This window comes from Nitrospira sp. Vd2 (genome assembly GCF_979581665.1).
In genome coordinates, this window is record NZ_CEFZSK010000037.1 from 170,608 (window position 1) to 221,865 (window position 51,258).

The 51,258-nt window shown below is 61.3% G+C and carries 55 protein-coding genes; 27 read left to right on the forward strand and 28 right to left on the reverse strand.

The window, feature by feature from the left end; translation table 11 throughout:
- Window positions 1-26 precede the first annotated feature (26 nt).
- From AC1U7K_RS14310 to der, 6 genes are all read right to left on the reverse strand, one after another.
- Window positions 27-296: an anti-sigma factor family protein gene (locus tag AC1U7K_RS14310; protein WP_480252136.1), complete on the reverse strand. Its 270-nt coding sequence runs from the start codon at window positions 294-296 to the stop codon at window positions 27-29.
- Window positions 297-331: 35 nt separating this feature from the next.
- A complete protein-coding gene (locus AC1U7K_RS14315) occupies window positions 332-934 on the reverse strand; it encodes an RNA polymerase sigma factor (protein ID WP_480252138.1) in 603 nt (200 codons plus the stop codon).
- Between the two features lie 113 nt (window positions 935-1,047).
- Entirely contained in the window at window positions 1,048-1,593 is a 546-nt protein-coding gene (locus AC1U7K_RS14320) for a ferritin-like domain-containing protein (RefSeq protein WP_480252139.1), read from the reverse strand.
- An 80-nt stretch (window positions 1,594-1,673) separates the two neighbouring features.
- Entirely contained in the window at window positions 1,674-3,905 is a 2,232-nt protein-coding gene (locus AC1U7K_RS14325) for a response regulator (protein ID WP_480252140.1), read from the reverse strand.
- Window positions 3,906-4,258: 353 nt separating this feature from the next.
- Window positions 4,259-5,323 (reverse strand): cytochrome-c peroxidase, encoded by a 1,065-nt coding sequence (locus AC1U7K_RS14330; protein ID WP_480252141.1) that lies wholly within the window; start codon window positions 5,321-5,323, stop codon window positions 4,259-4,261.
- Between the two features lie 50 nt (window positions 5,324-5,373).
- On the reverse strand, window positions 5,374-6,714 hold the full coding sequence (gene der / locus AC1U7K_RS14335; protein ID WP_480252142.1) for a ribosome biogenesis GTPase Der: 1,341 nt from the start codon (window positions 6,712-6,714) through the stop codon (window positions 5,374-5,376).
- A gap of 406 nt (window positions 6,715-7,120) precedes the next feature.
- Here der and AC1U7K_RS14340 point away from each other — a divergent pair, with 406 nt between their 5' ends.
- From AC1U7K_RS14340 to AC1U7K_RS14355, 4 genes are all read left to right on the forward strand, one after another.
- Window positions 7,121-7,444, forward strand: coding sequence for a hypothetical protein (locus AC1U7K_RS14340; RefSeq protein ID WP_480252143.1), 324 nt, complete (start codon window positions 7,121-7,123; stop codon window positions 7,442-7,444).
- Complete coding sequence (locus AC1U7K_RS14345) at window positions 7,414-8,448, forward strand: transporter substrate-binding domain-containing protein (RefSeq protein ID WP_480252144.1); 1,035 nt, start codon at window positions 7,414-7,416, stop codon at window positions 8,446-8,448. The genes AC1U7K_RS14340 and AC1U7K_RS14345 overlap by 31 nt, the downstream gene beginning before the upstream one ends.
- A 5-nt stretch (window positions 8,449-8,453) precedes the next feature.
- A complete protein-coding gene (locus AC1U7K_RS14350) occupies window positions 8,454-9,179 on the forward strand; it encodes a Tll0287-like domain-containing protein (RefSeq protein ID WP_480252202.1) in 726 nt (241 codons plus the stop codon).
- An 84-nt stretch (window positions 9,180-9,263) separates the two neighbouring features.
- On the forward strand, window positions 9,264-9,941 hold the full coding sequence (locus AC1U7K_RS14355) for an HAD-IA family hydrolase (RefSeq protein ID WP_480252145.1): 678 nt from the start codon (window positions 9,264-9,266) through the stop codon (window positions 9,939-9,941).
- A gap of 29 nt (window positions 9,942-9,970) precedes the next feature.
- On the opposite strand, the gene AC1U7K_RS14360 is transcribed toward AC1U7K_RS14355, so the two are convergent.
- The 3 genes from AC1U7K_RS14360 to AC1U7K_RS14370 form a co-directional block, all read right to left on the reverse strand.
- Entirely contained in the window at window positions 9,971-10,993 is a 1,023-nt protein-coding gene (locus tag AC1U7K_RS14360) for a D-alanine--D-alanine ligase family protein (protein ID WP_480252146.1), read from the reverse strand.
- Window positions 10,990-12,051: a putative zinc-binding metallopeptidase gene (locus tag AC1U7K_RS14365; protein WP_480252147.1), complete on the reverse strand. Its 1,062-nt coding sequence runs from the start codon at window positions 12,049-12,051 to the stop codon at window positions 10,990-10,992. The genes AC1U7K_RS14360 and AC1U7K_RS14365 overlap by 4 nt, the downstream gene beginning before the upstream one ends.
- 68 nt (window positions 12,052-12,119) lie before the next feature.
- The gene (locus AC1U7K_RS14370) at window positions 12,120-12,743 is read right to left on the reverse strand and encodes a class I SAM-dependent methyltransferase (protein WP_480252148.1); all 624 of its coding nucleotides are present in this window, start codon (window positions 12,741-12,743) and stop codon (window positions 12,120-12,122) included.
- 180 nt (window positions 12,744-12,923) lie between these two features.
- Between AC1U7K_RS14370 and rfaE2 the strand changes: the two genes are divergently transcribed.
- The 4 genes from rfaE2 to AC1U7K_RS14390 all read left to right on the forward strand — a co-directional run bounded on the left by rfaE2 (window position 12,924) and on the right by AC1U7K_RS14390 (window position 18,941).
- A complete protein-coding gene (gene rfaE2, locus AC1U7K_RS14375; RefSeq protein WP_480252149.1) occupies window positions 12,924-13,409 on the forward strand; it encodes a D-glycero-beta-D-manno-heptose 1-phosphate adenylyltransferase in 486 nt (161 codons plus the stop codon).
- Window positions 13,410-13,519: 110 nt separating this feature from the next.
- Window positions 13,520-16,975 (forward strand): transcription-repair coupling factor, encoded by a 3,456-nt coding sequence (gene mfd, locus AC1U7K_RS14380; RefSeq protein WP_480252150.1) that lies wholly within the window; start codon window positions 13,520-13,522, stop codon window positions 16,973-16,975.
- Between the two features lie 103 nt (window positions 16,976-17,078).
- Window positions 17,079-17,915, forward strand: a complete 837-nt coding sequence (locus AC1U7K_RS14385) for a peptidylprolyl isomerase (protein ID WP_480252151.1) — start codon at window positions 17,079-17,081, stop codon at window positions 17,913-17,915.
- A 42-nt stretch (window positions 17,916-17,957) separates the two neighbouring features.
- Complete coding sequence (locus tag AC1U7K_RS14390) at window positions 17,958-18,941, forward strand: peptidylprolyl isomerase (protein ID WP_480252153.1); 984 nt, start codon at window positions 17,958-17,960, stop codon at window positions 18,939-18,941.
- A 93-nt stretch (window positions 18,942-19,034) separates the two neighbouring features.
- Here AC1U7K_RS14390 and yihA read toward each other — a convergent pair whose 3' ends face one another.
- Window positions 19,035-19,673: a ribosome biogenesis GTP-binding protein YihA/YsxC gene (gene yihA, locus AC1U7K_RS14395; RefSeq protein WP_480252154.1), complete on the reverse strand. Its 639-nt coding sequence runs from the start codon at window positions 19,671-19,673 to the stop codon at window positions 19,035-19,037.
- 40 nt (window positions 19,674-19,713) lie between these two features.
- Here yihA and mtgA point away from each other — a divergent pair, with 40 nt between their 5' ends.
- On the forward strand, window positions 19,714-20,454 hold the full coding sequence (gene mtgA / locus AC1U7K_RS14400) for a monofunctional biosynthetic peptidoglycan transglycosylase (protein WP_480252156.1): 741 nt from the start codon (window positions 19,714-19,716) through the stop codon (window positions 20,452-20,454).
- 28 nt (window positions 20,455-20,482) lie between these two features.
- On the opposite strand, the gene AC1U7K_RS14405 is transcribed toward mtgA, so the two are convergent.
- The 6 genes from AC1U7K_RS14405 to murJ form a co-directional block, all read right to left on the reverse strand.
- Entirely contained in the window at window positions 20,483-20,920 is a 438-nt protein-coding gene (locus AC1U7K_RS14405; protein ID WP_480252158.1) for a VOC family protein, read from the reverse strand.
- Window positions 20,921-21,038: 118 nt separating this feature from the next.
- On the reverse strand, window positions 21,039-21,956 hold the full coding sequence (locus tag AC1U7K_RS14410) for an isoaspartyl peptidase/L-asparaginase family protein (RefSeq protein WP_480252159.1): 918 nt from the start codon (window positions 21,954-21,956) through the stop codon (window positions 21,039-21,041).
- 7 nt (window positions 21,957-21,963) lie between these two features.
- Window positions 21,964-22,530, reverse strand: coding sequence for a hypothetical protein (locus tag AC1U7K_RS14415; RefSeq protein ID WP_480252160.1), 567 nt, complete (start codon window positions 22,528-22,530; stop codon window positions 21,964-21,966).
- Window positions 22,531-22,654: 124 nt separating this feature from the next.
- Window positions 22,655-23,098, reverse strand: coding sequence for a D-aminoacyl-tRNA deacylase (dtd, locus tag AC1U7K_RS14420; RefSeq protein ID WP_480252204.1), 444 nt, complete (start codon window positions 23,096-23,098; stop codon window positions 22,655-22,657).
- A gap of 40 nt (window positions 23,099-23,138) precedes the next feature.
- Window positions 23,139-23,687 carry a methylated-DNA--[protein]-cysteine S-methyltransferase gene (locus tag AC1U7K_RS14425; RefSeq protein WP_480252161.1) on the reverse strand — a complete coding sequence of 183 codons (549 nt, stop codon included), beginning with the start codon at window positions 23,685-23,687 and terminating at the stop codon, window positions 23,139-23,141.
- Window positions 23,684-25,303: a murein biosynthesis integral membrane protein MurJ gene (murJ, locus tag AC1U7K_RS14430; RefSeq protein WP_480252162.1), complete on the reverse strand. Its 1,620-nt coding sequence runs from the start codon at window positions 25,301-25,303 to the stop codon at window positions 23,684-23,686. The genes AC1U7K_RS14425 and murJ overlap by 4 nt, the downstream gene beginning before the upstream one ends.
- Before the next feature lie 116 nt (window positions 25,304-25,419).
- On the opposite strand from murJ, the gene AC1U7K_RS14435 reads away from it, so the two are divergent.
- The 7 genes from AC1U7K_RS14435 to AC1U7K_RS14465 all read left to right on the forward strand — a co-directional run bounded on the left by AC1U7K_RS14435 (window position 25,420) and on the right by AC1U7K_RS14465 (window position 33,078).
- The gene (locus AC1U7K_RS14435) at window positions 25,420-27,165 is read left to right on the forward strand and encodes an AAA family ATPase (protein ID WP_480252163.1); all 1,746 of its coding nucleotides are present in this window, start codon (window positions 25,420-25,422) and stop codon (window positions 27,163-27,165) included.
- A gap of 10 nt (window positions 27,166-27,175) precedes the next feature.
- On the forward strand, window positions 27,176-28,726 hold the full coding sequence (locus tag AC1U7K_RS14440; RefSeq protein ID WP_480252164.1) for a proteasome accessory factor PafA2 family protein: 1,551 nt from the start codon (window positions 27,176-27,178) through the stop codon (window positions 28,724-28,726).
- Window positions 28,701-28,886: a ubiquitin-like protein UBact gene (locus AC1U7K_RS14445; RefSeq protein ID WP_480252165.1), complete on the forward strand. Its 186-nt coding sequence runs from the start codon at window positions 28,701-28,703 to the stop codon at window positions 28,884-28,886. The genes AC1U7K_RS14440 and AC1U7K_RS14445 overlap by 26 nt, the downstream gene beginning before the upstream one ends.
- Window positions 28,887-29,047: 161 nt before the next feature.
- A complete protein-coding gene (locus AC1U7K_RS14450; protein ID WP_480252166.1) occupies window positions 29,048-29,824 on the forward strand; it encodes a proteasome subunit alpha in 777 nt (258 codons plus the stop codon).
- On the forward strand, window positions 29,817-30,626 hold the full coding sequence (locus AC1U7K_RS14455) for a hypothetical protein (RefSeq protein ID WP_480252167.1): 810 nt from the start codon (window positions 29,817-29,819) through the stop codon (window positions 30,624-30,626). Before AC1U7K_RS14450 ends, AC1U7K_RS14455 begins: the two co-directional genes overlap by 8 nt.
- A 15-nt stretch (window positions 30,627-30,641) precedes the next feature.
- On the forward strand, window positions 30,642-32,114 hold the full coding sequence (locus AC1U7K_RS14460) for a proteasome accessory factor PafA2 family protein (RefSeq protein WP_480252169.1): 1,473 nt from the start codon (window positions 30,642-30,644) through the stop codon (window positions 32,112-32,114).
- A gap of 109 nt (window positions 32,115-32,223) precedes the next feature.
- Window positions 32,224-33,078 (forward strand): hypothetical protein, encoded by an 855-nt coding sequence (locus AC1U7K_RS14465; RefSeq protein ID WP_480252170.1) that lies wholly within the window; start codon window positions 32,224-32,226, stop codon window positions 33,076-33,078.
- A 103-nt stretch (window positions 33,079-33,181) separates the two neighbouring features.
- On the opposite strand, the gene AC1U7K_RS14470 is transcribed toward AC1U7K_RS14465, so the two are convergent.
- Complete coding sequence (locus AC1U7K_RS14470; RefSeq protein WP_480252172.1) at window positions 33,182-34,012, reverse strand: mechanosensitive ion channel family protein; 831 nt, start codon at window positions 34,010-34,012, stop codon at window positions 33,182-33,184.
- 89 nt (window positions 34,013-34,101) lie between these two features.
- On the opposite strand from AC1U7K_RS14470, the gene AC1U7K_RS14475 reads away from it, so the two are divergent.
- Complete coding sequence (locus tag AC1U7K_RS14475; RefSeq protein ID WP_480252206.1) at window positions 34,102-34,398, forward strand: transcriptional regulator; 297 nt, start codon at window positions 34,102-34,104, stop codon at window positions 34,396-34,398.
- Window positions 34,399-34,424: 26 nt separating this feature from the next.
- Here AC1U7K_RS14475 and AC1U7K_RS14480 read toward each other — a convergent pair whose 3' ends face one another.
- Entirely contained in the window at window positions 34,425-34,907 is a 483-nt protein-coding gene (locus AC1U7K_RS14480; protein WP_480252173.1) for an MEKHLA domain-containing protein, read from the reverse strand.
- Window positions 34,891-36,198: a BaiN/RdsA family NAD(P)/FAD-dependent oxidoreductase gene (locus AC1U7K_RS14485; RefSeq protein WP_480252174.1), complete on the reverse strand. Its 1,308-nt coding sequence runs from the start codon at window positions 36,196-36,198 to the stop codon at window positions 34,891-34,893. The genes AC1U7K_RS14480 and AC1U7K_RS14485 overlap by 17 nt, the downstream gene beginning before the upstream one ends.
- 151 nt (window positions 36,199-36,349) lie before the next feature.
- On the opposite strand from AC1U7K_RS14485, the gene AC1U7K_RS14490 reads away from it, so the two are divergent.
- Both AC1U7K_RS14490 and AC1U7K_RS14495 read left to right on the forward strand, forming a co-directional pair.
- Window positions 36,350-36,532: a hypothetical protein gene (locus AC1U7K_RS14490; protein ID WP_480252176.1), complete on the forward strand. Its 183-nt coding sequence runs from the start codon at window positions 36,350-36,352 to the stop codon at window positions 36,530-36,532.
- 67 nt (window positions 36,533-36,599) lie between these two features.
- Window positions 36,600-38,915 carry a 6-phosphofructokinase gene (locus tag AC1U7K_RS14495; RefSeq protein WP_480252177.1) on the forward strand — a complete coding sequence of 772 codons (2,316 nt, stop codon included), beginning with the start codon at window positions 36,600-36,602 and terminating at the stop codon, window positions 38,913-38,915.
- 107 nt (window positions 38,916-39,022) lie between these two features.
- Here AC1U7K_RS14495 and AC1U7K_RS14500 read toward each other — a convergent pair whose 3' ends face one another.
- From AC1U7K_RS14500 to AC1U7K_RS14530, 7 genes are all read right to left on the reverse strand, one after another.
- Complete coding sequence (locus tag AC1U7K_RS14500; protein ID WP_480252178.1) at window positions 39,023-39,493, reverse strand: hypothetical protein; 471 nt, start codon at window positions 39,491-39,493, stop codon at window positions 39,023-39,025.
- A 115-nt stretch (window positions 39,494-39,608) separates the two neighbouring features.
- The gene (locus tag AC1U7K_RS14505; protein WP_480252179.1) at window positions 39,609-40,298 is read right to left on the reverse strand and encodes a pyridoxal phosphate-dependent aminotransferase; all 690 of its coding nucleotides are present in this window, start codon (window positions 40,296-40,298) and stop codon (window positions 39,609-39,611) included.
- On the reverse strand, window positions 40,295-40,768 hold the full coding sequence (locus AC1U7K_RS14510) for an aminotransferase class I/II-fold pyridoxal phosphate-dependent enzyme (RefSeq protein ID WP_480252181.1): 474 nt from the start codon (window positions 40,766-40,768) through the stop codon (window positions 40,295-40,297). Before AC1U7K_RS14510 ends, AC1U7K_RS14505 begins: the two co-directional genes overlap by 4 nt.
- Before the next feature lie 111 nt (window positions 40,769-40,879).
- On the reverse strand, window positions 40,880-41,527 hold the full coding sequence (locus AC1U7K_RS14515) for a lytic transglycosylase domain-containing protein (RefSeq protein ID WP_480252182.1): 648 nt from the start codon (window positions 41,525-41,527) through the stop codon (window positions 40,880-40,882).
- 241 nt (window positions 41,528-41,768) lie between these two features.
- A complete protein-coding gene (locus tag AC1U7K_RS14520) occupies window positions 41,769-42,974 on the reverse strand; it encodes a CsgG/HfaB family protein (RefSeq protein WP_480252183.1) in 1,206 nt (401 codons plus the stop codon).
- An 82-nt stretch (window positions 42,975-43,056) separates the two neighbouring features.
- Window positions 43,057-43,491, reverse strand: coding sequence for a response regulator (locus AC1U7K_RS14525; RefSeq protein WP_480252184.1), 435 nt, complete (start codon window positions 43,489-43,491; stop codon window positions 43,057-43,059).
- A 74-nt stretch (window positions 43,492-43,565) separates the two neighbouring features.
- Complete coding sequence (locus AC1U7K_RS14530) at window positions 43,566-44,474, reverse strand: hypothetical protein (protein WP_480252186.1); 909 nt, start codon at window positions 44,472-44,474, stop codon at window positions 43,566-43,568.
- Between the two features lie 146 nt (window positions 44,475-44,620).
- Between AC1U7K_RS14530 and AC1U7K_RS14535 the strand changes: the two genes are divergently transcribed.
- Window positions 44,621-44,788, forward strand: coding sequence for a hypothetical protein (locus tag AC1U7K_RS14535; RefSeq protein WP_480252187.1), 168 nt, complete (start codon window positions 44,621-44,623; stop codon window positions 44,786-44,788).
- Window positions 44,789-44,793: 5 nt separating this feature from the next.
- On the opposite strand, the gene ettA is transcribed toward AC1U7K_RS14535, so the two are convergent.
- Entirely contained in the window at window positions 44,794-46,479 is a 1,686-nt protein-coding gene (gene ettA / locus AC1U7K_RS14540; protein WP_480252188.1) for an energy-dependent translational throttle protein EttA, read from the reverse strand.
- A gap of 130 nt (window positions 46,480-46,609) precedes the next feature.
- On the opposite strand from ettA, the gene AC1U7K_RS14545 reads away from it, so the two are divergent.
- The 5 genes from AC1U7K_RS14545 (at window position 46,610) to AC1U7K_RS14565 (ending at window position 49,617) form a co-directional block, all read left to right on the forward strand.
- Entirely contained in the window at window positions 46,610-46,750 is a 141-nt protein-coding gene (locus tag AC1U7K_RS14545) for a hypothetical protein (protein WP_480252190.1), read from the forward strand.
- Window positions 46,751-46,886: 136 nt separating this feature from the next.
- Window positions 46,887-48,173 (forward strand): MFS transporter, encoded by a 1,287-nt coding sequence (locus tag AC1U7K_RS14550; protein WP_480252192.1) that lies wholly within the window; start codon window positions 46,887-46,889, stop codon window positions 48,171-48,173.
- Window positions 48,174-48,297: 124 nt separating this feature from the next.
- Entirely contained in the window at window positions 48,298-49,017 is a 720-nt protein-coding gene (locus tag AC1U7K_RS14555) for an SDR family NAD(P)-dependent oxidoreductase (RefSeq protein WP_480252194.1), read from the forward strand.
- 5 nt (window positions 49,018-49,022) lie between these two features.
- Window positions 49,023-49,247, forward strand: a complete 225-nt coding sequence (locus tag AC1U7K_RS14560) for a DUF1653 domain-containing protein (RefSeq protein WP_480252208.1) — start codon at window positions 49,023-49,025, stop codon at window positions 49,245-49,247.
- Window positions 49,237-49,617 carry a hypothetical protein gene (locus AC1U7K_RS14565; RefSeq protein WP_480252195.1) on the forward strand — a complete coding sequence of 127 codons (381 nt, stop codon included), beginning with the start codon at window positions 49,237-49,239 and terminating at the stop codon, window positions 49,615-49,617. The genes AC1U7K_RS14560 and AC1U7K_RS14565 overlap by 11 nt, the downstream gene beginning before the upstream one ends.
- Window positions 49,618-49,842: 225 nt before the next feature.
- On the opposite strand, the gene AC1U7K_RS14570 is transcribed toward AC1U7K_RS14565, so the two are convergent.
- Window positions 49,843-50,001, reverse strand: coding sequence for a hypothetical protein (locus AC1U7K_RS14570; RefSeq protein WP_480252196.1), 159 nt, complete (start codon window positions 49,999-50,001; stop codon window positions 49,843-49,845).
- Window positions 50,002-50,044: 43 nt separating this feature from the next.
- Between AC1U7K_RS14570 and AC1U7K_RS14575 the strand changes: the two genes are divergently transcribed.
- Together AC1U7K_RS14575 and AC1U7K_RS14580 are read left to right on the forward strand one after the other, a co-directional pair.
- The gene (locus tag AC1U7K_RS14575) at window positions 50,045-50,236 is read left to right on the forward strand and encodes a hypothetical protein (RefSeq protein WP_480252197.1); all 192 of its coding nucleotides are present in this window, start codon (window positions 50,045-50,047) and stop codon (window positions 50,234-50,236) included.
- On the forward strand, window positions 50,229-51,209 hold the full coding sequence (locus AC1U7K_RS14580) for a hypothetical protein (protein WP_480252199.1): 981 nt from the start codon (window positions 50,229-50,231) through the stop codon (window positions 51,207-51,209). The genes AC1U7K_RS14575 and AC1U7K_RS14580 overlap by 8 nt, the downstream gene beginning before the upstream one ends.
- Window positions 51,210-51,258: the final 49 nt, after the last annotated feature.

Consider the following 51,258-nt stretch of genomic DNA (forward strand, 5'->3'; position numbering starts at 1 on the left):
CGACCGGCGGGGGCGACGGAAGAGGATTACGCGCGTCCCAGCGTCTCGAGGATTCGTCGCCGAAGTTGGCTCTTCGTGGCCGGGGACAACCGCTTTCCTTCGGCGTGCCGGCACAAGAACACGGTCTGGCGTAGTGAGTCCAAGAAGACTTCGCACCGTGGGCACGCGCCGAGATGCCGGCGAATCTCTTTGCAGACGTCCCGGCTTAGCTCGTCGTCCAGGTACTCAGATAGATTCCGCAGGATCTTCAAGCAGCCGGCCTTCGTGTGGCGATGTGACGACTTCGGCTCAGTCATACGCTCCCCTGTCCTTGATCATACTCTCCTCCGGATCACCCGACGGGGACGGCCTTGGCGAGGCCTTTGGCGCTCAACTCCCGTCTGACAAACAACCGCGCGCGATGGAGCCGGGACTTCACTGCGCGCTCGTTCAACCCCATGATCTCACCGACCTCCTTCGCGGACAGACCTTCCATATCACGAAGGACGAGAACCACACGGTACTTCCGGGGCAACGCATGAATCGCCGCATTCAGCGCCCGCCGCAGTTGCTTGTTGGCCAATGCTTCTTCCGGCGTCAGCCCTGAGGCGGGAATTTGCAATCGTAACTCGCCGTCATCGGTGGGAATGAACTCATCGAGTGAAAGCTCGCGCTCGGGCTCACCCTTTCGGCGCCGACGCATGGCCATGCACGCGCGGATCGCAATTCGATACAACCACGTCGAGAGCTGGGCATCGCCGCGGAATTGCGCGAGTCCCCGGTAGGCATTCAGGAACGTCTCCTGGACCAGGTCGCGCGCATCCTCTTCGCCTCGGCACACCCGCTGGGCGAACCGATAGATTCGATCGGCGTGCTCGCGATAGACGTCGTCGAACACCTGATCCTTGTCCTCGAGCCGGGGTTCGACGGCGAGACGATCCTGAAGGCGCGCCATAGAAGCGAGCAGTATACGGGCGTGCGGGAAGGGGTGTCAAGGAAAGGGCGCGGTTGCTAACCGATGCTGCGCTAGGCGGGACCGGCCGAGCCCCGCCTAGCCGAACCGTTGAACTAACCTTTGGTGGGATCGAGCGTCGTCAGCAGATTCGCCAATTCGTCGGCATGCTCTTCTTCCTTGGCCAGGATACCTTCAAGCATGCGCCGGCTGGTCGGATCGTTGTCCCCGAGATAGCGAATCATGTCGGCGTAGCTGTCGATCGCGATGCGCTCGGCGATCAGATCCTCTCGAATCATGTCGACCAACGATTCGCCCTCGACGTATTCCGAATGGCTGCGCGACAGCAAGCCTTCGGGATTCAAATTGGGCGCGCCGCCGAGTTGGGTGATGCGTTCGGCAATTTCATCCGCATGGGCCTGCTCTTCCATCGCGTGCTGCTGAAATTCCGCGGCGACGGGCTCGGCATGAATCCCTCTCGCCATGTAGTGATGCCGCTTGTAGCGCAACACGCAGACCAGCTCCGTCGCCAGCGCCTCGTTGAGCAACTTCACGACCGTCTCCCGATCCGCCCGATAGCCCTCGGTCACCGCTCCCCGTTCCACGTGCTCTCGGGCTCTCCGCCGAATTTCCTGAACATCACTTACAAACGTGCCTTTCATTCTTGCCCCCTTGTTCGTTCGCCCACCTTTCAACCAATGGATTGGTATTCCTCACCGCGATTGTTCTCACCAGTCCCCTTCTATCCCTTCTTCTGCCAAGCAAAACTCGCGACGACGGCCGCGAGTTCCACTGGTTCCACGGGCTTCGGCACGTGCATTTGGAACCCTGCCGAGAGCGCACGCAGCCGATCTTCCGCCCGCGCGTACGCGGTCAACGCGACCGCGGGAATCCGCCCACCACGGTCCGGTTCCATGGCGCGGACCTTCTTGATGAGATCGTAGCCGTCTTCGCCGGGCATCCCGATGTCCGAGACCAGCACGTCGGCGTGCCACGTCTGCAACGTATCAATGGCATCTTTGGCCGACGCGGAGGCACGCACTTCCGCCCCGCACTGCGACAGGACCTCGACGAGCAGATCGCGCGTCTCCGATTCATCGTCCACGACCAAGACATTCAACCCGCGCAGCTTCGGGACCGCGCAGAGGTGTTCCCCTAATGCTCGTCCCGACTCTCCTTTTCCGTTCCCATCGGCAACCCGAATCCCCACGATCGGGAATCGCAACGTAAATGTGGCACCCTGCCCTTCGCCGGCACTCTGCGCTTCCACGGTGCCGCCGTGCATCTCGACGAGATGGCGCACGATTGCGAGACCGAGGCCGAGACCGCCATGGCTGCGCGTGATCGAGCTATCGCCCTGACGAAACAGGTCGAACATGTACGGTAGGAACTCGGGACTGATTCCCTGCCCGTTATCGGCGACCGACAGCCGCACATGTGAATCTTCGCGTTCTAGCGAGACATGGACGCGGCCGCCCCGCGGGGTAAACTTGATCGCGTTGGACAGCAAGTTCCAGACGATCTGCTGCAGGCGATCGGGATCGCCCGAAATCAAGCCGGCTTTCCAATCGAGAACCTTGTGAAGGCGGATATTTTTCGCATCGGCCGCGGGCCGGGCCGAATCCATCGCCGCCTCCACGATCGGCGCCAGTTCGACCGATCGAACATCCAGCCGGAGTTTCCCGGTGCTGATTCGGGAGATGTCGAGCAGATCTTCGATTAGATGCGCCTGAAACTTGGCGTTTCGTTCAATGCTCGCAAGCGCGCGCCGCGCCGTCGCCTCATCGAGACTGCCGCCTTGCAGCATCTGGGCCCACCCCAGGATGGCGGTCAACGGCGTGCGTAGTTCATGCGACACGGTTGCAAGGAACTCGTCTTTGAGGCGGTTGGCCTCCTGCGCGTCACTGTACAGACGGGCGTTGTCGAGCGCCAAGGCCGCGCGCCGCGCCACCTCCTCGGCAAGGTACTGGTCTTCGCGCTCGTACGGCCGTCTTGGTCCCGTCCTACCGAAGGTCAGCGTCCCAAGAGGTCGTGTGTGAGCGGCAAGCGGCACGATCATCACCGCCTCCGCGCCTAACGCTTGGTGGGCCGACAGAAAGCCGTCGTCCTCGGGAGCGACCTCTTCGATCGCCGTCACATGATTGAAGATGAGCGTTTCCTCCCGCCGATGAACCCGCATGACGGGATGTGAATCGGGAACCTTGTCGGGGACGAGGCGCTCCGCGATCGTCCCGAGGAGCCGCTCACGGTCGGGATCGCTGTGGGTCAACGCCACACGGCGAAACTGCCCGTTCCTCATCACCATGCTGACCAGACAGTAATCGGCGAGTGTCGGAACGATGAAGCGAGCCAGCCGCGTCAGCGTCTCATCAGAGTCGAGGGACGTGACCAGCACGCGCGTCGCGTCGGCCAGGAACGAGACCCGCTGCTGCGCGCGATGCGCCTCGGTCAAGGCCCGATCGCGAGCCCGCAAAAATTCATCCTTCGCCAGATTCGCTTCGGTCAGCTCTCGGGTACGCTCTTGGACGGTCCGCTCCAGTTCATTCGCATGGCGCGCCAGCGCCTCGCTTTGCTCGTCGACCTGCCGCTTGAGTTGCCGTGCCTGCACGGCGCGACGCAGCGAGGCAATAAAATGGTCCCGATCAATCGGCTTTTCAATGAAGTCATAGGCGCCGCCGCGAAGGGCCCGAATAGCCAAGTCCCGCTCACCATGGCCGGTCACGAGCAGCACGGGCACGTCAGGGCGGACGGCCCGCACCTTGCCGAGCAAGGTCAAACCGTCCATTTCAGGCATTTTGATGTCGGTCACAATTGCGTCGTAGTCGCACTGCTCGACCAGAACCAAGGCCTTTGTGCCGGAATCAGCCACATCGACCCGCGCTTCCGGCATTCGACCGCTGATCGTCTCGGGTAACGCTTCGAGGAGGGCCTGATCGTCGTCGACAATCAAGATATGCGAATCGCGAGAATGCATCCGGACGCACGACCTCCGTCGGAGAATCAAAGCAAAGAGCGGGCCGGTATGCGAGAAGCGGCCAAAACTCGACCAAGCCGCGTGCTATGGGTCGGCGCCTTTGCTAATCGGTTGCCGGTGAGCCTTTTTCTGGAGGCGCGGCAAGCAATAGCGGTGTCGGGACGCGTCCGGGGGAAGACCATGGATGGGCCGAGTCGAACATCTTGTCCTGATGGCGGAACAATCGTCCCTGAGTCGGCGAGCAGTCGTAGGAGTGGCGGTAAGTCGGCGTCGGTTGCTCGGCGTATCGGAAATCGTGCCGAGCGAACAGCGCAGACCTGGCGCAGCCCCGCAGGTGCGGCGCGCCGAGCGAGTCAAGGGAGCTTCGGAACGGAGATCTTGAGCGGCGCGCCCTTTAATGCCTGTAAAAAGGCCATCAGGTCCGCCTTTTCCTCTTGGCTCAAGCCCAATGGCTTCATCAAGGGGCTGAGATGAGGATTAGGTCCCCCACCCTTGTCTTTGAAGTCGATAACCTCTTCCAACGTCTTGAACACCCCGTCGTGCATGTACGGTGCGGTCTCAACCACACTCCTTAATGTCGGTGTCTTGAACGCGCCCTTATCCCGCTCACGGCGGCTCACGTTGTAGCGGCCGAGGTCCTCCTTGAGCAGCCCTTCCTGAGGTACGCCGAGGTTATGGAATTGGTTGTCGGTAAAGTTCGGCCCGTTGTGGCAGAGGATGCACCGCCCCTTGCCCTTGAAGATTTGCAATCCCCTCACCTGTGATTCGTTCATGGCCTGAGTATCGCCCATCGCATATTTGTCGAAGGCGGAATTGGCCGAGATGATCGTTCGTTCAAACGCGGCGATCGCCTCGGCAATACTCTGAAGGCTTACGTCCTTCCCGAAGACCGCGCGAAACTGCTTTTGGTAGCCGGGAACCTTCGCGATCTTCGGGACGACACTTTCATGTTGTTCGGCCATCTCGACGGGATTATGGATGGGGCCGATCGCCTGCTCCTCCAATGAGCCGGCCCGGCCGTCCCAGAATTGAAACGGCAGGAACGCGGCATTGTACACCGTCGGCGCCTGCCGACCGCCCGCCGTCCCAAACGCGCCGATCGAGAACTGGCGCGGATCGGCAAAGCCCGTGCCCGGATTATGACAGAAGGCACACGAAATGGAATTGTTCTTCGAAAGCCGCGTGTCGAAGTAGAGTTGACGTCCGAGCTCGACCTTCTGCACATAATTGAGGTTGGTCGGCGGCACCGGAACATACGCTGGAAGGGGACCGATGTCCGGGACGGTGACGCCGTCGATCGTCACCGTATCCGGCTCACCTGGAGCGACCGGCTCTTGGGCCATCAAATGATTTCCGACGAACGCAGCCAGGGATGCCATGAGGATACCTCCTGCGATCGTCCACACTCTCACCGGCATAGTCGACCTCCTCGCGAGTGATGTAGTGCTTCCAGCGTGTGCCACGAGCCTTATTTTTGCCTGACCAGAATGCGAATCGGCGCCCCTTCGAACCCATACTGCTCACGAAGCCGCTTTTCGAGATACCGGAGATACGTCTTACCGATCTCGCGAGGATGGCCGACGAAGAGCGCAAACGTCGGAGGCTTCGTCGCCACCTGCGTCATGAAGACGGACTTCACCGCTTTGGACGGCTTTCCCTTTTTCACCGGCAGTGGATGCTCCGCCACCACGGTTTGGATGAACTTGTTCAGGGCGCCCGTCGGCACGCGATAGCGCACGTGCGCCATGACGCGATCAATCTGCCGATAGAGGTGGTCGACCACGTCCGGCTTGACGGCCGAGCCGAAAAACACGGGTGCCCAGGTCAGGAAACGAAACCGGCGCCGCAACTCCGACTCATAGGTTTGTCGGGCTTTCGGATCTCCGGCTCGAAGATCCCATTTGTTGACGAACAAGATGCAGCCACGCCCCTGTTCCAGAATGAGACCGGCAATCTTCGTGTCCTGCTCGATGATGCCTTCGACGCCGTCGAGGATGAGCACGGCGAGATCGGCTCGCCCCATCGCCGTCACCGCCCGGGTCACGCTGTACTGCTCCACACCGTGCTCCACGCGTCCTCGTCGCCGAATGCCGGCGGTGTCGGTAAAGATGTACGGGTGGCCGTTACGCACGACCCTTGTATCAATTGGATCACGCGTCGTGCCCGGCACGTCACTGACGACCACACGGTCTTCACCGACGACCTGATTCACTAATGTCGATTTCCCCACATTCGGCCGTCCGACGATCGACACCCGCGTGACTTCCCCGGCATCGTCGTCGAACGACGCTGCAGGCAACAGCGGGTAGATGGCATCGAGCAATTCATCGACACCGAGACCATGTTCGGCCGAGATCGGATACAGCGGTTGCGCGCCGAGTTGATAGAAGTCGGCTACCAGACTCTCGGTCTTCGGCGTATCGACTTTGTTGATCGCATAGAGCACCGGCTTCCGGACCGGCCGGAGCAGATCAATGATTTCGCGGTCGGCGGCGGTGGCGCCCGCGCGCGCGTCCATCACGGCGATCAAGATGTCGGCTTCCGTGATGGCGAGTTGCGATTGTTGCCGGATCAAGGCGAGCATGCTGTCCGAGGAGGACGGATCCAGGCCGCCGGTATCGACCAGCCGAAAGGCCCGGCCTCGATGCTCGGCATCGGCATAGTTTCGGTCCCGAGTCACTCCCGGGACATCGTCGACGATTGCGCTGCGCTTGCCCAGGATACGGTTGAACAGGGTCGATTTCCCAACGTTGGGCCGGCCGACAATCGCGACGAGCGGCGGGGGACTGGTGAAGAGATCGGGCTCCATGAGGTCGATCCGAAGCTATCACACGGATTTTGAGAAAGACAAGAAACCGAGCCGAGCCGCAGAGCCGGGCCACGCCGCGGGCCGGTTGCTGCCATTGAAGCGTACGGCTGTTTGCTGTAGTGTCGCCGCGTGTTTGCGCGGCGGCCACAGGAGCGGAGGAACTGCTGACTGGGAAGTGCTTGATCGTCCGATCGTTGTTGATCACCGTGGTCGTCGGTGCGGTCGCAGTCCCCGCTGTGAATGCTCAGGAATCCAGTCACGACCTGCCACGCGAATGGTTTCCCGTCCGGCCCTTTAACTTTGACGTTGCCCTGCGCCAACAGACGTTTGCCCCGCACGATCGCGAAGTGACGATCCAAGCCGGTATCACACCGAGGAGTTTAAGACCGACCAGCACGCCTTCTTTTTGAATCCCCGCTGGAACAACTTTATCGATATCCTCGACTTCCCGAAGCGCCTCCCCATCAATCGGCTCATTCGGCATCTCCTGTTCGGTCCGCTGGAGGATCGGGCCGTGCCGTACGTCGGCGTCCTGGGCGGCGGTCTCACCCCGGGTCCCGCGCATACCGGGCTCGGGCACTTGTATGGCGGCCAAGTCGGCGTCCGGTTTCCGGTCGCACGGGCACTGTCGCTCGACCTCAGCCTGCAGTACTCGCGGTATGCGGTCAGTTTTCAGGGCCAGGGGCACGAGGCGCAGCAATGGGTTTTTCTGACGGGCATCCGGTTTTGAGGTGGGCCGCACGGGTCCGGCTCGTGAGGCTTTGCCTCGTCATCGTTGTGGCGCTGCTCAGCGGCTGCGGCTTGATCTTCGACGCCGTTCAGCTCGTGTGGCCGATCGCCAAGGACGAGGTCGATGCGATCTGTAGTCGCCGGCAAGTGCGAGTGGGCGTGGCGATCGAACCGTTCCGCCCCTTCGTCTTCCCAGCCATTTGGACCGACCAAGGACCACGGGTCACCGGTCTTGACGTCGAGTTGGTCCAAGAGCTGACGAGGAAGTTCAGCGACTACTGCGGGGAACGACCGGTCACTCCGGTGATCAATCTCGTCCGCTTCCATGACCTGTTCATTGAATTGAGTGAACGCAACATCGACCTCTTCGTCTCGGCCGTCAGCGCCAATCTCCCCTCGCCGACGCGTGCCGGGCTGGCGTACTCCATCCCGTACATTTCCGATGCGGGTCTCGGTGCCATCGCCAAAGATGCTGGTGCCGGAAACGCTTTTCGCCTGCTCGCCAGCGAGAGCCGGGCATCCAGGTCACGCGCTTCAGGGAATACGATCGCGGTGGCGGTGCAGGACGCCACGGCGGCTCACCTCTATGCCGTCACTCATCTCACGGGCGTGCGGCTCTTGGTATGCGATTCCCTTCCCGCCGCATTTGAGTCGCAAAGTCCTTCACCGGATGTCATTCTGGGCGCCCTCCCGATCGTCGATTTCCTCGTCAGAACCGTGCACGGCGACTGGCATGTCATCACACGCGACTCCGGCCGTCCGCTCTTGCTCACCCATGAGCAGTATGCCATCGTACTGGCCGAAGAGAGTTATCGGTTGCGGCAACTCGTCAACGATTGGTTGTTTGACCTCGAGCGCACGGGCCGGCTCGCGGCGATCCGAGCGCGATGGTTCGATGCGACCTATGCCTACCCGAGGCGGGCGGAATCCGAGGGATTGCCCTTCACGGTTGAGCAGGCCGCTCAACACTATGATCAAGGGCAGTGCCGCCAGGCGGAAGAGTGAGACCGATGTTCTTCATCCCTCTTCTCTTGCTCATCTGTGTGTTGGTTGCACCGGCGGCGGGTTATGCCGTCTCAGTACAGGAGGCCGAACGCACGGCGGACCTCCTCGCGGCCTTGTTGGATGCCGGCCGCATGGTCGTCGATCAGAACGAAGGCCTGATCGATGACCCACACAAGGGCCCGAAAGGGTTCACGCCGGACGTGTTCGGCCGGCAGGTGGCTGATAAGTTCGCGCGCCGGACCGGCATCGACCTTGGCCACATCCGCGCGGCGGCGGTTCCGACGCTTGCCAAGGAGCTCCTTCCCCTGTTGTTCGAAGCCGAGAAACAGGTCGTCGCCGATGCGCAGGTCATCATCAACCAACGCGGGATCGGCTACAAGAATTTTATCCCGGCCACGTTCGCGAGCCACGCGGTCACGAAGTTCTCGAATCGCTCCCAGGTGCGGTTGAAGCAAACGACCCTCAACCCTCGGAACGCCCCGGACGCGTACGAGACGGCCATCCTCAAAGCATGGACGGCCACTGGCGTCGGGATGGGAGGATCGATCGATAAACATAGCGAAACGATCGAGAACGATGGGCGCGTGCGGATCTTGATGCCACTCCGCTATCACCGTCACTGCCTCTCGTGCCACGGTGAGCCGGCAGGACAGCTCGACGTGTCGGGCTTCCCCAAAGAAGGCGATCTCGCGGGCGCGATCAGCATCACGATTCCGTTGGATCATCGGTGAACCCTGTCCTCCTAGTCTTGGCTGCGCGGGCCCGCCGCTCTTCATCAACCGTTTGGTATAATGGTGCCTTTCGCGGAGCCATGCATGGACTTGCAGATGAACGGCCGAGTGGATTGGGACCATATCGAGCATGTCCTGCTCGACATGGACGGCACGCTCCTCGACCGGCACTTCGACAACTTCTTTTTTGAAGAAGAGCTGCCGCGTCGCTATGCCGTGAAGCAGGGCCTGGACATGCAGGAGGCGAAAGCACAATTGTTCGCCCTGTACCGGGCGGCGGAAGGCGAACTCGCGTGGACCGACCTGTACTATTGGACACGGACGTTGGGCATCGACGTCGTCGAGATGACCAAAGAGCTGGATCACATGATCGGGTTCCTGCCGGGAGCCGAGGAGTTTCTCCGTCACGTGCGCAAGCTCGGGAAGGCCATCGTGCTCGTGACGAACGCGCATGCGGCCGGCGTGGAAATCAAGGTGGCGCGGACCGGGCTGGACAGTCACGTCGATCGGATTGTCAATGCGTTCGAGGTAGGCTATTTAAAGATGCGGCCGGAATACTGGCCGACCTGTCAACGACTGCTCGGCTTCGACCCCAAGCGGACGTTATACGTCGACGACGATGAAGGCTGTCTCGATGCGGCGCGGCAGTTCGGGCTCGGCTACATTTACCACAGCGCAAAATCCAGCTCGCAACTCCCGCCGCAACCCTCCGTCACCTACCATTCAGTCGACACGCTGCTCGGCCTGCTGCCGTTGGAATAACCCCAAGCAGCGCACCCACGTGGCCTCGTTCAGCTCAGGCGTTCCGGGCGCCACTGAAGACCGAGCGTGAGAATCCGCTGAATGAGCGCTTTGTACGAGACGCCGGCGGCCTTGGCCGACTCCGCAAAATCTTCATCGCGCGCGATCTGGGGATTGGGGTTCGCCTCCAACACGTAGATCTTCCCGTCCTTGTCCATCCGCAGGTCGATGCGCGCGTAGCCGCTCAAGTCGAGCGCGCGATAGACGCGTCGGCACAGGTGCTGGATGCGTTGCTTGGCCTCCTCGCCCAAGTCCTTCACTTCCGCCGTTTTGATTCCACACTTTTGTTGATACTTGACGCTCCACTTCACGCGCTCGGTCGCAATGTGATGAGCGCCGTTCGGCATGTTCGTAAACTGCATTTCCCACACCGGGAAGACGCGCAGGCGGTGATTGCCGATGACCCCGACGTACAATTCTCGGCCTTCGATGAATCGCTCGACGAGCGCATCGGTGCCGACACTGTCGTGGATGAACGCGACGCGCTCCGCCAGCTTCTCCTCGTTCTCGACGACGGAGGCTTGAGAGATGCCGAGCGACGCTTCTTCCGTGAGCGATTTGACGATCACCGGGAAAGGGAGATGTTTGGGTAGCCGGGCGCGCTGGCCTTTCTTGATCACGGTAAACTCGGGCACCGGGATCCGGTGGTAGGCCAGCAGCTTCTTCGAGAGCGCCTTGTCGCGCGCGAGCATGAGGCCCCGGGAATTGCTGCCGGTGTACGGCATCCGCAGCATCTCGAGGAAGCTCACGATGTTGTAGTCAAAAGTTGCGACGTTATCGAACGCTTCGAGGAGATTGAAGACGATGTCCGGCTCCCAGTCGGAAATCGTTCGCCGCGCCTCGGAGAGATCGTCGTGCAGGCCGAGCGCTTTGACCTCATGGCCCAGCCGCTCAAGCGTGCTGACGACGTGGTATTCGGTCTTCCAGTCGGCCTGTTCCGCATCCGAGGCGGACGCGCCGGCCGGCGGCACGAGGTGCGTATGCACCAGGACGAGGACACGCAGCGGCTTCATAGCGCCAGCTTGTATCCTCCCGTATTCACTTGATTCATCGCATGGACGGTGAGCAGGATCGCGAACTCGAGCTTCGCCTGCTCCTCCGGCATAACCAGACGCAGGTCGAGCTGCTGGCAGCGCGCAATGATGTCTTCGAACACTTGATCGATCGTGTATTGATAAAGCCCCGTCCAGCCGGCCACGAGTCGTCGGACGGGTTTACGGATGCGGGCGAGGAACCGAACCGCGGTGGGACGATCCGTGTGGCCGTCGGGATCGGCGAACACCCGCCTGAGGTCCCGGTCGTAGAACGCGGCCCGACCAACTCCATAGTGTTGTCGCTTTTTCTTGTAATGTTGCCGCAACGTCTTTCGCAGCCGACGCAGCGGATCGACCTGTTCCTGCGACACCACCACGGGCGGCCGGCCGGCCAACGACCGCATCAAGCGGTCCACGTACCGAAGCTTCTTCAAGACCGGATAACCGGCATAGCGACGTGCCCAGTCGGAACCTGGCGTGAGCCAAACGGCGAAGGTTTCGGCGAAGTCCTCGTCAGGATGGCTTTGGGCGTACCACGACCCAAGATGCTCCACGTAGCTCTTACTGTACGGCTTGAACGCGTAATGATCGGGATACGGGACCGAGGAGCGTCCAAAGAGCTGTTGCCGGCTCCGTCGCCGGCGCAGGCCGAAGGCGTTCTCGATCGCATGCCCCGCCTCGTGACGCAGAATTTTCATGCACCACTCCGGCGTGCCGCCCTCCACTTCGAGCATTTGGTTCAGCTCGAGCTTGGCAAGCCGCGGATGAGCGAGGTAAAAGGGGATCGCGATGCCGGGCACGCCATCGGGCGAGAACCATTCATCGGACAGCCAGCAGTGGGGGCGAAAGGCTAATTGACTGGCTTCCAGCTCCCGGTAGAGCTGCGCGATCCGATCTTCAAGCACGCTGCCTTCGATCGTGACGTGGAGGTCGCAGAGGCGGAGGTCGAGGAGACGATCGTCGGGCCAATCCACCCATTCGGGCTGCGACGCCTCGGTGCGTTCGGTGGAGGGTTCGCTCTGTTTGTCCGCGCTCATCTTGACTTCGGCTTTAACGAAGTCAAGTATAGCAAAGGCTTCTACGTAGCGTCTCGCGCCGGTCGATTTCAGTGCCGGGACGGACGGGCGATGCCGCGGTACATCTCGCCCGCGATCCGCGGCACGCCGTCCATGACGAATCGATGGAGCTCATCGAAGGAGAAGCCCGCGTCCCGGATCAGGCGGTCGATCGGTCGATTGAGATTGCAGCCGCAGACGAAGAAGCGTTGGAACGGATTGAGGCGGGTCTGCCATTTGGCGATTGTCGCGTCATCGCTTAACCCGTGCTCAAGGAACACGAACCGGCCATCGGGTTTCAACACGCGCTGCACTTCACGCAGAGCGGCCGACACATCGGCAATCGTGCAGAGCGTCCAGGTACTGACGACATAGTCGAACCGGCCATCCTCCCACGGCAACCGTTCGGCTCGCTCATGGAGCACTTCCACCGGCATCGCCGCGTGGATCGTACGTTCCGCCACACGGTTGGGCAGAAAATTGCCCGGCTCGATTGCGCTCAGCCACGTCAGGGTGTTCGGATAGTGCGGCAGGTTCAGCCCCGTGCCAAAGCCGATCTCCAACACGCGCCCAGATACCTTCTCCAGCGCCTGCTGCCGGAGCGGGTGGAACCCCGGGCGGCTCATGACCCAGTCCATCATGCGCGGGAAAATGAAATCGGCATACAGACCCATGATTAGTCCACCTGGTCCCCATGCTCACTTGAAGCTGTGCCCACCAATCCCACTGAGCGTAATCATCTGTCAAGCTGGGCCGCGGATCATAGCATTCTTTGCCTGATGGATTGAATCTGGATGAGGCACCTGCTTTCTCGCCGCACATGTTTTTTTCGGCTTCTAGGGGTAAGATAAACCGTGCGCGACAAGATCGTGAGCCGCCGTTGTCTCAAACACACGCTCGCCGAGCATCGCGCGCGCGGCCAGCGGATCGTCTTTACCAACGGCTGCTTCGACTTGATGCATGTCGGGCACGTTCGCTACCTTGCCGCGGCGCGGGCGCTTGGCGATGTGCTGGTGGTCGGGGTGAACACGGATGCCTCCGTGCACGCGCTCGAGAAGGCCCCGGGCCGTCCCATCGTGCCCGACGCGCAGCGCGCCGAGGTGCTTGCCGCGCTTGAATCTGTCGATTACGTCGTGCTCTTCGATGAACCCGATCCCGGCCCGTTGATCGCCGAGCTCCAGCCGGACGTGCTCGTCAAGGGCGGCGACTGGCCGCAGGATAAAATTATCGGTCGCGAGGTCGTCGAAGGCCGCGGTGGTCTCGTCACAACGATCCCGTTGGTCCCCGGGGTATCGACGACGATCTTGGTCGAAAAGATTAAATCGATTAAATCATCGTAGCGAGGTTATTTGGGAACTGTTCGGAAATCCCGAGCCTGCTCTGCCGTAGCGAAACGTATCCGTGCCCCGTTGATGTTGGCCGAATAACGATTCACAATTCACGGCGATCCGTGTCCACACCGCCTCATCTCCTCCAGTATTGGGATCAGCTCCTCCGGCCGCTGCGCGATCGGCTGTTCATTGGCCAAGGCCGGGGGCTTCTCACCGGCGCGCACGGATCCATGCCGGCATTCGCGGTCACGGCGCTATGGCGATCAAGCGAGCGCTCGGCGCTGATTATCGCCGCAACCGATGAAGCGGCCGAGCAGTTCTATGAGGACCTGTGTTTTTTTCACGGTCTCCTCGGCGTCGCGTCCGAGGCGATCACGCTGTTTCCGGAATGGGAGACGCTGCCGTACGAAGCGACCGCGCCCCCGCCGGAACTCATCGCCCGACGGATGCGGGCCTTGTCCCGCCTGTCACAAGGCCAGCGGACGATCCTGGTCGCGTCCGTCCCCGCGCTTCTGCAGCGGTTGCTGCCCCTGTCGGTCTTCACGTCCGCCTGCCTGCGTCTGAAGCCGGGCGAGACCATCGAGCGCGAGGTGCTCGTATCCCGGTTGCTGCGTCTCGGCTACAAGCGCGGGTCGGTCGTCGAAATCCCCGGCGAGTTCAGTGTGCGGGGAGGGATTGTCGACGTCTTCTCGACCGCGTACGATGATCCGCTTCGGCTCGAATTGCTCGGCGACACGATTGAATCGGTCCGGCTATTTGATCCCGCCACGCAGCAGTCGGTGGAGAAGCTCTCTCAAGCGTCGGTCTTACCGGCGCGGGAGGTGATCTACCCGGAAGGCAGCGCCGAGGCGCTGGGGCCCATCGCATCCGACGCCGAGTGGCGCAGTCCGAGCCTCTATCCGACCATGGCGACCCTAACCGATTATTTTCGGCAGCCGCCCGTAGTCGTCTTCAATCAGCCGGACCTCATCAAGACCCGCGCCGCCGAGTTCGTCGATGAAGCCGCGGATGCCTACTTGCGGCTCGGCAAGGCAGCCGACGAAAAGGGCTATGTATCGCCCGAGCAGCTCTATGCCGATTGGACCGAATTGACGACGGGCCTCGCGCGGTGGTCTTGCCTGACGATCGACCCGCTCGCGTCATCGTCCGAAGCCCCCGAGGCCGCCGTCGCCTTTCCCGCTCAGTCCCCAGCGTCGTTCGGACTTGCCCAGCGCGGTACACCGTTCCTCGAAACGCTCCAGCGGCTCACTCAATTGCGCGAGGCCGGTCCCGTCATCATCGTCGCGCGCTCCCGCGGCCAGGTCGATCGGCTGTTGGCGCTCTTCGCGGAACAAGATCTGCCCGCGGTCCCGTGGACGGCCGACAATTGGCGCGGCTCACCCGGGAAGCCGCCGTTTTTCATCCTCCAAGGCACGCTTTCCACCGGATTCGTCTCGACGGACGGTCGGCTCACGGTTATCACCGAGGAAGAGCTCTTTGCGAAGGGCATGCGCCATAGACCCGCGCAGAAGAGCAAGACGGCGACCTTCCTGTCCTCGCTGGATGATTTGAATCCCGGCGACTTCGTCGTTCACGTCCAGCATGGGATCGCGCGATACGAAGGGCTGAAGCGCCTGTCGGTGCAAGGCTTTGAAAGTGACTATCTGATCTTACAGTTCGCGGGCGGCGACACCCTGTACGTGCCGCTCGATCGGCTGAATCAGGTCCAACGGTACAAGGGCGCCGAAGGCCACGTGCCGAAGCTCGACAAGCTCGGCGGCACGAGTTGGGAGCGGACACGCTCTCGGGTGAAGAAGAGCATCGAGGAGATGGCGCACGAGCTCGTGGAACTCTATGCGAGCCGGGAGGTCGTGCAGCGGCGTGAGTACGGCGACGACACGACCCTCTACCATGCGTTCGAGGCGGCGTTCGAGTACGAGGAGACGCCCGATCAGATCAAGGCGATCGAGGACATCAAGCGGGATCTTGCCTCATCAAAGCCGATGGATCGTCTGGTCTGCGGAGACGTGGGCTACGGCAAGACCGAGGTCGCCATGCGCGCCGCGTTCAAAGCCGTGGAGCACAACCGGCAGGTGGCCGTGCTCGTCCCGACCACGCTCCTCGCGCAGCAGCACTACGATAACTTCGCACAGCGCTTCGGGCCATTCCCGATCCGGGTCGTGATGCTGTCCCGATTTCAAACGGCCAAAGAGGCCAAGGCGGTGGCGAAAGACCTGGCGGACGGGGCGATCGACATCATCATCGGGACGCACCGCCTGCTGCAGAAGGACATCGTCTTTCGAAACCTCGGCCTCGTCATCATCGATGAGGAACAGTGGTTCGGCGTGCGACACAAGGAGCGGCTCAAGCAACTGCGGACGCAAGTCGACGTCCTGACCCTCACCGCGACCCCGATTCCCCGCACCCTGCAAATGGCCATGTCGGGGGTCCGAGAGCTCTCGGTGATCGAGACGCCGCCGGCCGGTCGCCTGGCGATCCGGACCCACGTGATGCGGTTCAACGAAGACACCGTCCGGGAAGCGATCGTGCGGGAACTGGGACGGGGCGGGCAGGTCTATTTCGTTCACAACCGTGTGCAGAGCTTGGAGCAGATGGGGACGTGGCTGCAGGGACTCGTCCCGGAGGCTCGGATCGTGATGGCGCACGGCCAGATGAACGAACGTGTGCTCGAAGGCGTCATGCTGAAGTTTTTGAAGCACGAGGCCGATGTCTTGGTTTCATCGGCCATCATCCAGTCTGGCCTCGACGTGCCGAACGCCAATACGATTCTGGTGAACAGGGCGGATACGTTCGGCCTCTCGCAACTGTATCAACTGCGCGGCCGGGTCGGGCGGTCCGGGCAACAGGCCTATGCTTATTTTTTCACGGGCGACGAAGGCACGCTGTCGACCGATGCCCAGAAGCGACTCCTGGCGATTCAGGAATTCACCGAGCTGGGCTCCGGCTTTCGCATCGCGGCCGCCGATTTGGAAATCCGCGGCGCCGGGAACTTCTTGGGCAGGCAGCAGTCGGGCCATATTGCGGCGATCGGCCTCGATCTCTACCTTCAAATGGTCGAGCAAGCCGTCCAGCACATCAAAGGGACCGTGGTCGAGGAGGAGCTGGACCCCACTCTCAATCTCAACGTCTCCGCGTTTATCCCGGAGGACTATGTTCCCGATCCCCACCAGCGGCTGTCCTTGTACAAGCGCCTGACGTCCAGTCGCCAGGTCGGCGATCTAGCTCTCTTGAATGGAGAGATCCAAGACCGCTATGGTCCGCTGCCCGAACCGGTGGAACGGTTGTTCGAGGTCATGCAACTTCGCATTCTCGCGAAATCGCTGCGGCTGGCGTCGCTTCACTTAAAAGACAGCACCGCGACCCTCTCATTGGACCCTAAAGCCGTCCTCCCCGAAGCGGGAATCCGCTCCCTCATGGACCGTTACCGCGGCCGATTCAAGCTCGTCTCCCCGCTCTCCTTCGACCTGCAACTCACGCAGCAGGAGTGGGCAGGCCAAGCTCCGGAACTCACCGCTGCCTTGCAAATACTGGCATCCTGTGGTACCAACAAATCCGGGGTCGCTGGCAGCCGATAGAGAGGGTGTACGGGTGACGACAGCTCAATTGCCCAGGAATCCGACACGGTTTCGAGGCGCGCGCGTAATCCCCTGGCGAACTGCGTCGGCGCTGATCTTCTGGATGATCGCTGCGACAAGCCTTGCGGCGTGCTCTTCACCGCCTCCAGAGTCGCCGGTGCTGGCCGTCGTCAACGGAAAGCCCATCATGCAAAGCGAGTTTGATTATCGATGGTCGGAGCTGTCCGATTCGGCCCGGTCCCGCTATGAGCAACAGGGTGGGAAGAAGAAATTTCTCGATGAATTGATTTCGCGGGAAATCCTCCTGCAAGAAGCGAAGCGGCAGGGGCTCGATCAGAGTCTGGCGCTGAAGGAGCGACTCGAGCGGATCAAGGAGCAGATTCTCCTTGACGAGTTGTTGCGGGAGGTGGCGTCGACGCCGATTCACGTCTCCGACGATGAACTGGAAGCGTATTACAATTCTCACGAAGATATGATTTTGGCCGCTCGCCAGATCCGCGGCGCCCACATCGTGCTTCAGAACGTCTTTCAAGCGAAGGACATGAAGCATCAAATCAACCAAGGGGCAAACTTTTCCAAGCTCGCGCAGCGCTATTCGCTCGACGAGAAGACGAAGGCCGACGGCGGTGAATTCAACTTCTCCCGTCACGGTATGATGGACCCGGCAATCGAGCATCTTTTGATGACGCTGAAGCCGGGCGCGGTCAGTGATCCGGTCGAAACATCAGCGGGCTTTCACCTCGTCAAGGTCGTCAGCCGGGATCCGGAGGAGGCGCAGCACGTGGAGGCGGTCCGCCAACGGCTGAAGCGCGAGTTGTACGCTGAAAAGCGGCGCAAGCAGGTGGAGGACGTGTTGGCGAAACTCCGGTCCTCGGCGCTGGTCCGCGTCGCGGCGGCGGATGCGACGACCTTCGGCGCCGTCGCCGGACACATACCGTAACCGCAGTCTGCTCTACGCTTCATCACTCCCCGTTTCGGCCCGATGACACAGTCAGTCCGAGCTGGTTCCCGAGGTCCCTCTATCCGTACTCGCCTCGCCGTCGCCGCTTATGCCGTGTTGATCGTCCTGCTGGCATGGCTGCCTTTCACGCCGGCTGGCACGGCGGCCCCCGTCTCGGATCGGATCATTGCCGTGGTCAACAGCGAACTCATTATGCTGTCCGAGCTCAAAGCCGAGATCGCACCGGAGGAAAAGCGGCTTCAGGAACAGTATCGCGGCGCCGAATTGGAACGACGGCTCAGACAGATTGAATACATGGCGCTCACGCGGATGATTGAGCGCAAACTCCAGCTTCAGGCGGCGAAGGCGAAGGGGGTCGAGGTCACCGACGAGGACATTGTGCGAGCCGTCAAGGAGCTTCAACGGGCGGGTGAGAAAGTCGATGAAAACAATGCGGACGACAAACGGACGATCCGGGAACAGTTGGCCCTCATGCGCGTGGTCGATCGCGAGGTGCGTAGCGCCATCATGGTGTCCGAATCGGAAATCAAGCGCTACTATGAGGCGCATCAAACGCGCTTTTTGATGCCGGATGAATACCGAATCAGCCAGATCCTGATCCGTCGGAAGGCAGTCGAAACGGACGAGGAGATGCGTACCCGGGCAGCGACGGTGTATGCCGCGGTGAAAAATGGCGGAGACTTTACGGAATTGGCGCTCAAGCACTCCGATGGACTCGAGGCGACGAAAGGCGGCCACCTCGGCTACGTGCGGCAGGGAGAATTGCTGCCTCCGATCGAGCGGGCGCTCTCCACTTTGGCCGTCGGTGCGATTACGGAGCCGATCGAGACCGATGAAGGCTGGCACATCATTCGGCTCGACGAAAAACGACCGCAGCAGTTTCGGCCTTATGCAGAGGTCAAGAACGAGATCCAGAGCCTCGTCTTCCAACAGAAGACGGAAGATGTCTACCAGATCTGGATGGCTGATTTGAAGAACAAGGCGTTCATCGAGGTGAAGTTCTAGCGGCGCTCCTTCCGCGCTTCCGGTTTTTTTTCTGGCCTAAGGCTTTCGGTTGAACAAGACGGTCGCATGGGATTTATGTGGACCTTTCCGGCCCTACAGTCGCGCGACGCCCTTCGCCAGACCTTCTCCAGCACCGCCAAGCAGCAACCGGATCGCTCGCCACAACGCGTCGACGCCTTCGCGGGTCACCGACGAATAGCTGATTAACGAACCGTCATCGGTCAGGTGAAGGGCCTGCCGGACAGCCGACACGGCACGAACTCGTTCGTCGCGCGAAAACTTGTCGATCTTCGTCGCAACGATGATCGTGGGGCGTTCTTGCGCACGTAACCACTGCAACGTGACCGTATCTTGTTCTTGGACTCCACGGGCGTCGACCAATAAGAGTACGCCCCGAAGCTCCTGTCGCTCCGCAAAGTATCTCTCGATCATCGGTCCCCATTGCTCACGAATCGATTTCGACACTTTCGCATAGCCATAGCCGGGCAAGTCGACCAGATAGAATTGCTGGAGGCCCGGCGTCGCGATCGTCACGCGAAAAAAATTCAAGAGGCGGGTCTTGCCTGGAGTTCGGCTGACTTTCGCGAGGCTGCGCCGGTGGAGCAGTGAATTGATCAAGGATGATTTGCCCACGTTGGAACGACCGACGCAGGCGACTTCAGGCAGACTATCGCTCGGGCATTCGGACACCCTGCCGCAACTTTTCACGAACACGGCATCCACGATCTTCATGGTCCATTGCGCTCCACAGCAGGCTTGCATCGGAGGCGTTTTGCTGTATCATCCGGGGCAGATGAAGTCAAACCGTCGGCTGTCGGCGAAACTCCTCCTCGTTGCTCTCGTCAGCGCGACACCTCTTCTGCTGCTCGCGTTGTATTGGCTTGCCACGTTACCCGATGTGGCGTCATTGCGACATCAGAATCCCAGCACGACTGCATTGATCCGAGCCCGGTCAGCGGAAGACCGGCGTGGGCCGCGGGCAGAATGGACGTGGGTGCCGTTGAGCCGTATCTCGCCGCATCTACAAGCCGCCGTGATCGCGGCCGAGGACGCGTCGTTTTACGAGCATGAAGGTTTTGATTGGGAGGGGATCAAGGAGGCAGCGATCCGGGACATCGAGAAAGGTGATTTTAAACGCGGAGGAAGCACGATTACCCAACAGCTGGCAAAGAACCTGTACCTCTCCTCTGAGAAGTCGCTGCTCCGGAAGGCAAGGGAAGCCTTCTTGACCAGGGAGTTGGAGCACCATCTGACGAAGAAGCGAATCCTGGAGCTTTATTTGAACGTGGTGGAATGGGGACGGAACGTCTACGGAGCCGAGGCGGCGGCACGGCACCATTTCGGAAAGTCCGCGGCCGGGTTGAGCCAAGAGGAAGCCGCACTATTGGCCGCCATCCTTCCCTCGCCACGCCGGTACGATCCCATTCGCCCCAGCCGGTATTTGATGAGACGACAGCAACACATTCTTCACCGCATGCAGGCACCCTCATCTCGCTTCGCACGCTCATCCTGAATCTCGATTCTGGTCAGCTGGTCCGTTGTTAGCATCGCTCCTCGGTGTCGCCAACTTCGGTATACTCATGCTCGCCGAAAATCGCGCTCTCATTGAGATAGTGTTTGAACTCGAGCAGATTGTGAGAGGGATCTTCGAGGAAAAAGGTCCAGTGCTCAATGCGGGTTCCGGGAAAACGTCGGCGCGGCTCTTGATAAAACTTTAGTGCCCGTGTTTTCGCGCGATCCGCTAGCTGCCGCCATTCCTCATGGGATCGAAAGATCAAGCCAAAGTGGCGAGGGTAGATCCCTCGCTGCCTGTGAGGCGCATCTTGATCAAGCTGTGCGACGATCTGATGTCCGCCTAGACAAAACGTGACCGCCCGATCGGATTCGCGCCCGACGTGGCAGCCCAAGCCATCCACATAGAAGCGCTTGGCTTCCGTCAGGTCATGGACGGGAAACGCGAGATGAAAGAGAGGCGGCATTTTGTCAAGTCACGTGGTGATCGGATTCGATCCGCGGCGATTGTAACGTGTCTACCCTCTTGACTGCACTCCCGTCGTTTCTCGCCCCATTCGGTCACTCGGTGACGGGCTTGGTGAATTAGATCAATTCAAATCGATCGCCTGCCACTGGCCGCCCGCCTCCCGACCAATAGCCAGCAGCCATACGTGGAGTGGTGTGAGCGATGGCGAGCCTGCCGCGTGCATCGACGACCAATAGGCCGGCCTCTCCTTTGATACGGCTCACGAGCTTGCGTAAAACCAGTTTGGCGGCGCGGCGGGATGTCAAACCTCGGGACAGGTGATCAACGACTTCCTTCGCAACGGCCAGCCGAATGATTGTCTCGCCGACACCCGTCATCGAGACCGCACCGCCTTGATTGTCGGCATAGATTCCACACCCGATTAACGGGCTATCACCAACACGCCCGGGAAGCATGATAGCAACTCCGCCGGTGGACGCGCCCCCAGCAACCGTTCCATTCGCGTCGACGGCCACGGCGCCGACCGTTCCGAATTTTCGGTCTCGTTGCGCCATCCGGCGATACAAGTCCAAGCTCTTGCCTCCAATGTCTGCGCGTCGTGGCGGCCTGAGCACGTCGCCTTTGGCCCGTGGCAATCGCTCCAATCCACAAAATTCAGCAAATCGACGGGCGGGTGGGCCGACCAGCAACACGTGATCGGTTTGCTCCATCACGAGCCTCGCCGCCGTGATCGGATAACGGATTCCCTCGATCGCCGCGACCGCGCCAGCCTTGAGGTCCTTGCCCTCCATAATCGACGCATCCATCCGTTGTGCTCCGTCTAATTGACGTCGGGCGCCGGAACCCGCATTGAACAGACCTGAGCCTTCCAGCGCGCGAATCGCTTGTTCGACAGCGTACAGGGCGGGACCATGGCGGCGAAGGATATCAACGCCGGCGTCGAGCGCCTCAAGAAGACAGGCGCGTTGACGCGGAGTGATGGCTCGTGACCCGGCGCCACCGTGAACGGCAATGACAGGGCGTCGATCGGCCACGGACAAGTTAATTGAGGAGGACGCGTTTGGCTTGTTGGTAGGTGGGATCCTGCATGCGATCGAGGTCGTGGCGAACAAAGCCCAAACCAGTCACGCAGAGTTCGAAATTCTCCGACAGCTTCCGAAACAACGGTGATTGATCGCCCTCATCACCTTCATGGAAGCGCGCCACCATGCCATAGGAGCGCTTGCCGGTCTTGACATAATCCACGAGGAAGTCCTTGTGATAAATCAACCCGGCGCTCTTCAATCGACGCAGATACTCTGGAAACAGGCCGGCCATAAAGAGCGTGAAGTCGCCGATGTGCCGATGCACCTCGCGCTCTTGCTCGAATGAAGAGGCCTGCAGCAGCACCTCCGACTGATAGAGCATCTCGACAACGGCATCCAGACGTTGGCCCCGTTCGTTCCTGAGCTTGTACAACTGATTGGTGTGGGTGAACTCGACGAGCAGGTTGGAGACGTACTCGGTGATGTGATGGTCGGGCCATCCCAGAGTCTCGGTAAAACTCTTCTCGGTCAGCGCCGCGAAGAGACGTCGCAAGGGGTGATGCTCAGGAATCAAAGACCCCATCAGGACCTCCCTGATCGGATTCTAGTATGCCACCCGCCCGCTCCAGTGACAAGGCGACGCATCGGACGCCTTTGTCCATGTATCGGATAGCATCGGCGTGGGCTTAAGCCCGACAATCCCTCCTTCAGCCCCGCGTGTCGAGCAGGAAGGTGACCGGGCCGTCATTCTCGAGCGAGACGATCATATGGGCGGCAAACCTTCCTGTCTCCACCGTGATCCCGCGTTCGCGGCACACCGTCACGACGCGGTCATATAAGCGTTGAGCGTGATCGGGCGAGGCCGCCTTCTCAAAGCCCGGACGTCGGCCTTTCCTCGTGTCGCCGAGAAGCGTGAACTGCGACACGATCAACAGCGCGCCCCCCACGTCCGTGACCGATCGATTCATCTTGCCGTCCGCATCTGAGAAGATGCGCAGACCGAGGAGCTTCTCGCTCATGGCCAACGCGTCGCGATCGTCGTCCTCTTTCGCCACGCCGAGAAGGACCAGGAGGCCCAAGTCGACCTGGCCGATGACCTCCTCGCCCACCCTCACGGACGCGCGGGTGACGCGCTGCACGACCGCTCTCATGGCGAGAGGCGGCACCATCTCGTCGGTCGGTGCAGGCTGCTCATGTCCCTCGACGTCCCGTTTCGAGTTGCCGTAGCGTTCCTTCCAGCGCCAGCAATCGGCGTTTGTTGTGCAAACCGCCCGAAAAGCCGCCCAGCCTCGCGGCGCTCGTCACGACACGATGACAGGGCACGATGAGTGGAATCGGATTGGCGCCGAGCGCATTGCCGACCGCGCGTGCGTGCTGTGCCCCGCCCACCCGCCTGGCGACCCACTGATACGAGCGCACCCGTCCGTACGGGATCGCCGTGATCGCGCGCCACACGCGGCGTTGAAAGTCGGTACCGGCGGTCAGATCGACCGGACACTCGAAGCTGCGCCGCCGACCATCAAGAAATTGGATGACTTGCTCCTTCGCGGCCTCGACTAAAGCATCGGGAGGTGCCTCGTGCCCGTCGGTGGCCGCCTTGGCCCCGGATACCACGGTCTTCAGCGACCGCTCGGCCGACGTACGCGTCGTTCTGGGCAGCACGAGCGCCGTAACGCCGCGAGCCGAAACCGCCACGCTCATCCATCCCCACGCGGTACGAAAGGTCGCGTGCTTGATCATATCGCTGCTCCAACGCGGCGCACCTTTCGCTTGAGCAACGCCAGCATCACATCCAGTTCCTCCGATCGCATCAGGGCGTGACTGCCAAAATATCCCGTGATGCTCAGACCGATACCGACGATCAGCATCATGCCTTTCGCGACCCACTGTCCGTCTCGACCCCACACTTCGAGCCCCGCTACCCACGTGGTTGCGAGCACAACGGGGAGTGCGGCGATCAGCACTCTCGCCGTTGACCGGGCAATGGCCCCCCAGTTCACTCCGTGTAAGCGGCGCGTCAGCACGCCGACGAGAATGCCGGCATTGACCATCCCCGCAGCCGCCGTGGCAAGCGCGAGCCCGGCCGGGCCCAGCGACTGCATGAAGATCAGCGAGAGGAGCAGATTCGCGAGCACGGCCACGACGGCCGAGACGGCCGGCGTCCGCGTGTCCTGAAGCGAATAGAAGACGGCGACGATGATGCGAACGCCGGCAAACGCCCACAACCCCGTCGAGTAGCACAGCACGGCCAGCGCGGTCGCCTTGGTGTCCGCCGGCGTAAAGGAGCCGTGCTCAAAGAACACATGCACGATCGGCTCGCGCAGCAGGATGAGTCCCAGCATGGCGGGCACAATGATGAAGAGAATCATCCGGATTCCAAAGCCGAAGGTCTCTCGCAATTCGTCCATGGCGCCCCTCGCGGCCTGCGCAGACAAGGTCGGGAGAATGGCGGTCGCGAGCGCGACCCCGAAAATCCCCAACGGAAACTGGATCAAGCGCATGCCGTAGAACAGATACGTGGGCCCCCCGGCAAAGAACGACGCGAGAATGGTGCTGATCGTAATGTTGACCTGCGTGACTGAAAGCCCGAGCAGCGAGGGACCCATCAACCGCCCGACGCGCTTCACGCCGGGATGGCCCGGCGCAAACCGCCAGCCAAACAGCATCCCATGCGATTTGAGCCCGGGAAGCTGCATGGCGAATTGCGCGGCTCCGCCGGCGACCACGCCGATTGCGACGCCGTAGATCGGCTCGGGCAGCAGGGGCGAGAGGAACAAGGCACAGCCGATAATGACAATATTGAAGAAGACCGGCGAGAGGGCCGGGGCCGCAAAGGCACGCAATGAATTGAGCACCCCCATCGCGAGGGCCGCCAAACTGATGAAGACCAAATATGGAAACATCAGACGCGTGAGCAGCGTCGTGAGCGCGAGCTGATCGGGACGGTCATGGAATCCAGGAGCGAAGAGCCACACGAGTCCTGGCGCGACTAGCACGCCGCCGACCGTGATCACTGTGACGATGGTCAACAGCGTGGTGAATGTGGCGCTGGCCAGCTCCCAGGCGTCTCGCTTCTTGCGCTGCGTGTGGTACTCGGTGAAGACGGGAATGAAGGCCGCGGACATCGACCCTTCGGCAAACAGTTCGCGGAGGAGATTCGGGATACGATAGGCCACAAAGAAGGCATCTGCCGCCGGTGTGGCGCCAAACAGCCGCGCGAGCACCATGTCCCGGATGAAGCCTAGAATCCGACTTGAGAAGGTCGCCGCGCCGATGAGCCCGGCAGCCTTCGCGATCGCTTGATTCTCGGTCGCCGCTGTGCGAGGCGCAGACGTGGCATCAACCGCTTCCGGCATGCCGGCGGATTCTAACCGGTTGCCCTGTGAATATCCACTCAACCCGGTCCTCTCACGACAAAGACCCGGCGCAATCGAGTGTGATAGCATGAAGCGGGCCGAACACGGAGGAGGGCATGAGCGATCATCGCGACAGCGACCAGGACAAGCAGCATCGCGGCGACGGCACATTCCGGGACGCGGGCCGGGCGGGGTCCACAAGTGAACAAAGGGACCCGCTCCGGCTGATCGATGAGTGTCTCGCCGCCCTGCCGGACGACGATCCGCGACAGGAGATTCTGTACAAACTCCGCCGCGTGTTGATGCAACAGGGTGCCGAGGCGCAGCAACGCGAGGCGGAATTTCGCAAGCTGAACGAGGTCGTGGCCAAACTGACGGCGCCGGCCAACCGGATCGGCACGCTGCTCGACGTCCCGGCGGAAGGACTCGCCCGCATCACGGTCGGCGGCGCGGAATACTATACGAATATCGATCCACGAGTCCCCGCCGACGAATTGAAGATCGGCACGCAACTGCTCGTGAACGAGGCGTATGCCGTGATCAAGACGCTGGGGTACGACCGGACCGGCCCGGTGCTGAAGCTCACCGAGCCCCTCGCCGACGGCCGCCTGCGATTCGAACAAGAAGCGGGTCGTCAGGCGTTGATCCTCCAGCGGTCCAGCGAGTTACAGGGCGTGGAATTGATGGCCGGTGATGAAATCCGGATCGACCCCACGCACCGCATCGCGATCGAGCGTCTGCCTTCCCCGAACACCAAGGCCCATCTCCTCGACGAAATCCCTACCATCACCTGGGAGCAGATCGGCGGGCAGCAGGCCGCGATCGACGCCATCCGGAAGGCCATCGAATATCCGCTGCTGCACGCGGAGACATTCGCCAAGTACCGCTTCACGCAGCCCAAGGGCTTTCTGCTGTACGGGCCGCCCGGTTGCGGCAAGACGATGATCGGGCAGGCGACGGCCGCGAGTCTCGCCAAGCTGGCCGGCTCGGCGCCGAACAGCGATGCGCCGGCGATTACGGGCGGGGCGTTCCTGCACGTCAAGGGTCCCGAGATCTTGAATATGTGGCTCGGCGAATCGGAGCGGATCGTGCGCGATCTCTTCGCGCAGGCCCGCCTCCGCCGTAAGGCCGGGCTGCTCCCGTTCATTTTTATCGACGAAGCCGAATCGGTGCTCGGAACGCGGCGGGCCATGCGCTCCTTTAATATCTCGAACACGCTCGTGCCGATGTTTTGCGCCGAGATGGACGGCATCGAATCCCTCCGGGACGTCGTGATCATCCTCGCCTCCAATCGGCCCGATCTCATCGACCCGGCCGTGCTGCGCCCGGGACGGATCGACCGCAAAATCAAGGTGAGTCGGCCGGACCGCATGGCGGCCGCCGAGATCCTGAAGGTCTATGTGACGCCCGATTTGCCGCTGTCGCCATCGCTGCTGAAGCGGCATGAGGGGAATCCGAGCGCCGCTTGTGACGCCCTGATCACCGAGGTCGCCGATGCATTGTTCCGGCGAAGCGACGAGAATCGGTTACTTGGCATCCGGCTACGGACCGGACAGACGAAGGTTCTGTACCGCTCGGACTTACTCAGCGGCGCGATTCTCGCCTCGGTCGTGCAGCGCGCCAAAGAGCGGGCGATCGACAGGACGATCCAGGGCGCGGATCCGACCGCGGGTGGCTTGACCTCGGATGACCTGTTGCGCTCGATCGAGATCGAATTCCGCGAAGGGGAAATGCTGCCACCCGATGAGGCGGCGGAGGAGTGGCTCAAGCTCCTCGATCATCACCCCGATCAGGTGGTCGGACTTTCGTCCTTTCGCAGCGGCCGGCGCAGCGAGGAGCGACTCGTTACCCAAATCATTTAGCGTGATGGCGATGGCCCACCTGCGACTCTTCGGATTGGAAACCGAGTACGGCATCGCGCGCGAGGACAGTGCCGCGATGGACCCGGTCGTCGAGTCGATGGAGCTCGTGCGCGCGCATCTCACCAGGCACTTCGAACGGCGCTGGGATTACGGTGGTGAGGACCCCCGCGCGGATGCCCGCGGCTTCCGCGTGGACCGCTTGGAGCAGGATCGCGAAGAAGATCGGTTCGCCGAGCAGGACCGGCATCGGCCATTTTCGTTCCATGAGATGAAGAGCGACCTCGTGCTGCCCAACGGCGCGCGATTTTATAACGATCATACCCATCCGGAGTATTCGACACCGGAATGCCGGACATTGATCGATCTCCTTGCGCACGACCGCGCCGGGGAACGGATTGTCCAGACCGCAGCCGACCGCCGCAACGAGTTATTGGGGCAACGGGCGGTGCAGCTCTACAAGAACAATACCGATTTTCACGGCCATAGCTATGGCTGTCACGACAATTATCTGGTGTCGCGCACGATCCCGTTCCGTCGCCTCGTCGAGGGCCTGCTGCCGTTCCTCGTCAGTCGCCAAGTGATCGCCGGGGCGGGCAAGGTCGGGATCGAAGGACAGGGCGGCTCGTTCGAACCGGGGCGCTATCAACTGTCGCAGCGCGCAGACTTCATGGAAACGGACCTTAGCGTCGACACGATGCACAACCGGCCGATCCTCAATACGCGTGATGAACCGCACGCGGATGCGGCCAGATATCGCCGGCTCCATTTGATTGTGGGTGATGCGAACCTGTGCGAGTATGCGACGGCGCTCAAGGTCGGCACCACGCGGCTGGTCCTCGATCTCATCGCGCATGACGCCGCCCCGGCATTGGAACTCGAGGACCCCGTCGCCGCGATCAAGGTGCTGTCCCGGGATCCGGACCTGAAGCAGACGGTGCGGCGTCGGTCGGGAAAGACGATCACCGGCCTCGAGATTCAGTGGGTGTACTATTCGGCGGCGAAAGAGACGCTCGGCGGACTGGATGACGAGACGGATTGGATTCTCCGGGAATGGGGCGAGACGTTAACGTTGCTGGCGGCCGATCGTGCGTCGCTCGTCGGGAAGCTCGATTGGATCACGAAACGCTGGCTCCTGGACACGTTCGTCCGCGAGGAGTCGATCGCGTGGGAGGATCCCTGGCTGATGAGTTTGGATTTGGAATATCATAACATGAACCCCGAGCGCGGATTGTTCCTCGCGTTGGAAGCCCAAGGCAAGACGACCCGGCTCGTCCCGGAGTCCGCCATCGCGGCGGCCATGGCACGGGGGCCGAGCGATACCCGCGGTGGCGTGCGCGGGTTGTGCGTGCAGCGCTTTGGCGAGCAGATTGCCTCTATTCAATGGGAGCAGGTGCAGTTCGATCACGGCCACGATGTCGCCCTCCAACTCGACAATCTGTTCGATCCCTCGGCCGTCGCCGCTTTATCGACGATGATAGAGTCGGCGGCATCTCCGCGCGAGCTCGTCATGAAATGGAATCAACGAGAGGAGACGCATGAGCATCGCAATGCTGGAACGTAGAGAACGACCGTTCGATCCCATGCCAAAGCCCGTCAGCCCGGATGAGGGCAGCGGCCCCAAGCGACCAGAATCGGGGTCGGACAAGGACAATCTGTTGAAACGCATGCGGAAGGTGGACCCGAAACAAGCGGAGCGCTACCGACAGCGGACAGGACAGTAAAGGTTTGTTGAGGGCCAGTGTCCGGCCTGGCACCGCTGCCCTTGTGCCCGCGCACCGCGCACGCGCGGACGGTGCTCGGTGCACGCGCGCAGTACCGGGCAGCGGTGCCAGGCCGGTCATCATCTTCCCGTTGGACGGTAGCGAGGGGAGAAAGAAGAAACATGGGGATGCAAGGTGACTTTCTGCAATTACTGAAGGAACGCGGGTACCTGTTCCCGGCGCCGACGGTGGGTTCAGGACTGGGCGATGAGATCACGAAGGGCACGACGATCTTGGCGATGAAGTATCGCGACGGCGTGCTCGTCGCCGGGGATCGGCGCGCGACGGCGGGTAATACGGTCATGTACGATCGGACGGACAAGGTCCTCGAATTGGATCGCTACAGCGTGATGGCGATCGCCGGTGTCCCGGCGACGGCGTATGAGATGGCGCGCATCCTCGAGCATTCATTCAAATACTATCGGAGAACTCAGTTACAGGAACTGAGCTTCGAAGGAAAATTGCGGGCGGTGTCCAAGCTGCTCAAGGACAATGTGGCGGCCGCGCTGGCGGGGACGGGCGCCGTCGCCCCGATTTTTGCCGGCTACGATTTCGAGCAGGGCGGGGCCAAGATTTTCTTTTACGACATCCTTGGCGCCGAATTCGAAGGCGTCGAATACGCCGTGTCGGGATCCGGCTCGCCGACTATCCGAGGCATCCTCCATTATCTCAACACGTGGAGCCATCGCGGCTTGAATGAACTGGCTGAAGAAGAGGCGAGCGTTCAAGCCCTGCGCCTGTTGAGTTGTGCAGCGGAGTTCGACTCGGCTACTGGCGGCGTCAATCGCGACGCCAATTTGTATCCGATCGTCAAGCTGATTACGTCCTCCGGCGTCCACACCATCCCACCCGAGCGGATGAAAGCGCTGTTCGACACCAAGGTCGCCCGCCATGTATGAGGAACCGTATCGATGGATCGAGGCTGTCGGGAACCGCCGGCAGTACCTCGATGAGCAGTTTCGAGAGGGAAGCCCGGTCGTAAGTCTGCCGTACACCGACGGGCTGCTGTTGCTCACGATCAGTCGCGGGACGCCGAAGCTGTATGAGATCTACGACCGGATCGGCTGGGGCGGCATGGGTCATCCCGCCGACTTGGAAAAGCTCCGCTTCAGTCTGCTGGAAATGGCCCACGTCGAGGGCTTCAACCTCTCCCCGGCCGACGTCACCGGTTCGCGACTGGTGAAGTATGGGTTGGCCCCGGCAATCAAGCAGGCATTCGAAGAAGTCTTCAAAGCGCCGTTCATCGTCAAGATTCTCTTGGCGGAACTGGGGACGAAACCGGAGCGTGACGGGTTCATGACAATCAATTACGATGGAACCTTCGATGAGACGAGCCGGGCGGCCATGCTGGCGGCCTCCCCCGCCATTCAAGCCACGATGGCGGCCTATCTCGCACGCCTTCCCGAGAGCGGAAGTGCGGCGCGCCTCCCGCTGCGTGATGCCTTCGTCCTTGCGTTGAAGACGTGGTCGGTCGGCGCGCTCGCGCAACGGCGGACAGATTCCGAGACGGACGACCGCGCGCCGTCGGCAGAGCAGCCGGCCTTTCCGGACGACGCCGCCGTGGAAGACCATCTCCGCGAGGCGCTCAAAGAGAAATCGATCGAGTGCGTGCTGCTCGAGCGGAAGATGCCCGGCTCCTCGAAATATCGAGCCGTCAAGCCGGACGAATGGCAGGCATGGCTTCCATCGTGGCTTCGCTAAGCCTTCCCGGTCACCATGGCGAACCGGATCTTCGGGATTGAAACGGAATACGGCCTTCTCATTCACGAAGACCGCCCGGAGCACTCACCGACCTGGATCGGCCACCGCATCCGCGATCATATCTTCGAGGTGCAGCGCCGCGGCGTGCTCGACCTCCATCATCGCGGTCATGACGAGCCGCCGGGGAACGGCGGGTTTTTGACGAATGCCGGCCGGATCTATCTCGACATGGGGCATTTGGAATTCGCGTCACCCGAATGCCGGACGTTGGACGATCTGGTCGCCGCCGATCGCGCCGGCGATCGCATCCTACAAACGGCCCTCCAAGAGCTTGGTCTCGCCGACCGCGTCTCGCTGATCAAGAACAACATTGATCATGAGACGGATGCCACCTTCGGATGCCACGAAAATTATCTGGTCTCGCGTTGCTTTCCGTTTACACGCCGGGGGTTGAACCAACTGATTCCGTTCCTCGTCACACGCCAGATTTTCACCGGCGCCGGACGAGTGGGCATGGCGAGCAACGCGGACGAGTGGATTCAGCGAGGCCAATTGATCATCCGGCGGTCGTCTCTCCGAGACCGTGCGACGTTGCCGTTTCAGCTCTCGCAGCGCGCCGATCACATCGTGAACGACTTTTTCGAGTGGGTGCAGCAGAATCGGGCGATCGTGAACACACGGGACGAACCCCTCGCGGACCCGAACCAATTTCGCCGGATTCACCTCCTCGTCGGCGACTCCAACATGTCGGAGGTCGCCACCGCGCTCAAATTCGGCACCACCTCGCTCGTCTTGCAATTGATCGAAGACGGACATGGCCCGCGTAGGCTCGAACTCGCCGAGCCAGTGGAGGCACTGCAAGAGATCTCACACGATCAATCACATGAATGGCTGGTGAGGCTCGATTCCGGTCGCACGCTCTCGGCCATCGACATTCAGGAGCAGTATTTGGAGGCGGCCGAGCGTCACTATCGCGGCCAAGACGATGACACGGATTGGACCTTGGACCAATGGACCTCGGTACTCGCCGACCTGCGGGAAGACTACACGCGACTCGTCGGTCGCGTTGATTGGGCGTCGAAGCTCTGGCTGCTCGAATCGTTCCGCGAGGCGGAAGGTGTGGACTGGGATGACCCGATTCTGAAAAGTCTGGACCTCGAATATCACGACCTGCATGAAGCAAAAGGACTGTATTTCGGCCTGGTGGACGAAGGCCGTGCCTCACGCGTGACGACGGATGCCGCCGTCCGGCTGGCCGAAGAGCAGCCGCCTCGGAACACTCGAGCGTTCGGGCGCGGTGAAGTGATCCGTCATCTACTGAAATGTGGTCCACCGCCCGACGACGAACGCGGAGGGGACAGCCGTTTTCTCCCACCGTACGTGATCAATTGGTCCGCCTTTCATCTTCGCGGTCACGTCCCGTTTTTGATGCCCGATCCTTTCAAGAGCTACGTGCACGAGATTCGTGGCCACCTGGCTCGCCAGTAGTCATCCGACATACTTCTGCTCAGGGGACGACTTGTAGGTTACCGGCCAGACTTCTAGCATGGGCTTTTTCACCCATCAGAAGCTTGCGGCTCGTCTCGGCGAGACCGACATGAGTGCTCCGCCAATGAAACGCGAAATCAACCCGGTGAAGATCATCAAAATCCTCCCCGTGCCACGCGGTGGGCGTCCCCCCTTCTTGGACCCCGAGTGGTTGTCGAAGGTTCGCGAGCAGATGAAACGACTGGCGTCGGCCGTAAAGTCTGGCGTGCGCACGCTCGGCCAGCGGGCCGTGGTCCGGATCAGGTACTGGAAAGCGGCGGCAGCAGCCCACCTCCGCCTCCCCGCCGCTCCGCCGCAAGACATGGAGCACGAGGCCTCCGAAGACCAGAACCGCGTCACGATCAAAGCGGAGGACGTGCCGCACGAAGAGCCGGCCTCTCTTCCCGCGATCCCAAGTGAGACGGTCACGAAGCCAACACGAGTCGGCCTTGCGGACTACCTTCGTCACGAACGAGGACGACTCCGTCTTCGCGTGCTCGAAGCCTGGATGGCCGCACGCAGCCGCGCGGCGCGGCTGCAGCAGGTATCGGCTGAGCGCGTGCGCGGCTGGCGATTGGAGAGCGGGCGACTGCTCGGCGAGCGGCGGAGGCAGCTCGGCGAACGAGTGACGCGCACGGCAGCCAGCTTGCGAGGACAGGCCACCGCTGCGTGGCACCGGCCGAGTATTCGTCAGCAGCTCAACCTGATTCAAGCGACGTTGGACACGCAACAGCGGGAACTGAGCCGTTTGATGACTGAAGTCGCAGAACAGCGTCGAGTCCTGGAGGAGCTGGCCCATCACGTGACCGCGAGGAATTATTCCGCGGCACGCGGTCCCAGCGAAGGGTCCGGTGGGCACCGCCGCGGGGTCATCCGACGCAGCGAACCCGGCGAGCCGGGAACCGAATCACGAGCGGCCCATTAGGAGCTCGCTCTTCTTTTTCCCATCTGCTGGTCACCGCCACGGTCGGCCGCGTCACGAACCCATCGACCTCGACTTCCCGAATTGGACGGCAGCGATGAACCGGTTACCGGGGTCGAGGATGACCGCCCTGCAGAAAGCGGCGCATGATCGCCTGTTCCACCCGCGCCGTTCGATGTGAGGGCGCGGGAAAGCGTAGCAGCAGATTGATTCGCCCGGGTTCGGGCAATTGCAGCGTCACGCGGGGCTGAACCGACGGTGTGTCAAGCCACGCCTTGCCCTCCAGCTGCTTCATGTGCTGGACCGCATCGTCCATAAAAGGCCGGCACTCGTCGGCCGCAATCTCCAGCAATCGTTTTTCCGCCGCTTGCCAGTCGTCTGCCAGCTGTAATGGAATCGTCATCACATGGACGAGAAAGTCTTTCATGTATGTTTCGTTGATGAGCGGTTGACTGAGCAGAAGGCTGTTGGGAAAGATCACCGCCCGCCCCGTATACTGAGAGGATTGATGTCCCGGGCCGATTTCGAGCACCGTGGTCGTCAGGAGGTTTTGGTCGATCACATTGCCGCGCGTCGTGCCGATTTCAATCCGATCCCCGAGCGTATAGGAATTGGTGCCGGCCCGCAGCACCGTGCCGCTCAAGCACAGGATCAACTCCTTGGTCGCCAAGACCAGCGCGACGGCGATCGCGACGAGCGACACGGCAAAGGTGCTGAGTTCGTGCCCCCAAATGAATATGAGGCCCATCACGAAAATAACCGCCATCGAGTTGCGAATCGTGAGGACCCAGCGGCGGCGAGTTTCCAGGGACAGCGCCTGGCTGCGGGTGATCGCGCGCATGAGGATGACGCGAACCGTCAGCAGGATGATCAACAGGACGAGCGATTTGACGATATCGGGAAGCAGCGGGCTGTCCGACCAGCGTAAAACGTTCATTCAAGACTCCTGCTCAGGATGCGGAACTACGACGGAAGGCCGGGCGACCGCCGGCTCGCCGTTTCGATCCGTCGCATTCTAGGGCCATGATGGAGCAAACGCCACGGCAAGCATTGATCGCCGCGCTCACCGGGACGCGCCGCTCCTCCTATGAGTTGGCCCGCATGCTGGGTCTTTCAGAAAAGCAGATCGAAGCCCACCTTGTGCACGTGGTTCGATCTCTTGCGAAAGACCGTTCACGCCGCTTTCTCCTCGAACCTTCCGCGTGTCAGGATTGCGGCTTTGTCTTTCGCGATCGGACGCGTCTCACACGCCCCAGCCGGTGTCCCCGCTGTCGCAGCGAAGCGATTTCTGCACCGCGCTTTGGCGTCGAGCTAGGACGATAGACGGACGACACCAGCGCCCGCCCGGATCAGTGTTCGTCCACATAGGCCCACCGGCTGAACGTCGCGGCTTGGCCGACGTATCGATCTTGGCTATCCCGCACGTTCCAGACGATCGCATCCTTCACGCGGAAGCGCCGACCGGTCCGCGAAATCCGAATGCCCGAGTAGTTCCGGATTAATCCTTGCGTGACCGCCTGGTGGAGCATGTCCGCCCGCTCGCGCTGATTGGCCGGTTCAGCCGTCCGGCGCGACGGCGTGCGGAGAAATTCTTCCTGGCCCATTTCCCACAAGGCCAAAGCCGCCTGGTTCCCGTAGTTCAGGACAGGATCCGCCTCAGTCCCGTGAGAGACGACGATGAACGGCGCGTGGAAGAGCCGTTCCGCCTGCTGGACGGCGCTGCCGCTACGGTCGATGAGCTCCCGGCCGACCCGCGCACGGAAACTATCGAGCAGTAGGGCTACCCACGCCACCCGCGGCTCGGTCTTCCACCAATCACTGCCGTCCGCCATCCGCGTCTTCCTTCACCAAGCTGGCCGCCGCACCGCGCCCACCGACATAGCCGGTCGACCACGCCCATTGAAAATTGAATCCACCGATGCGGCCATCGCAGTCGAGCATCTCGCCGACGAGAAACAGGCCCGGTACCTTCCGTGAGGCCATCGTTCGGTAGTCGATTTCGGAAAGCGGCACGCCACCGGCCGTCACCTCGGCATAATTCCATCCCCGATGGGCGATCACCGGCAGGGGGAATGCGGTCAGCCGGTGGACGAGCATGCGGCGCTGCGCCGCGGGTAGGTGCGCAAGGGACAATTGCGACGTGATGCCGCACGTCCGGCAGATGGCCTCCGCAACGCGGTCGGGAAGCCGCTGTGCGAGGACTCGTGACACCGGTGTGGTCGGCCGTGTTCGTGCCGCGCTCAGCAGCCACTGCTCGACTGCCTGAAAATCCTGTCCTGGAAGGAAGTGACATTGGAGCTCAACCTCGCGGCCTTCAGCCACCGCCAGGGTCCAGAAGCGGCTCATGTCGAGGACCACTGGACCACTGATGCCAAAATGGGTCCATAATAAACTGCCAACACGGCGGTCCATGACTTTCCCATCCACGATCATCGTCAGTTCGACGTCCTGAGTGACGCCTGAGAGTTCGGCATGAAACATGGCTGGATCGAGCCGCAGCGGGACGAGCGCCGGCTCAATGCGCGTTATACTATGCCCCAAGCGACTCACCAACTCCCACCCTTGCCCATCGCTCCCGCTCCTGGGCAGTGACCGACCGCCGGTGGCCATCACGAGTCGGCGCGTGCGCAACACTCCTCCTGCATGTTGAACGGTAAAGAGCCCATCATCGGCCTCACTATCCCACATAATCCTGGTCACGCGGCACTGAGTGCAAATTTCTACCCCCACGGCTCGACACCGGTGCACGAGTGCGTCGAGCACGGTCTTGGCGCGGTTGGTGGTTGGGAACAGTTTTCCCCCTGCCTCTTCTTTCAGTTCCACTCCTAATGATCGAAACCATCCGACGGCAGCGCGGGCGTCGAAGGCGGCGAGAATGTTTCGGATTACCGGTTGAGAGCCATGGAAATCATCCGCCGTCACACAGGCATTCGTGACATTACACCGGCCCCCTCCCGAAACTAAGATTTTCGCGCCGAGTCGCGTGGCTCCCTCCAGCACAATGATGCGGTAGCGAGTCCTCGCCGGCAAAGCTTCGGCAGCAAAGATCGCCGCCGCAAGCCCCGCGGCCCCACCTCCGATGACCGCAATATCGGTCGGTTGCGCGCCGGCATCACTGCCCATTGGATGCCCTTCTCACATCGGTACTACTACTCAAGTAGTTTGACGAAATAGTGTCTTCTTTGGGAAGGAGGTACAATAACTGCCATTTTGTCAGACCGTCGGATATAGTCTGACATAGACGGATCATCAACACTTACACAGGAGGCGGGTAATGAGCCGTCGAGCAGAAACCGAAACCCTGGCGCTGCTTCGGGAGATTCGAGACCTCGTCCAAGTCCTCGTCTTGCGAGAGGTGCAGAACTCTGGAGGGTTGACGAACGTCGAAGACAAGCCGGCTCGCAAGCTCTTCTCCTGGGCCTCGATCCACAAATCCTGTCAGCGTCCACAAGAGTAAACGATTGAGCCGGCCGCCAATGGGCCGGCTTTCTCCGCTCCATTCTCATCATTGATGGGAGGTGACGATGCCCTCCGAGAGTTCTGCATTGGCGTTTGTAACCGTTGATGGCCTGCTCCGCTATGGCGAGGCGCTTGCGCAGCCAACCCTACCTCGGTCGGGCTCCGTGTCCCTCCCTACGCGGTCTTCCGCGGCTGATCGTGCGACCCGTGCCCATCAGGCCATCGAGGCCGTCCGTGCTTTCGGGAGCAGGGCGGTCCAAGGCTTTGCGGCCGCAGCCGACTATCGCCTCGCGCGACAGACCCTGCTCAACGACGCCTGCGGCGGCGATCCATTGGTGTTTTTCGCCGCGTGGAATGCCGCGGTAGCCGAAGGCGCCTTGGCCCCATTGATGCAAGCGCCGATCGGCAGCGTCCGCAAACCCAGTCGTCGCCGGCCCGTCGCCATTGTCCCTCGGGCCCAGCTCACGCCACAATTGGCGGAGGGCCGGATCGTCCTCGATCTCGGCGACGAACGGTTTTGGCTGTTGCCGCGCGACATGTCCAATCGCACGCTGCTCTTTACCATGCGCCACGGCGTTTCCCAAGTCGAAAGCAAGACCCACCGCGTCGGGTGCCGCCTCGCCAATATCCTTGATCCCGAGCGCGGCCAACCGAAGGCCGACGCCGTTGGCGCCGCCCTTGCCCGAATGATCGGCGTGGTTGGACAACAGCTCGATTTTCTCCATCTCTACAATTACCTCGATCCACACACTTTCGTGCACTGTATCAGCCGCAGCCCGAATACGCGTCAATTATTCGAGCGAGTCGTGGCGGCGCTCGCGCCCGGGAAAAGCCATGGAGAGCCAACTTACGAGCCGGCGCTCGAATCTTCTGATTTCGGATGGGTGACCGGGGTAGAAAAAACTCTCGAAACCGACCTTGCCGCGCAGGCATTCGGCGTCGACGTCAAGACGGCCAAACGGCTGCTCAAGCACCCGCTCTACAGCTACCCAGGCGGTCACTCCTTTTTCGATCTCTATGTCGACGTGATCGATGGCCTGCACCAACTCGCCGAAGCCCAACAAGGCAAGGTTGCCTGCCTATACACCCATAGCTCGACGCTTCGGGCATTGATGATCTATCTCGATCCGCGGCCCTTTCATGAGGCGTTCGGCGAGTTCAGCGACTACAAGGAAGGTCAAGACAACGTCGTCTTGCTAACCTATGAGCAGGGACAGCTCTCCGGTTACTCGACGGCCGTCGGCCTGTCTGCTCACGAGCGCGCGGCTCGGGACGCCTGGATGTCGGTCGAGCGCCAACGCCGCGACCGCGTCACGCTCAAGCCGCGCCAGATCAAGCGTCTCGTGGCGCTCGTGTCGGGTGGCGACTTTGCCGGCGCGGGCGCCGCCCTGAAAGAGCTGTACGTCAGCGCAAGCCAGGCGGGGCTCTCAGTGCATTTCGTGCGCCATGGCTTTCTCGGGTTGGCGAACAATTGGATTCACGAGGTTCGCGAACACGACACCCGAGGCATGGTGGGACAGGCCAGCAGCCCGATCGGAAGCAGCCGCTTCGAGGACTTCAAGGATGAACGTATCCAGCAAGCGGCGATGCGCAACCTGCAACCGTATGTGGAGGATGGTGCGCTGGTCGTGCTGGGTGGAGACGGAAGCCTACGCGGCGCGCGGGCCATTTACGAAAACTTCGGCATTCAGGTCGTCGGCATCCCGGGGACGATCGACGACAACATTGCCGAAACCACGTCCCTGGGCTTCCATTCCGCGGTCGCGTTGGCAAATCAATCGATCGAGTCACTCAAAGCAACGAGCGCTGCGATGGGGAGCGTGTTTTTCGTGGAGGTCATGGGAGCCGGCTCAGGGCATCTCGCACTCGCATGTGCCTATCAGGCCCGGGCCGAGGGGCTGTTGGTGAACGAGCATCCCGATCCGGACGGATACATCGAACGAGTGATTCTCGGACGATTAAAACAGACGCTCGGCATCCCGAACAAGAGTCATTTGTTCGTCGTGGCGGAACGGACGCCGCATCGGCATCATGCCTCCGGCGGGGTTCATGGCTTGGTGGATTACGTTGCGCACGCGGTCGCCGAGTGGCCGCAATTTCAAAGCGGCCCCGGCCGCTATCCGCTCATGGTCTCGACGAAGGCGACGATCCTCGGGCACACGTTGCGCGGCGCCCGCCCGACACCGGAGGACAAGGCGATCGCCCAGGACCTCGCCTACGAAGCGGTGCGCCGCTTGATCGAACGCCCCGAAACCGCGGTCGGCTGTATGCTGGCGTATCGGGCGCCACAAACCATCGAGCCGATACCGCTCCATGCAATTTCCACGAAGGCGTTCAATTGGAACCTCTTTACTCGGATGCATGGCGGAGAAGCGACCTGAGGGATTCACGGTGCCTCAAGCAGGGTCGATGAGAGCGACCACGGGACCTGTATGTCCCGTGGTCCGTTGTCGGCGGATTCCAAGCCAGCCACTACGCTCCGCAAGCGTTACCGAGCGTCGCTAGCCTCTAAGATGAGTGCCCCCTCTTGCACGACTGAGGCGCGGCGAACAGTAAAGGCGCCTCCCGGCCGCGTGGGTGCATGGTCATCTTCAATCCGCGTATACCACCAGCGGCCCTCGCCCTCCGAGTAATCGGGAGTCAGGACAATCTCAAAGCCTCCTTCGCGATCGTTCTCCCGCTGCTGCCACGATCCGGTCCACGACTGTCCGATCAAGCTCGCCGTAAGGAACCGGCCGCCCTTCCAGGGATAGCGGCCGTTACCCTGCCGGTCGAGCCGCAATGTTTGGACAATCCCGCTGTCTTCGTATTCCCACTCACCGGCAAGGATCAGGACCGGTCCTGGATCTCCTGTTGCGTTTGCAATTCCGCTTTGGATCTCGTGCGGCACGGACAAGTGGCACCCCGCCATGAACGCCGCAATCATTCCGACCATCATCATCAGCTCAGCACGCTTCATCGATCCTCCCCACGGAATGTGTCATTTTGACGATTATACCAGCGATCGGGCGGGCGTTACCCGGAGGGTCGACACTTCTTCAGCCGGACAGTGCCTGACGTCGATAGCACATGGATTACCCCAACTGCTCGATGCGCCGCGACGCCGTGTCCAGATCGGCATCGGTCTTCGCAAAACAAAAACGGATGAAGCGATGGCCGCGATCCGCTAAAAAAAATGCTTCCCCCGGCACGCCGGCGACCCCGGTCTTATCGAGCAGGTACATCGCGCGCTCTTTTCCAGTCGCGCCCGGCAGACGAGACACGTCAGCGAGGACGTAATACGCGCCTTCTGGAATCGACGGCGTGAGGCCGGCCGAGGCGAGTGCCCGACAGAACCGGTCTCGTTTAGCCTGGTACTCCTCCGCCAATTCCGCGTAGAACGAGGCCGGTAACGATGCAATGCCTTGGGCAACGCCGTATTGAAGTGGCGTCGGAGCGCAGACATACAGGAGATCGTTCATCGCACCGATCAACGTGGCCCACCTCGCGGATGCCACGCTGTAACCGATACGCCAACCGGTAATACTGAACGTCTTCGAGTAGCCTCCTATCGTGATCGTCCGCTCCGCCATGCCTGGCAGGCTCGCCATGCTGACATGGCGCCGCCCGTCGAACAGGAAGTACTCGTAAATTTCATCGGTGAAGATGAGCAAATCATGCTGAATGGCGAGTTCCGAAAGCCACTCGAGTTCCTCTCGCGTGAAGACTTTCCCGCCTGGATTGCCCGGTGTGTTGATCACCATCGCTTTTGTGCGTGACGTCACGGCCGCTTCAACGGCCGCGCGAGAAAAAAGATCCAATCCGGCGGCTGCATGTGGACGATACGGGGGACAGCCTCTACCGCGACGAGCGCGGTGATGTGGTACGCATAGTACGGCTCGAAGACAAGGACCTCATCGCCAGGATTGAGCAGCGCGAGGCAGGCACAGTGGAAGGCACCCGTCGCGCCGGCGCTGATCGTGATCTGCGTCTCCGGATCGACGGTAATCCGATTGTAATCAGTCAGCTTCTTCGCAAGCGCAAGACGAAGTTCCTTTAAGCCGTCAAACCGGCTATAGGTATTGAGCCCCGCTTGCATCGCGGCCTGGGCGGCGGCGATCACGGCCTCTGGCGCAGGCGTATCGCACACGCCTTGCGCCATGTTGATGCCATTCGCTCTGACGCACGCCGCCGTCATCGCTCGAATCTCCGATTGCGCCAGGGCCGCCATTCGTTGATTGCCATGTCGATCCATCTCGTTCTCTCCGTCAAGCTTTCTCTTGCCTCTTTGAACCGGCCTGTCGGCCCTCTTACGTGACACACGACGACCACGAGGGTCAACTGCCTGTGGGCCGATTCGTTTCGATTAGAGCGCGGCGGACGGCGAAGCGAGGGATCGAGGGTGGCGGCGAAACTGATGGTAGTAGGTGAGGACTTTGCGAACGTAGACCTGCGTTTCGTGAATCGGAGGCACGCGGCGGTATCGCTTCACCCGATACTCGCCCGCGTTATAGGCGGCGATGGCGAGCGTGATATCGCCGTGGAAGCGGTCCAGGAGATAGCGGAGGTGCTTCGCGCCGCCGCGAATGTTCTCTACCGGATTGAACGGGTCGCGGACGCGTAAGGAAGCCGCCGTGCCGGGCATGAGCTGCATGAGACCGAGAGCGCCGGCAGGCGAAATCGCCGTCGCATCGAAGTCCGACTCGGCTTGAATCACGGCACGAAGGAGCGCCGGTGAAAGCCGATATCGACCGGCGTACCATCGGATCGCGTCGTTAACTTCACCAACGGAGACCGGCCGCGGCATTGTCCACGCCGGTCGATAGGAGATGGAATGCGTCTCTTGCTGTCCCCCTTGTATCACGACAATCGCGCCGTCCCGTTGGATTGCCTGATAGGATCCTCCGCTGAGCGCCGCCGGCATGCTGAGCACCACGACAGACAGGAAGGCCGTGCCTACTCCCCATCGACCGATGGGGATGTTGTCTTGTTGAGATGCATGCTGATTGGTCATGGTCTCCATTGTTCCTCCCTACTTTCCGGTTTCACGATGGCTAGGAACGAACAGGACCGTCGATGGGAAAGGAGGATCAGATTCTGTGCCGCGTGGGACGAAAATGGCCGGGCTCGAAAACAACGGCTTGGAGAGGGGGCCTCTACGACTTGTGAAGGAAGACCGGGCATCGTCTCTACAATTTTTGCCACAGCGGACGCCAAATCCTGCCTGCTTGACACGGACAAAATTGAGGTAACGATTACATGCCAGGCCGGCGTTCTGCAGCGACCTCGAGATGGAGCTGCTCGGACCCGCGGAGGAGATCGAGATCCAACACTTGGCCGGCATCCACGCGGCAGGCTCGTTTGGCATCCTGGGGATGAGGCACGTCTGCGAGCACGGTCCCGTTGCATGCCACGATCAAGTCGCCGGCTCGGATGCTTGCCGCGGCCGCTGGTGATCCTGGACTTACATCGTTGACGAGATAGCCGCGCGTCGTGCCCGTGTCCGACCATTCCCAATGTGCCCCGATGCGTCCCGTGCCGAGCAGTCCCGCCTTTATAGCAAAGCGGGTCACGAGCCGATGCGCGATCAGACGAGCGAGATTCTCCGGTGTCTCGGAAAGTCCTTCATTGGAATGCCCTTCTCCATCGAACAGGACATGGCCGGTTTCGACATCCACCATTCGCCAGGACAGCCCCACTCGTCCGTTTTTCGCGGCTTCCTCTCCGCTCCATTGCTGCACTTCCCCGATGATGATGGCTTTTGCGCCGGCAATTCGCCCGACGCTCAGGGCGCGCGCTTCTTCCGAGTAGCTCAGTTGAATCACCTGTTCTTCGAGCACCTGTTGCAGCTTCGCCCGCTCTACGATCGTAAAATCGAGGTCCAGCAGCAGATTCGTCATCAGGCTTGAGACCTTCGCCCCCGATCCCGGCGCATCCGGCGCATCGGCGAAGTTCAGCACGGCCAACGTCTGATAGGCCAACACGGTCTGGCGATTGATTGGGCCATATCCGGTCGTAATCACGTCCAGGTTGCGGAGCGGCGCGCTCGGACTCTCGTCTTCGAGGCTCGCCGCGCCGGTACAGCCCTTTTTCTTCTGCATCAACGCGATCGGAGGCCCCCACGTGCAGAGACGGTCGTTGACGAGAATCAAATGGATCGGGTGCTCGCGCTGGCGGTCCAATACCCAATTGGTGAAGGGATAAAACAGACAGCCGCCGACCCACACCGAGACGGGACACAGCGATAATTCATACAGCCATTGCCGGCTGGTGTTGAAATGGTACTGCCACACCGTCACCCGGCCGTCGTCGCGCAGCACAAGATCCGGTTTGCCGATGGCTTGGACCACGGCCGTCCTGGGCATCGTCGCTTCGAGCCGGTCAAGTTTGCTGTCCGAGTTGAAAAACGTATAGACCACCGCACAGCCACTGATCGCAGCGGCCGCCAGGCCTATCACCATGGATCGGAGGATCATTTCTGTTAAGAGGGAACAGTCGAGCAGCTCACGCTATCACTGCTGAGGACAGCGCGCAAGACGAGGGCTACTTATCCGGCGTCAGCAATGCGCGGATCGTCGCCACCAAGGATTCAATCGTAAAGGGCTTGTGGAAGAACGGGGTGTTGGGGTTGAGGGCGGCATTGAGGAAGAGTTGTTCATTCCGGTATCCCGACATCAAAATCACCTTCATCTCAGGTCTGATCGTCAGCGCCAGCGGCGCGAGTTCCAGCCCGGTCATCCCCGGCATCACGACATCGACCAACAAGAGGTCGAGCTTGCCTTTGTGCTCACGGACGATCCGTAGCGCTTCATGCCCGTCAGCCGCCTCGACGACGGTGAAGCCGCGAGCCTGAAGTCCCAAGGACAACACCTTGCGGATCTTCGCCTCATCGTCGACGAGGAGGATGGTTGCGGACGCGCGGGGACCGTCGCCAGAGAAGACGCTCCGCGCGCGGTCGGGGGTCGGTATCGTTCCCATCTCGGTAGACCTCAGGACTGCGTCTTTTGTCTACCGAGTTTATCGTAACGCCGATGGAAATAACCACTGTGCCCCTACCATACTTCAGTACGAAAACTGCGGACAGTGATCCCATGCTGCCGTAGCCCCGCCTCGAGCTGCTGGCGGCACGCCAGATTCCCGCACATCCGTAGATCGCAGCCTGGAAGATCGGGAACGAGGCGGAGCAGCGGGCCCAGATCAACCTGAAGGTCACCGTCACAGGTGTCGTCGGCGCACATCACCCGTCCACGCCCGTACGGCCACGACTCGGGCCATTGACGCGTCAGCACGGGGTGGTAGCGAAAATTCTCCGGGAACTCCCGCTCCACCGTCAGCAGCTCCTCGTGCCGCATCAGCTGACGATGATGGCGCACGCTGGCGATCAATGTCAGATGCACCCCGAGTCGCCCGGGCTCCCGGCCAAACGCGTGAGCCCGCATATGATCGATGTAGGCCAAAAACGGCGTGATCCCGGTCGAAAGCGCAATCGCCACGATCCGCATCCAGGGCCACTCAGTGTCTGGCTCCAGTCGTAAGTTGCGCGGGTCGCAGACCGGGCTGTTTTCGAAGACCACCAACTCGTCTCGTCCGGCATCGAGCGCCATCCGCACGTCGATTGATTCGCCGGTCCGATGCAGGTCCTCCACCTGCTCGGACTGCCACCAGATCGACGTGTCGGCCCGTTCCTCATGGGTGTGGTTGATGATGGTCTCGAGGATGAGCGGCATCGTGACCGCAGCGTTGGATCGTGTGTACATCCGCCGGCGGATCTTCCCGCTCCGCGCGCCCAGCGGCCTGGCGAGAAACGCATTTCCCGGGCGCATCGCATCCTGGACACGATAGCGCCGGCCCCCGATCTCGTATTCTTCCTGCAGCGTCAGCGCGATGAGGCGGATTTCACCGGGGTCGATGGTCTCGACCTTACTGATGACCGCCGGCACGAAGACTTCAGCCGTCCGCATCTGGACTCAGTCGCCTCTGAAATCGGCCCCGGCAGTGGTGAGCCGTTCCCGCATGAGAATGTTCTAATGCGCCGTTAATCATCGCTTCATCTTTCCTTGCTACCGTTGCCTCACGGTTGACCACTCACCACATCGTGACGGAGGCGATGATGGAATGCCAAAAGTGCCATGGGCTGATGGTCGAGGAATGGCTGACCGATGAGCTCGACGAAGCGTACGTGTGGCGATGCGTGAATTGCGGCGCCTGCGTCGATCACACGATCGAGCGGAACCGGTCCCGGGGGTCTGCGGAACCGGCCGCGTTGCGCGTCTGACGGTACTACTCTCGCGTGAGTTTCCGATACCGCACGCGATGCGGCCGTTCGGCTTCCTTCCCGAGACGCTTCTTCCGATCGGCTTCATACTCGGTGTAGTTGCCGTCGAACCAGACGACCCGACTGTCGCCCTCGAAGGCCAGGATGTGGGTCGCGATGCGGTCGAGGAACCAGCGATCGTGACTGCTTACCATGCAGCAGCCTCCGAAGCCTTCCAAGCCCTCTTCCAGCGCACGCAACGTGTTCACATCCAGATCGTTCGTCGGCTCGTCAAGGAGCAGGAGGTTGGCGCCTTCTTTCAGCATGCGGGCCAGATGAACCCGGTTTCGCTCTCCACCCGAGAGGTCTTTGACTTTCTTTTGCTGATCGCTGCCGCCAAAGTTGAATCGGCCGCAGTAGGCGCGTGAGTTTACTTCGACCTTCCCGAGCTTGATCGTGTCCTGCCCATCCGAGATGACTTCCCACACGGTTTTTGTGCCGTCCAGCGTGCGGTCCTGATCCACGTATCCCAGCTTCACCGTGTCACCGATTCGAATGGTGCCGCTATCGGGCTTCACCTGCCCGGTGATCATTTTAAAGAGCGTGGTCTTTCCCGCTCCATTCGGGCCGATGACGCCGACGATGCCGCCGGGCGGCAGACGGAACGTCACATGCTCGAACAGCACCTTGTCGCCGAACGACTTGGTGACGTCATTCGCCTCGACGACGACGTCGCCCAACCGCGGGCCCGGCGGGATATAAATCTCCAGATCCTCCGCCTGCTTCTCCTGCTGCTGTCCGAGCAGCTCTTCATAGCGCGAGAGGCGCGCTTTGCCTTTGGCGTGACGGCCCTTTGGGGACATGCGGATCCATTCCAACTCCCGCTCCAACGTCTTTCGCCGCTTGGATTCCGCCCTTTCTTCTTTTTCCAGGCGCGCCTGCTTCTGCTCCAGCCACGACGAATAGTTGCCCTTGAACGGAATCCCGTGCCCTCGGTCCAATTCCAAGATCCACCCCGCCACGTTGTCCAGGAAGTAGCGATCGTGTGTGACGGCGATGACGGTCCCTTTGTACTGCTGCAAGTGCTGCTCGAGCCATTGCACGGATTCCGCATCGAGATGATTGGTCGGCTCGTCCAGTAGGAGGATATCAGGCTCCTGAATCAGCAACCGGCACAGCGCGACCCGGCGCCGCTCGCCGCCCGACAGCACGCCGACCTTCGCATCGGACGGCGGACAGCGAAGCGCGTCCATCGCCACCTCGAGTTCGTTCTCGAGTTCCCAGCCATTGGCCGCTTCGATCTTCTCCTGGAGCTGGCTTTGCTTCTCCAACAACTTTTCCATCTCGTCGGCCGAGACGTCCTCGCCCAACCGGGTGCTCACCGCTTCGTACTCCTTGAGCAGCCCGACGACCTCCCGGCGGCCTTCCTCCACGACCTCCTTCACCGTCTTGTTCGGATCGAGCTGCGGCTCCTGCTCGAGCAGACCCACGGTGTAGCCCTTCGACATCGTCACCTCGCCGACATAATCCTTGTCGACGCCGGCGATGATGCGCAAGAGCGTGCTCTTCCCCGAGCCGTTCAATCCGATGACCCCGATCTTCGCGCCGTAGTAGAACGACAGGTAGATGTCCTTGAGAACCTGTTTTTTCGGCGGATGGATGCGGCTGACACCGATCAGCGAAAAGATAATTTGCTTGTCATTGCTGCTCATGGCTCCTCCCCTCTGTCGCTTTCTTGTACCCCACCGATCGCCGCCCGTGCAAATCGCATCGACACGGCCCTCTAGTTCGGGGACACCGCGGAGAGTAGAATCATAGTACCGTTTCGAAAGGAGACGTGGCATGCTGCCGGTCGCATTGCTCATTGCCTTGATGGTCATGACCTGGGCCGCGGCGGTTGTCTCGGTGTACGTCGAATCGGATCATCCGACGTCCCCGTCGGACCGCCACGCCGAGGAGCAGGATTACTCCGACGCTGCGTGACCTCTCTCGGGTCACGGGTTGAAGCGATCGCCATCGCACTCCCTACCTGGTCGGTCTGTCCGCGTCCTTCAAACCTGATGTTCCGCGGAATCCCTTCTCAGGTCTCGGTGTGCGATCAGTGTGTTATGGTAGTGCCATGCCTCTTCCCGGTCCGGCGGACGAGCGGCTTCACTGTATCGATTCCCTCCACCCCGCTCGCCAACTCACTCTCACAACGCAGTCGCCGTGGCGTGCACTGAGCCATCGCAATTACGCGTTGTTCTTTACCGGGCACGGCCTCTCGCTGTGCGGCACATGGATGCAGAGCCTCACCCTCGCGTGGCTCGTGTATCGGCTCACCGGCTCGCCGTTTCTTCTCGGGATCGTGGAGTTCGTCGCGCGCGCGCCGATCCTGGTGTTCAGCGTCCTCGGCGGCTTGTTCGCCGATCGATGGCCCAGACGCCGGTTGTTGATGATCGCGCAGTCCGGCCTGCTGCTGCAGGCGGCGGCCCTGGCTGCATTGACACTGACCGGACGCGTGACGATTGAATGGATCATTGCGCTCGCCATCCTCATCGGCGTGATCAGCGCGCTTGAAATCCCCGTTCGGCAGTCGTTCGTCGCCGACCTCGTACCGCGCGGCGACATCCCCTCGGCCATTGGGCTCAACTCCTCTCTCTTCAATGTCGCCCGGATCATCGGTCCTTCGGCAGCGGGCGTCATCGTAGCCGTCGCCGGTGAAGGCCTCTGCTTTCTGCTGAATGCCCTGAGCTATCTCATGATCCTCGCTTGTCTGTTCGCGATGCGTCTTCAGCCACAGCCGCCCCGCGAAGGGGGGAATGCCCTCACGCTGCTCATTGAAGCATTCCGTTATGCCTGGGAGACTCCTCACGTACGGGCCGTGCTCGCGGTCACGGCAGTCTTGAGCATTTTTGCCATGCCGTACAGCACCCTGTTGCCGGTCTTTGCCCAGGACATCCTCAAGAGCGGTCCGGGTGGCTTGGGGGCACTGATGGCTGCGAGCGGCGTGGGAGCACTCTTGGCGGCCTTTCGCCATGCGCGACGAGGCACCGTGAAAGGCCTTGGACGTTCCATTGCACGGTCGGTGGCCCTCTTCGGCATCGGCTTGTTGATCTTTTCGTGGAGCCGATCATTTTGGCTCTCGGCTGCGGCGATGATCACGATCGGGTATGGAATGGTGAGCAGCCTTGCGGGGACCAATATTTTGTTGCAGAGCCTCGTACCGGACCGTCTCCGCGGCCGAATCGTGAGCTTCTTTACCACGGTTGTCTCTGGGGTTCACGGTGTTCGGCAGTCTGTTGGCGGGAATTGGCGCCACGTATGCTTCCGCATCGTGGACGCTCACCTGTGGTGGAGTCGTGACGATCATCTCCGCCGCGCTCTTCTGGAACGCGCTGCCCGCAATCCGCCGGCACATTCATGAGCATCAATTATTGCCGGCCGAGGAGAGCGGCGCCGCCTAAACCGGTGCCTCGGGCACTGCTTTGACGCAACGATTGCCGGATCTCTCGCGAATTCCCTATAATCCGCCACGTCACAGCGTGCGTATGCAACGGCTACACGGCAAAATTGCGATCGTGACAGGGAGCAGCAGCGGCATCGGCAAGGCCATTGCGCTAAAGTTCGGCCGAGAAGGTGCAACGGTGATCGTGGCGGCGCGCCGTGCACGACTCTGTGAAGCCGTGGCTGATCAAATTCGTCGAAGCGGTGGGCAGGCGGTGTCGATACCGACGGATGTAACCGATGAAACACAGGTGGAGCGTCTGATCGGGGAGACCTGCCGGCAGTTCGCGCGGCTCGACGTCCTTGTCAACAATGCCGGTATCGGGGGTGGCGGCAGGATCGTTGAGACCACGACCGACACGTTCGAGCGCGTGATGAGCACGAACCTCCGCGGCACGTTCCTCTGTGCGCGCGCGGGATTTCGTGCGATGTTGAGCACCGGCGGCGGTGTCATTCTCAATATGGCGAGTGTCGCCGGTATTCAGGCCTGGGCCGGCACGGGCACCTACAGTGCCTCGAAGTTCGGGATCATGGGCTTGACGAAGGCGCTCGCGGATGAGGGGCGGCGGCACAGCATTAAAGTCTGCGCGATCTGTCCGGCCGGTGTCGCTGACGAGCTCGTCGATGCGAGCAAAACTGAGATCGTGGCGAGCGGCGCGATCGATCCGTTCGACGTGGCGGAGACCGCCATCTATCTGGCGACCCTCGGCCCGAATGCGATTGTCCAGCAAGTCATCATCGACAGGATGGGGGCGGACTGGTGACAAGGGTGAAGCCGGGGCGATACCGGCACTACAAGGGCAAGGAGTATGAAGTGATCGGCTGCGCCCGCCACTCGGAAACCGAAGAGGAGTTCGTGGTGTACCGGGCGCTCTATGGCGAACAGGGGCTTTGGGTCCGCCCACTCGTCCTCTTTTTGGAACCAGTCATGATCGGAACCGCGCGATTGCCGCGTTTCTCACTCGTGCAGGAGCGGCCGGACGATGGCCGTTAACTGGTCACGCGGCTTTCGGCGCCTCGCCTGGTCGGTTTTTCTCCTGCCGATCGTGCTCTTCGGCGGTTACCTCCTGATCGTGCTGAATTGGAGCTTTTCGGACGGGGATCGTGTCGGGTATCTCCAGAAGTTTTCGCGGAAGGGTTGGCTCTGCAAGACCTACGAGGGCGAACTCGCGATGACGACCGTGCCCGGGGTTGCCCCGGTCTTGTGGCAATTCAGCGTCTGGGATGAATCGGTCGCCGAAAAGATCAACCACTTCTTGGGCAAGAAGGTCGTGCTGCATTACCGCGAGTATCGCGGCATCCCGACGGACTGTTTCGGCAGCACTGATTATTTCGTCGATGCAGCGGAGGCGCTGCCTGAATGATCGGAGAGAACGCACTCACTCGCCTTCCTCCTGATCCATGAGCCGCCGTCTCGGCGGCATCGGGCTCCGCTGGTGTTCCTCCTCCACGAGACGTTGGCACGCTTCGCACAACTCTCCGTGGCCTTCAGTCATGAAGTTTCAGCCAACTCTCCACATCGTTCGCAAATCATGACTCCCTCGACCAGTGTACAGATTACTATCGTACCCGATCAGCGAGATGACTGGCTAGCAATCGATCGACGGTAAATATGCCATCCGCTCATGACTGTTCAATCGTCCGTCGAGGACGTGGTATCCTGCCACCGGAATATCGGAATCGCAATGATAGGAGATCGTCGGCATCGACGGTCGAAAGGAATCGATCGCTCCTCGGACTTCCGCCATGGCCTCCCCTCGTCATCACATGCCCGCCCTGCATTCTCGCGGCATGATTGCACGGTCCGTCGGTGTCGTGGCGATTGCCCTGGGGTTCATGTTGGGGATGTATGGGCTGGACCATCCCGACTCGGTGTGGCTGCGGACCGCCCTCGGCCTTATCGCAACGGGCCTGCTGGCGCAAGGCTATGGATTGTATTGTGCGATTCGCCGGCTGATGCGGGGCCGCCAGCACGATGACTAGCCGTCCACGCGCGCGCACCGGCCGAGCAATCGCGACGCTGTCCTTTCTCACGGTCGGGCTTCTTGTCTCGCCGTTCTCGGTTGGTGCTACCGAACAGATCGTCACGGAGCGCAAGGATCTCTCGCTGACGCTCGGCGTGCGCGAATGGCTGAGCCAGGGGCGAAGCGCAAACAACATTGCCGGCCCCGGCGGACATCCGAACGTGTTGTCGGAGTTGACCTGGCGCGGCGTGAACAGTGTCGTGACCGAAGTCAACGCTGATCTGATTGTCCAGCGCTTTGTGGCCAGTCTGTCGGTGGGCTATGGCGGAATCACGAACGGCACGTTTTTCGATCAGGATTGGGATGGCGACAATCGCACACAGAAGCTTGTCGAGACGATCTCGACCGTCGGGGAAAGCTCGGTGTTCTTCGTCTCGATCAGCCCAGGCGTCCGCCTTCTGCACTGGTCGGTCGAGGACAACCCGATTCAAGGCGGCGTCGATGCGTTGATCGGGTATCAACTGTGGCGTGAACGGTACCAAGCCTTCGGAGGGCAGCAAACGTTTCCGACCATCGAGCCGCTTCCCAACGTCGTCGCGATCTCGCAAACGAATACCTGGCAGAGTCTACGCCTCGGGATCCGAGGTACCGTGCCCGTCTTCTCGTTTCTCGCGATCAAAGGCAGCGTCTTCTATATACCCGTCACGTACTACCGCAGCGAGGATGTTCACCATTTGAGACCGGATTTGGCGCAGAACCCGAGCTTCCTGACGACGGCGACCGGCGGCCAAGGCGTGCAGGCGGAAGGATCGATCGTCGTCAGACCGTGGCGGGGGTTGTTGCTGGAAGCCGGCTATCAGTATTGGGACATTCGATCGGGGTCGGGCACCGTCGAAGCGTTCGGTGCGAATGGGGCGACCTCCAGTGAGCCGTTCAATGTTGACAATACCCGGCGGCAAGGCGTGTTCTTCGCCGTCAGCTGGCAGTTCTAGTGTCCTGTCTCTGAAGTACGTGGAATAAGTTGTGCATTGGTGGTGTCCT

Coding starts and splice junctions, on each gene's coding strand:
- AC1U7K_RS14310 (WP_480252136.1), bottom strand. CDS start 296: ATGACTGAGCCGAAGTCGTCACATCGCCACACGAAGGCCGGCTGCTTG.
- AC1U7K_RS14315 (WP_480252138.1), bottom strand. CDS start 934: ATGGCGCGCCTTCAGGATCGTCTCGCCGTCGAACCCCGGCTCGAGGAC.
- AC1U7K_RS14320 (WP_480252139.1), bottom strand. CDS start 1,593: ATGAAAGGCACGTTTGTAAGTGATGTTCAGGAAATTCGGCGGAGAGCC.
- AC1U7K_RS14325 (WP_480252140.1), bottom strand. CDS start 3,905: ATGCATTCTCGCGATTCGCATATCTTGATTGTCGACGACGATCAGGCC.
- AC1U7K_RS14330 (WP_480252141.1), bottom strand. CDS start 5,323: ATGCCGGTGAGAGTGTGGACGATCGCAGGAGGTATCCTCATGGCATCC.
- der (WP_480252142.1), bottom strand. CDS start 6,714: ATGGAGCCCGATCTCTTCACCAGTCCCCCGCCGCTCGTCGCGATTGTC.
- AC1U7K_RS14345 (WP_480252144.1), top strand. CDS start 7,414: ATGGGTTTTTCTGACGGGCATCCGGTTTTGAGGTGGGCCGCACGGGTC.
- AC1U7K_RS14350 (WP_480252202.1), top strand. CDS start 8,454: ATGTTCTTCATCCCTCTTCTCTTGCTCATCTGTGTGTTGGTTGCACCG.
- AC1U7K_RS14355 (WP_480252145.1), top strand. CDS start 9,264: ATGGACTTGCAGATGAACGGCCGAGTGGATTGGGACCATATCGAGCAT.
- AC1U7K_RS14360 (WP_480252146.1), bottom strand. CDS start 10,993: ATGAAGCCGCTGCGTGTCCTCGTCCTGGTGCATACGCACCTCGTGCCG.
- AC1U7K_RS14365 (WP_480252147.1), bottom strand. CDS start 12,051: ATGAGCGCGGACAAACAGAGCGAACCCTCCACCGAACGCACCGAGGCG.
- AC1U7K_RS14370 (WP_480252148.1), bottom strand. CDS start 12,743: ATGGGTCTGTATGCCGATTTCATTTTCCCGCGCATGATGGACTGGGTC.
- AC1U7K_RS14385 (WP_480252151.1), top strand. CDS start 17,079: ATGATCGCTGCGACAAGCCTTGCGGCGTGCTCTTCACCGCCTCCAGAG.
- AC1U7K_RS14390 (WP_480252153.1), top strand. CDS start 17,958: ATGACACAGTCAGTCCGAGCTGGTTCCCGAGGTCCCTCTATCCGTACT.
- yihA (WP_480252154.1), bottom strand. CDS start 19,673: ATGAAGATCGTGGATGCCGTGTTCGTGAAAAGTTGCGGCAGGGTGTCC.
- AC1U7K_RS14405 (WP_480252158.1), bottom strand. CDS start 20,920: ATGCCGCCTCTCTTTCATCTCGCGTTTCCCGTCCATGACCTGACGGAA.
- AC1U7K_RS14415 (WP_480252160.1), bottom strand. CDS start 22,530: ATGGGGTCTTTGATTCCTGAGCATCACCCCTTGCGACGTCTCTTCGCG.
- dtd (WP_480252204.1), bottom strand. CDS start 23,098: ATGAGAGCGGTCGTGCAGCGCGTCACCCGCGCGTCCGTGAGGGTGGGC.
- AC1U7K_RS14425 (WP_480252161.1), bottom strand. CDS start 23,687: ATGATCAAGCACGCGACCTTTCGTACCGCGTGGGGATGGATGAGCGTG.
- murJ (WP_480252162.1), bottom strand. CDS start 25,303: ATGCCGGAAGCGGTTGATGCCACGTCTGCGCCTCGCACAGCGGCGACC.
- AC1U7K_RS14435 (WP_480252163.1), top strand. CDS start 25,420: ATGAGCGATCATCGCGACAGCGACCAGGACAAGCAGCATCGCGGCGAC.
- AC1U7K_RS14440 (WP_480252164.1), top strand. CDS start 27,176: ATGGCCCACCTGCGACTCTTCGGATTGGAAACCGAGTACGGCATCGCG.
- AC1U7K_RS14445 (WP_480252165.1), top strand. CDS start 28,701: ATGAGCATCGCAATGCTGGAACGTAGAGAACGACCGTTCGATCCCATG.
- AC1U7K_RS14450 (WP_480252166.1), top strand. CDS start 29,048: ATGGGGATGCAAGGTGACTTTCTGCAATTACTGAAGGAACGCGGGTAC.
- AC1U7K_RS14455 (WP_480252167.1), top strand. CDS start 29,817: ATGTATGAGGAACCGTATCGATGGATCGAGGCTGTCGGGAACCGCCGG.
- AC1U7K_RS14460 (WP_480252169.1), top strand. CDS start 30,642: ATGGCGAACCGGATCTTCGGGATTGAAACGGAATACGGCCTTCTCATT.
- AC1U7K_RS14465 (WP_480252170.1), top strand. CDS start 32,224: ATGAGTGCTCCGCCAATGAAACGCGAAATCAACCCGGTGAAGATCATC.
- AC1U7K_RS14470 (WP_480252172.1), bottom strand. CDS start 34,012: ATGAACGTTTTACGCTGGTCGGACAGCCCGCTGCTTCCCGATATCGTC.
- AC1U7K_RS14475 (WP_480252206.1), top strand. CDS start 34,102: ATGGAGCAAACGCCACGGCAAGCATTGATCGCCGCGCTCACCGGGACG.
- AC1U7K_RS14480 (WP_480252173.1), bottom strand. CDS start 34,907: ATGGCGGACGGCAGTGATTGGTGGAAGACCGAGCCGCGGGTGGCGTGG.
- AC1U7K_RS14485 (WP_480252174.1), bottom strand. CDS start 36,198: ATGGGCAGTGATGCCGGCGCGCAACCGACCGATATTGCGGTCATCGGA.
- AC1U7K_RS14490 (WP_480252176.1), top strand. CDS start 36,350: ATGAGCCGTCGAGCAGAAACCGAAACCCTGGCGCTGCTTCGGGAGATT.
- AC1U7K_RS14495 (WP_480252177.1), top strand. CDS start 36,600: ATGCCCTCCGAGAGTTCTGCATTGGCGTTTGTAACCGTTGATGGCCTG.
- AC1U7K_RS14500 (WP_480252178.1), bottom strand. CDS start 39,493: ATGAAGCGTGCTGAGCTGATGATGATGGTCGGAATGATTGCGGCGTTC.
- AC1U7K_RS14510 (WP_480252181.1), bottom strand. CDS start 40,768: ATGGATCGACATGGCAATCAACGAATGGCGGCCCTGGCGCAATCGGAG.
- AC1U7K_RS14515 (WP_480252182.1), bottom strand. CDS start 41,527: ATGACCAATCAGCATGCATCTCAACAAGACAACATCCCCATCGGTCGA.
- AC1U7K_RS14520 (WP_480252183.1), bottom strand. CDS start 42,974: ATGGTGATAGGCCTGGCGGCCGCTGCGATCAGTGGCTGTGCGGTGGTC.
- AC1U7K_RS14525 (WP_480252184.1), bottom strand. CDS start 43,491: ATGGGAACGATACCGACCCCCGACCGCGCGCGGAGCGTCTTCTCTGGC.
- AC1U7K_RS14530 (WP_480252186.1), bottom strand. CDS start 44,474: ATGCGGACGGCTGAAGTCTTCGTGCCGGCGGTCATCAGTAAGGTCGAG.
- AC1U7K_RS14535 (WP_480252187.1), top strand. CDS start 44,621: ATGATGGAATGCCAAAAGTGCCATGGGCTGATGGTCGAGGAATGGCTG.
- ettA (WP_480252188.1), bottom strand. CDS start 46,479: ATGAGCAGCAATGACAAGCAAATTATCTTTTCGCTGATCGGTGTCAGC.
- AC1U7K_RS14545 (WP_480252190.1), top strand. CDS start 46,610: ATGCTGCCGGTCGCATTGCTCATTGCCTTGATGGTCATGACCTGGGCC.
- AC1U7K_RS14550 (WP_480252192.1), top strand. CDS start 46,887: ATGCCTCTTCCCGGTCCGGCGGACGAGCGGCTTCACTGTATCGATTCC.
- AC1U7K_RS14555 (WP_480252194.1), top strand. CDS start 48,298: ATGCAACGGCTACACGGCAAAATTGCGATCGTGACAGGGAGCAGCAGC.
- AC1U7K_RS14565 (WP_480252195.1), top strand. CDS start 49,237: ATGGCCGTTAACTGGTCACGCGGCTTTCGGCGCCTCGCCTGGTCGGTT.
- AC1U7K_RS14570 (WP_480252196.1), bottom strand. CDS start 50,001: ATGGCGGAAGTCCGAGGAGCGATCGATTCCTTTCGACCGTCGATGCCG.
- AC1U7K_RS14575 (WP_480252197.1), top strand. CDS start 50,045: ATGATTGCACGGTCCGTCGGTGTCGTGGCGATTGCCCTGGGGTTCATG.
- AC1U7K_RS14580 (WP_480252199.1), top strand. CDS start 50,229: ATGACTAGCCGTCCACGCGCGCGCACCGGCCGAGCAATCGCGACGCTG.